The sequence below is a fragment of the Streptomyces polygonati genome (genome assembly GCF_042650325.1).
Classification (GTDB): Bacteria; Actinomycetota; Actinomycetes; order Streptomycetales; family Streptomycetaceae; genus Actinacidiphila; species Actinacidiphila polygonati.
In genome coordinates this window covers 113,518-169,603 of record NZ_JBHSBB010000003.1, presented here as the reverse complement: position 1 = coordinate 169,603, position 56,086 = coordinate 113,518, and the positions used below count along the sequence as shown (strand labels likewise).

The 56,086-nt window shown below is 73.0% G+C and carries 53 protein-coding genes and 1 pseudogene (2 of these 54 running past the window's edge); 16 read left to right on the top strand and 38 right to left on the bottom strand.

Annotated features, from left to right (window positions below):
- Together ACFO3J_RS02750 and ACFO3J_RS02745 are read left to right on the top strand one after the other, a co-directional pair.
- Nucleotides 1-273: the 3' end of a TIGR03085 family metal-binding protein gene (locus ACFO3J_RS02750; protein ID WP_386425738.1), read on the top strand. The gene continues 360 nt to the left of window position 1, outside the view; 273 of the gene's 633 nt are visible here — the last part of the coding sequence; its start codon lies beyond the left edge, outside the window; the stop codon is at nt 271-273.
- Nucleotides 274-387: 114 nt separating this feature from the next.
- Nucleotides 388-1,002: an O-methyltransferase gene (locus tag ACFO3J_RS02745; protein WP_386425736.1), complete on the top strand. Its 615-nt coding sequence runs from the start codon at nt 388-390 to the stop codon at nt 1,000-1,002.
- Nucleotides 1,003-1,024: 22 nt separating this feature from the next.
- Here ACFO3J_RS02745 and hisF read toward each other — a convergent pair whose 3' ends face one another.
- The 8 genes and pseudogenes from hisF to hisD form a co-directional block, all read right to left on the bottom strand.
- A complete protein-coding gene (hisF, locus tag ACFO3J_RS02740) occupies nt 1,025-1,780 on the bottom strand; it encodes an imidazole glycerol phosphate synthase subunit HisF (protein WP_386425734.1) in 756 nt (251 codons plus the stop codon).
- On the bottom strand, nt 1,777-2,229 hold the full coding sequence (locus tag ACFO3J_RS02735; protein WP_386425732.1) for a Rid family hydrolase: 453 nt from the start codon (nt 2,227-2,229) through the stop codon (nt 1,777-1,779). The genes hisF and ACFO3J_RS02735 overlap by 4 nt, the downstream gene beginning before the upstream one ends.
- Nucleotides 2,226-2,951, bottom strand: coding sequence for a bifunctional 1-(5-phosphoribosyl)-5-((5-phosphoribosylamino)methylideneamino)imidazole-4-carboxamide isomerase/phosphoribosylanthranilate isomerase PriA (priA, locus tag ACFO3J_RS02730; protein WP_386425730.1), 726 nt, complete (start codon nt 2,949-2,951; stop codon nt 2,226-2,228). Before priA ends, ACFO3J_RS02735 begins: the two co-directional genes overlap by 4 nt.
- Before the next feature lie 113 nt (nt 2,952-3,064).
- Nucleotides 3,065-3,700 (bottom strand): imidazole glycerol phosphate synthase subunit HisH, encoded by a 636-nt coding sequence (gene hisH, locus ACFO3J_RS02725; RefSeq protein ID WP_386425728.1) that lies wholly within the window; start codon nt 3,698-3,700, stop codon nt 3,065-3,067.
- Nucleotides 3,701-3,709: 9 nt separating this feature from the next.
- On the bottom strand, nt 3,710-3,862 hold the full coding sequence (locus ACFO3J_RS02720) for a hypothetical protein (RefSeq protein ID WP_386425725.1): 153 nt from the start codon (nt 3,860-3,862) through the stop codon (nt 3,710-3,712).
- On the bottom strand, nt 3,859-4,452 hold the full coding sequence (gene hisB, locus ACFO3J_RS02715) for an imidazoleglycerol-phosphate dehydratase HisB (protein ID WP_386425722.1): 594 nt from the start codon (nt 4,450-4,452) through the stop codon (nt 3,859-3,861). The genes ACFO3J_RS02720 and hisB overlap by 4 nt, the downstream gene beginning before the upstream one ends.
- Nucleotides 4,453-4,514: 62 nt before the next feature.
- Nucleotides 4,515-5,630, bottom strand: a pseudogene (locus ACFO3J_RS02710) (histidinol-phosphate transaminase); the annotation flags it as partial.
- A complete protein-coding gene (gene hisD / locus ACFO3J_RS02705) occupies nt 5,627-6,940 on the bottom strand; it encodes a histidinol dehydrogenase (RefSeq protein ID WP_386425720.1) in 1,314 nt (437 codons plus the stop codon). The gene hisD and the pseudogene ACFO3J_RS02710, both read right to left, overlap by 4 nt.
- A gap of 217 nt (nt 6,941-7,157) precedes the next feature.
- Here hisD and ACFO3J_RS02700 point away from each other — a divergent pair, with 217 nt between their 5' ends.
- The 3 genes from ACFO3J_RS02700 (at nt 7,158) to ybaK (ending at nt 10,048) form a co-directional block, all read left to right on the top strand.
- On the top strand, nt 7,158-8,681 hold the full coding sequence (locus tag ACFO3J_RS02700; RefSeq protein ID WP_386426025.1) for an oxidoreductase: 1,524 nt from the start codon (nt 7,158-7,160) through the stop codon (nt 8,679-8,681).
- Nucleotides 8,682-8,794: 113 nt separating this feature from the next.
- Complete coding sequence (locus tag ACFO3J_RS02695; protein ID WP_386425717.1) at nt 8,795-9,508, top strand: LON peptidase substrate-binding domain-containing protein; 714 nt, start codon at nt 8,795-8,797, stop codon at nt 9,506-9,508.
- Nucleotides 9,509-9,523: 15 nt separating this feature from the next.
- A complete protein-coding gene (ybaK, locus tag ACFO3J_RS02690; protein WP_386425714.1) occupies nt 9,524-10,048 on the top strand; it encodes a Cys-tRNA(Pro) deacylase in 525 nt (174 codons plus the stop codon).
- On the opposite strand, the gene ACFO3J_RS02685 is transcribed toward ybaK, so the two are convergent.
- The 4 genes from ACFO3J_RS02685 to ACFO3J_RS02670 all read right to left on the bottom strand — a co-directional run bounded on the left by ACFO3J_RS02685 (nt 10,011) and on the right by ACFO3J_RS02670 (nt 14,417).
- Entirely contained in the window at nt 10,011-10,664 is a 654-nt protein-coding gene (locus ACFO3J_RS02685; RefSeq protein ID WP_386425711.1) for an ABC transporter permease, read from the bottom strand. The two genes, ybaK and ACFO3J_RS02685, sit on opposite strands and share 38 nt — an antisense overlap.
- 34 nt (nt 10,665-10,698) lie before the next feature.
- Nucleotides 10,699-11,514, bottom strand: a complete 816-nt coding sequence (locus ACFO3J_RS02680) for an ABC transporter permease (protein ID WP_386425708.1) — start codon at nt 11,512-11,514, stop codon at nt 10,699-10,701.
- A gap of 475 nt (nt 11,515-11,989) precedes the next feature.
- Nucleotides 11,990-13,042 carry an ABC transporter ATP-binding protein gene (locus tag ACFO3J_RS02675; RefSeq protein ID WP_386425705.1) on the bottom strand — a complete coding sequence of 351 codons (1,053 nt, stop codon included), beginning with the start codon at nt 13,040-13,042 and terminating at the stop codon, nt 11,990-11,992.
- A 130-nt stretch (nt 13,043-13,172) separates the two neighbouring features.
- Nucleotides 13,173-14,417, bottom strand: a complete 1,245-nt coding sequence (locus ACFO3J_RS02670; RefSeq protein ID WP_386425703.1) for an NYN domain-containing protein — start codon at nt 14,415-14,417, stop codon at nt 13,173-13,175.
- Nucleotides 14,418-14,682: 265 nt separating this feature from the next.
- Between ACFO3J_RS02670 and ACFO3J_RS02665 the strand changes: the two genes are divergently transcribed.
- The 3 genes from ACFO3J_RS02665 (at nt 14,683) to ACFO3J_RS02655 (ending at nt 16,698) form a co-directional block, all read left to right on the top strand.
- Nucleotides 14,683-14,856, top strand: a complete 174-nt coding sequence (locus ACFO3J_RS02665; RefSeq protein WP_386425700.1) for a hypothetical protein — start codon at nt 14,683-14,685, stop codon at nt 14,854-14,856.
- Between the two features lie 309 nt (nt 14,857-15,165).
- Nucleotides 15,166-15,843, top strand: coding sequence for a hypothetical protein (locus ACFO3J_RS02660; protein WP_386425698.1), 678 nt, complete (start codon nt 15,166-15,168; stop codon nt 15,841-15,843).
- 60 nt (nt 15,844-15,903) lie between these two features.
- Entirely contained in the window at nt 15,904-16,698 is a 795-nt protein-coding gene (locus tag ACFO3J_RS02655; protein ID WP_386425695.1) for a thioredoxin domain-containing protein, read from the top strand.
- 37 nt (nt 16,699-16,735) lie between these two features.
- Here ACFO3J_RS02655 and ACFO3J_RS02650 read toward each other — a convergent pair whose 3' ends face one another.
- The gene (locus ACFO3J_RS02650) at nt 16,736-17,338 is read right to left on the bottom strand and encodes a dienelactone hydrolase family protein (RefSeq protein ID WP_386425693.1); all 603 of its coding nucleotides are present in this window, start codon (nt 17,336-17,338) and stop codon (nt 16,736-16,738) included.
- 126 nt (nt 17,339-17,464) lie between these two features.
- Here ACFO3J_RS02650 and ACFO3J_RS02645 point away from each other — a divergent pair, with 126 nt between their 5' ends.
- Complete coding sequence (locus ACFO3J_RS02645) at nt 17,465-18,574, top strand: mechanosensitive ion channel family protein (RefSeq protein WP_386426023.1); 1,110 nt, start codon at nt 17,465-17,467, stop codon at nt 18,572-18,574.
- Nucleotides 18,575-18,635: 61 nt separating this feature from the next.
- Here the strand turns inward: ACFO3J_RS02645 and ACFO3J_RS02640 are convergent, their stop codons facing one another.
- From ACFO3J_RS02640 to ACFO3J_RS02620, 5 genes are all read right to left on the bottom strand, one after another.
- The gene (locus tag ACFO3J_RS02640; RefSeq protein WP_386425690.1) at nt 18,636-20,228 is read right to left on the bottom strand and encodes a Na+/H+ antiporter; all 1,593 of its coding nucleotides are present in this window, start codon (nt 20,226-20,228) and stop codon (nt 18,636-18,638) included.
- A gap of 57 nt (nt 20,229-20,285) precedes the next feature.
- Nucleotides 20,286-20,744, bottom strand: a complete 459-nt coding sequence (locus tag ACFO3J_RS02635) for a GNAT family N-acetyltransferase (protein WP_386426022.1) — start codon at nt 20,742-20,744, stop codon at nt 20,286-20,288.
- 59 nt (nt 20,745-20,803) lie between these two features.
- Nucleotides 20,804-21,745, bottom strand: a complete 942-nt coding sequence (locus tag ACFO3J_RS02630; protein ID WP_386425687.1) for an RluA family pseudouridine synthase — start codon at nt 21,743-21,745, stop codon at nt 20,804-20,806.
- A gap of 18 nt (nt 21,746-21,763) precedes the next feature.
- On the bottom strand, nt 21,764-22,438 hold the full coding sequence (gene lspA / locus ACFO3J_RS02625) for a signal peptidase II (RefSeq protein WP_386425685.1): 675 nt from the start codon (nt 22,436-22,438) through the stop codon (nt 21,764-21,766).
- Nucleotides 22,439-22,521: 83 nt separating this feature from the next.
- Nucleotides 22,522-22,992, bottom strand: a complete 471-nt coding sequence (locus tag ACFO3J_RS02620) for a TraR/DksA family transcriptional regulator (protein ID WP_386425682.1) — start codon at nt 22,990-22,992, stop codon at nt 22,522-22,524.
- Nucleotides 22,993-23,815: 823 nt separating this feature from the next.
- On the opposite strand from ACFO3J_RS02620, the gene ileS reads away from it, so the two are divergent.
- Nucleotides 23,816-26,962: an isoleucine--tRNA ligase gene (gene ileS / locus ACFO3J_RS02615; protein WP_386425680.1), complete on the top strand. Its 3,147-nt coding sequence runs from the start codon at nt 23,816-23,818 to the stop codon at nt 26,960-26,962.
- 125 nt (nt 26,963-27,087) lie between these two features.
- Here ileS and ACFO3J_RS02610 read toward each other — a convergent pair whose 3' ends face one another.
- From ACFO3J_RS02610 to mraZ, 17 genes are all read right to left on the bottom strand, one after another.
- Nucleotides 27,088-28,323 (bottom strand): DivIVA domain-containing protein, encoded by a 1,236-nt coding sequence (locus ACFO3J_RS02610; RefSeq protein ID WP_386425677.1) that lies wholly within the window; start codon nt 28,321-28,323, stop codon nt 27,088-27,090.
- Nucleotides 28,324-28,372: 49 nt separating this feature from the next.
- Entirely contained in the window at nt 28,373-28,660 is a 288-nt protein-coding gene (locus tag ACFO3J_RS02605; protein WP_386425675.1) for a YggT family protein, read from the bottom strand.
- 60 nt (nt 28,661-28,720) lie between these two features.
- Nucleotides 28,721-29,335, bottom strand: a complete 615-nt coding sequence (locus tag ACFO3J_RS02600; protein ID WP_386425673.1) for a cell division protein SepF — start codon at nt 29,333-29,335, stop codon at nt 28,721-28,723.
- A gap of 95 nt (nt 29,336-29,430) precedes the next feature.
- Nucleotides 29,431-30,150, bottom strand: a complete 720-nt coding sequence (locus ACFO3J_RS02595) for a YggS family pyridoxal phosphate-dependent enzyme (RefSeq protein ID WP_386425671.1) — start codon at nt 30,148-30,150, stop codon at nt 29,431-29,433.
- Nucleotides 30,147-30,884: a peptidoglycan editing factor PgeF gene (gene pgeF / locus ACFO3J_RS02590; RefSeq protein WP_386425668.1), complete on the bottom strand. Its 738-nt coding sequence runs from the start codon at nt 30,882-30,884 to the stop codon at nt 30,147-30,149. Before pgeF ends, ACFO3J_RS02595 begins: the two co-directional genes overlap by 4 nt.
- Before the next feature lie 10 nt (nt 30,885-30,894).
- Complete coding sequence (ftsZ, locus tag ACFO3J_RS02585) at nt 30,895-32,118, bottom strand: cell division protein FtsZ (protein WP_386425666.1); 1,224 nt, start codon at nt 32,116-32,118, stop codon at nt 30,895-30,897.
- A 259-nt stretch (nt 32,119-32,377) separates the two neighbouring features.
- Nucleotides 32,378-33,181, bottom strand: a complete 804-nt coding sequence (locus ACFO3J_RS02580; protein WP_386425663.1) for a cell division protein FtsQ/DivIB — start codon at nt 33,179-33,181, stop codon at nt 32,378-32,380.
- 233 nt (nt 33,182-33,414) lie between these two features.
- Nucleotides 33,415-34,509, bottom strand: coding sequence for an undecaprenyldiphospho-muramoylpentapeptide beta-N-acetylglucosaminyltransferase (murG, locus tag ACFO3J_RS02575; RefSeq protein WP_386425661.1), 1,095 nt, complete (start codon nt 34,507-34,509; stop codon nt 33,415-33,417).
- A gap of 6 nt (nt 34,510-34,515) precedes the next feature.
- Complete coding sequence (gene ftsW / locus ACFO3J_RS02570; RefSeq protein WP_386425658.1) at nt 34,516-35,970, bottom strand: putative lipid II flippase FtsW; 1,455 nt, start codon at nt 35,968-35,970, stop codon at nt 34,516-34,518.
- Between the two features lie 124 nt (nt 35,971-36,094).
- A complete protein-coding gene (murD, locus tag ACFO3J_RS02565; RefSeq protein WP_386425656.1) occupies nt 36,095-37,576 on the bottom strand; it encodes a UDP-N-acetylmuramoyl-L-alanine--D-glutamate ligase in 1,482 nt (493 codons plus the stop codon).
- Entirely contained in the window at nt 37,573-38,637 is a 1,065-nt protein-coding gene (gene mraY, locus ACFO3J_RS02560) for a phospho-N-acetylmuramoyl-pentapeptide-transferase (RefSeq protein ID WP_386425654.1), read from the bottom strand. Before mraY ends, murD begins: the two co-directional genes overlap by 4 nt.
- Nucleotides 38,634-40,091, bottom strand: coding sequence for a UDP-N-acetylmuramoyl-tripeptide--D-alanyl-D-alanine ligase (locus ACFO3J_RS02555; protein ID WP_386425651.1), 1,458 nt, complete (start codon nt 40,089-40,091; stop codon nt 38,634-38,636). The genes mraY and ACFO3J_RS02555 overlap by 4 nt, the downstream gene beginning before the upstream one ends.
- Entirely contained in the window at nt 40,088-41,836 is a 1,749-nt protein-coding gene (locus ACFO3J_RS02550) for a UDP-N-acetylmuramoyl-L-alanyl-D-glutamate--2,6-diaminopimelate ligase (protein WP_386425649.1), read from the bottom strand. Before ACFO3J_RS02550 ends, ACFO3J_RS02555 begins: the two co-directional genes overlap by 4 nt.
- A gap of 2 nt (nt 41,837-41,838) precedes the next feature.
- Nucleotides 41,839-43,701, bottom strand: a complete 1,863-nt coding sequence (locus tag ACFO3J_RS02545) for a peptidoglycan D,D-transpeptidase FtsI family protein (protein ID WP_386425646.1) — start codon at nt 43,699-43,701, stop codon at nt 41,839-41,841.
- A gap of 196 nt (nt 43,702-43,897) precedes the next feature.
- A complete protein-coding gene (locus ACFO3J_RS02540; protein ID WP_386425644.1) occupies nt 43,898-44,689 on the bottom strand; it encodes a hypothetical protein in 792 nt (263 codons plus the stop codon).
- A complete protein-coding gene (gene rsmH / locus ACFO3J_RS02535) occupies nt 44,686-45,654 on the bottom strand; it encodes a 16S rRNA (cytosine(1402)-N(4))-methyltransferase RsmH (protein ID WP_386425641.1) in 969 nt (322 codons plus the stop codon). The genes ACFO3J_RS02540 and rsmH overlap by 4 nt, the downstream gene beginning before the upstream one ends.
- A 222-nt stretch (nt 45,655-45,876) precedes the next feature.
- Nucleotides 45,877-46,308 (bottom strand): division/cell wall cluster transcriptional repressor MraZ, encoded by a 432-nt coding sequence (gene mraZ / locus ACFO3J_RS02530; protein WP_386425640.1) that lies wholly within the window; start codon nt 46,306-46,308, stop codon nt 45,877-45,879.
- Nucleotides 46,309-46,430: 122 nt separating this feature from the next.
- On the opposite strand from mraZ, the gene ACFO3J_RS02525 reads away from it, so the two are divergent.
- From ACFO3J_RS02525 to ACFO3J_RS02510, 4 genes are all read left to right on the top strand, one after another.
- The gene (locus ACFO3J_RS02525; protein ID WP_386425638.1) at nt 46,431-46,997 is read left to right on the top strand and encodes a beta-class carbonic anhydrase; all 567 of its coding nucleotides are present in this window, start codon (nt 46,431-46,433) and stop codon (nt 46,995-46,997) included.
- A gap of 140 nt (nt 46,998-47,137) precedes the next feature.
- Nucleotides 47,138-48,163, top strand: coding sequence for an AAA family ATPase (locus tag ACFO3J_RS02520; protein ID WP_386425636.1), 1,026 nt, complete (start codon nt 47,138-47,140; stop codon nt 48,161-48,163).
- Nucleotides 48,163-49,605: a DUF58 domain-containing protein gene (locus ACFO3J_RS02515; RefSeq protein WP_386425633.1), complete on the top strand. Its 1,443-nt coding sequence runs from the start codon at nt 48,163-48,165 to the stop codon at nt 49,603-49,605. The genes ACFO3J_RS02520 and ACFO3J_RS02515 overlap by 1 nt, the downstream gene beginning before the upstream one ends.
- Entirely contained in the window at nt 49,602-52,094 is a 2,493-nt protein-coding gene (locus ACFO3J_RS02510; protein ID WP_386425630.1) for a transglutaminase TgpA family protein, read from the top strand. The genes ACFO3J_RS02515 and ACFO3J_RS02510 overlap by 4 nt, the downstream gene beginning before the upstream one ends.
- Nucleotides 52,095-52,269: 175 nt before the next feature.
- Here the strand turns inward: ACFO3J_RS02510 and ACFO3J_RS02505 are convergent, their stop codons facing one another.
- From ACFO3J_RS02505 to ACFO3J_RS02495, 3 genes are all read right to left on the bottom strand, one after another.
- Nucleotides 52,270-52,683, bottom strand: coding sequence for a DUF3040 domain-containing protein (locus ACFO3J_RS02505; RefSeq protein ID WP_386425628.1), 414 nt, complete (start codon nt 52,681-52,683; stop codon nt 52,270-52,272).
- A gap of 222 nt (nt 52,684-52,905) precedes the next feature.
- Nucleotides 52,906-53,676, bottom strand: a complete 771-nt coding sequence (locus tag ACFO3J_RS02500; protein ID WP_386425626.1) for a methyltransferase — start codon at nt 53,674-53,676, stop codon at nt 52,906-52,908.
- A 604-nt stretch (nt 53,677-54,280) separates the two neighbouring features.
- On the bottom strand, nt 54,281-54,730 hold the full coding sequence (locus ACFO3J_RS02495) for an SAV_6107 family HEPN domain-containing protein (RefSeq protein ID WP_386425623.1): 450 nt from the start codon (nt 54,728-54,730) through the stop codon (nt 54,281-54,283).
- A gap of 177 nt (nt 54,731-54,907) precedes the next feature.
- On the opposite strand from ACFO3J_RS02495, the gene ACFO3J_RS02490 reads away from it, so the two are divergent.
- Entirely contained in the window at nt 54,908-55,522 is a 615-nt protein-coding gene (locus ACFO3J_RS02490; RefSeq protein WP_386425620.1) for a TetR/AcrR family transcriptional regulator, read from the top strand.
- A gap of 75 nt (nt 55,523-55,597) precedes the next feature.
- Nucleotides 55,598-56,086 carry the 5' portion of a DUF4126 domain-containing protein gene (locus ACFO3J_RS02485; protein ID WP_386425617.1) on the top strand. It continues 159 nt past the right edge of the window, so the window shows 489 of its 648 coding nt (coding positions 1-489); its start codon is at nt 55,598-55,600; its stop codon lies beyond the right edge, outside the window.

The following is a 56,086-nucleotide window of genomic DNA, read 5'->3' as shown; positions in this document are numbered from 1 at the left end:
CGCGCCATCGACAAGGTGTTCGGCGAGACGCTGTGGAAGCGCCTGGAGCGCGCCGCCCGCCTGATGACCCGCCGCTCCCCGGTCGGCCTGGTGCTGCGCCGCGCCGACGGCCAGACCGTGGTGGCCCACAAGGGATCGCCGGTGGTCACGGTGACGGGGGAACCGGCCGAGCTGCTCCTGTTCGCGCACGGCCGCCAGGCGGCGGCGAAAGTGGAGCTGGAGGGCGACGGGGACGCGGTGGCGAAGGCGTACGGAGCGAAGCTCGGCATCTAGGACCTGTCGCCGGTCCGCCGAGGTGCGGGGCGCGCGCCCGGGGATCTCATGGGATCTCACAAGATCTCGTCCGACCGCCAGCGGCCGCTCCGCGCTCCCGGCAGGATGGCGGGCATGTCTCTCGACGGCACCCGCGCACACCTCAGCGGCCCCGGTGATCTGCCACCCCTGGTGGAACGCGCCGCCCGGACCGCCCGCCACCTCGGCTTCCCCTTTTCCTGCCGCCCCGAGCAGGGGCGGCTGCTGCAGGCGCTGGCGGCCGGCGCCGAGCGGATCGGGGAGACCGGCACCGGGTGCGGGGTGGGCCTGGCCTGGCTGGTGTCCGGGATGCGGCCGGGTGCCACCGTCGTCAGCGTCGAGCACGACCCGACCCGGGCGGAGACCGCCGCCGCGCTGTTCGCGGAGCTGGCCCCCGAGGTGACGGTGGAGTGCGGGGACTGGACCACGATCGAGAAGCACGGCCCGTTCGACCTGCTGGTGCTGGACGGCGGCGGGCAGGGCAAGGGCGGGCAGGACGACACCCCGGCCGATCCGCTGCGGCTGCTGCGGCCCGGCGGGGTGCTGGTGATCGACGACTTCACCCCGGCGGCCGGCCGGCCGCCGCTGTTCGACGGGCGGCCCGACCGGGCCCGGCTGCACTGGCTGGAGCATCCGGCGCTGTCGGCCGTCGAGGTGCCCCTGGCAGCCGATCTGGCCACGCTGGTGTGCACCCGTAAGCACGATCGCTAGCCGGGCCCCGGGGCGGGCAGCTTCAGCGGACCGGGTGGCCGGCCTCCCGCAGTGCCGACTTGACCTCGCCGATCCGCAGCTCGCCGAAGTGGAAGACGGAGGCGGCCAGTACGGCGTCGGCGCCCGCGCCGACCGCGGGCGCGAAGTGGTCGAGCCGGCCGGCGCCGCCGGAGGCGATCACCGGCACGGTCACCGCCGCGCGCACCGCGGCGATCATCTCGGTGTCGTAGCCGTCCTTGGTGCCGTCGGCGTCCATCGAGTTGAGCAGGATCTCGCCCGCGCCCAGTTCGGCCGCGCGCCGCGCCCACTCCACCGCGTCGATGCCCGTACCCCGCCGGCCGCCGTGGGTGGTGACCTCGAAGCCGCCCTCGGGAGTGCGCCGGGCGTCCACCGACAGCACCAGCACCTGGCGGCCGAAGCGCTCGGCGATCTCCTGGATCAGCTCCGGCCTGGCGATGGCCGCGGTGTTGACGCCCACCTTGTCCGCGCCGGCCCGCAGCAGCTTGTCCACGTCCTCGGTGCTGCGCACCCCGCCGCCCACCGTCAGCGGGATGAAGACCTGCTCGGCGGTGCGGCGCACCACGTCGTAGGTGGTCTGCCGGTCCCCGGAGGAGGCGGTGATGTCCAGGAAGGTCAACTCGTCGGCGCCCTCGGCGTCGTAGAGCTTGGCCATCTCCACCGGGTCGCCGGCGTCCCGCAGGTTCTGGAAGTTGACGCCCTTCACGACGCGCCCGGCGTCCACGTCCAGGCAGGGGATGACTCGGACCGCGAGGGTCATTGGGCGGCTCCCGGTTCGCTGATACGGGCGATGGTGCTGCCGGTCCCGGCGTCCGCGCGGTAGGCCTCGATCTCCACCTCGACCAGCACCCGCGAGTCGGTGAACCCGGCCACCACCACCATCGTGGCGGCCGGCCGCACCGCTCCGAACAGCTCCCGGTGCGCCCGCCCGACCTCGCTGACGTCCCTGGCGTGGCTGAGGTACATCCGGGTGCGGATCACGCTCTCGGCGTCGAGGCCGAACGGCTCCAGCGCGGCGAGCGCGCTGCGGAAGGCGCTCAGCGTCTGCTCGTAGGGCTCGTCCTCGCCCGGCACCGCGCCGTCCCGCGAGTCGGGCATCATCCCGGCCACGATCACCCGGTCACCGGCGGCCACTGCCCGCGCCGAACCGATCGCCTCTTCCCACGCGCTTCCCGACTGCTCGCGGCGTACACCAGGGTTGCGGGTCATCGTGATACTGCCTCCAGGGCCTCTTCGAGGGTGAACGCCTTCGCGTACAGCGCCTTTCCGACAATGGCGCCCTCCACACCCGCCGGCACCAGTCCGGCGATGGCCCGCAGGTCGTCCAGGCTGGAGACGCCGCCGGAGGCGACCACCGGCTTGTCGGTGACCGCGCAGACCGAGCGCAGCAGGTCGAGGTTGGGGCCCTGCAAGGTGCCGTCCTTGGCGATGTCGGTGACGACGTAGCGCGCGCAGCCCTCGGAGTCCAGCCGGGCCAGCGTCTCGTACAGGTCGCCGCCGTCGCGGGTCCAGCCGCGCCCGCGCAGGGTGGTGCCGCGTACGTCCAGGCCGACCGCGATCCGGTCGCCGTGCTCGGCGATCACCTTGGCCACCCACTCGGGGCTCTCCAGCGCGGCGGTGCCCAGGTTGACCCGGGTGCAGCCGGTGGCCAGCGCCGCGGCCAGGGTGTCGTCGTCGCGGATGCCGCCGGACAGCTCGACCTTGATGTCCATGGTGCGGGCCACCTCGCCGATCAGCTTCCGGTTGTCGCCGGTGCCGAAGGCCGCGTCGAGGTCCACCAGGTGCAGCCACTGGGCGCCGGCCTGCTGCCAGGCCAGCGCGGCGGCGAGCGGCTCGCCGTAGGACGTCTCGGAACCGGACTCGCCGTGGACGAGCCGGACGGCCTGGCCGTCCCGGACGTCGACGGCGGGAAGGAGTTCGAGCTCGGTCATCGGTATGCGGTCCTCGTTCCTTGGCGGAAGGTGACGGAAGGCGGCGGAGGTGGGACGGGCGCGCGGATCGGGGGGCGGGGCGGGGGCTGACGCCGAGGCTCTGGGCTGGGGCGCTAGAGGGTACCCAGCCAGTTGCCGAGCAGCCGCGCCCCGGCGTCCCCGGACTTCTCCGGATGGAACTGGGTGGCCCACAGCGGGCCGTTCTCCACCGCGGCCACGAACGGCTCGCCGTGGGTGGTCCAGGTGACCTTGGGGGCGCGGATCACCGCGCCGCGGGTGTCCAGCTCCCAGTCGCGTACGGCGTAGGAGTGCACGAAGTAGAAGCGCGCGTCCTCGTCCAGGCCGGCGAACTGGGTGGAGTCCGCCGGGGCGCGTACCGTGTTCCAGCCCATGTGCGGGACGACCGGGGCGCGCAGCGGCTCCACCGTGCCGGGCCACTCGTCCAGGCCCTCGCTGGGGACCCCGTGCTCGATGCCGCGGGCGAACAGGATCTGCATCCCGACGCAGATGCCCATCACCGGGCGCCCGCCGGCCAGCCGGCGCTCCACTATCCACTCCCCGCGCACCGACTTCAGCCCCGCCATGCAGGCGGCGAAGGCGCCGACGCCGGGGACCAGCAGCCCGTCGGCGTTCATCGCGCGGTCGTAGTCGGCGGTGATCTCCACCTCGGCGCCGGCCCTGGCCAGCGCGCGCTCGGCGGACCGGACGTTGCCGAATCCGTAGTCGAGCACCACCACGCTCTTGGTCATCGCCGGCCCCTACAGCTGGAGCAGTCCGGCGATGATCGCCATCAGGGAACCGACCGCCATCAGCGCGACGACGCTCTTGGACTGCTTCTGCTTCCAGAAGGAATAGACCCCGCCGAGCAGGAACAGCCCCAGCAGGATGAAGAGAGTGGAGCCCCTGTTCACAGCGCGCCCTTCGTCGACGGCAGAATGCCCGCGGCGCGCGGATCGCGCTCGCTCGCGTAACGCAGCGCCCGGGCCAGCGCCTTGAACTGGCACTCCACGATGTGGTGTGCGTTGCGCCCGTAGGGTACGTGGACGTGCAGGGCGATCTGGGCCTGCGCGACGAAGGACTCCAGGATGTGCCGGGTCATCGTGGTGTCGTAGTCGCCGATCATCGGCGCCATGTTGTCCGGCTCGGTGTGCACCAGATACGGGCGGCCGGACAGGTCCACGGTGACCTGGGCGAGGGATTCGTCCAGCGGGACCGTGCAGTTGCCGAAGCGGTAGATGCCCACCTTGTCGCCGAGCGCCTGCTTGAAGGCGGCGCCCAGCGCGAGGGCGGTGTCCTCGATGGTGTGGTGGGTGTCGATGTGCAGATCGCCCTCGGTCTTCACGCTGAGGTCGAACAGGCCGTGCCGGCCGAGCTGGTCGAGCATGTGGTCGTAGAAGCCGACCCCGGTCGCGACGGACACGGAGCCCGTGCCGTCCAGATCGATCTCGACGACGACGGACGTCTCCTTGGTGGTGCGCTCCACGCGGCCCACGCGGGTCATGCGGACTCCTCGGTGCGGTACGGCTCGGTGCGGCCGGGCTCGGTACGGCCCGGCGCGGTGCTGTGCTCCTTGAAAACGGTGCGGGCCGCGTCCAGGAAGGCGTCGTTCTCGGCGGGGGTGCCCGCGGTGACCCGCAGCCGCCCCGGCACGCCGTTGTCGCGGACCAGGACGCCGCGGTCGAGGATCGCCTGCCAGGCGGCGTGGCTGTCGGCGAACCGCCCGAACTGCACGAAGTTGGCGTCGGACACGGTCACCTCGTAGCCGATCGCGCGCAACTCCTCGACCAGCCGGTCCCGTTCGCCCTTGAGCTGGCGTACGTAGCCCAGCAGGGTGTCGGTGTACTCCAGCGCGGCCAGCGCGGTCGCCTGGGTGACCGACGACAGGTGGTAGGGCAGCCGGACCAGTTGGACGGCGTCGACCACCGCCGGGTCCGCGGCCAGATAGCCGAGCCGCAGCCCGGCCGCCCCGAACGCCTTGGACATGGTGCGGGTGACCACCAGATGGGGGCGGCCCTCGATCAGCGGCAGCAGCGAGGGGCGGTGCGAGAACTCGCCGTACGCCTCGTCCACGATCACCATGGCCGGACCGGCGGCGAGCGCGGCGTCGTGGAGCGCGACGACGGTCTCGGCGTCGACAGCGGTACCGGTCGGGTTGTTGGGCGAGCAGATGAACACCACTTCGGGCGCCCGCCGGGCGATCTCCCGGGTGGCGGCCGCCACGTCGATGGTGAAGTCATCGCCGCGCGGCCCGGACAGCCAGCCGGTGCCGGTGCCGCGCGAGATCAACGCGTGCATGGAGTAGGAGGGTTCGAAGCCGATCGCGGTACGGCCGGGGCCGCCGAAGGTCTGCAGCAGCTGCTGGATGACCTCGTTGGAGCCGTTGGCGGCCCACACCTGCTCGACACCGACGCGGTGGCCCGCGGTCCGGCTCAGATACGCGGCCAGGCCGGTGCGCAGCTCGACCGCGTCCCGGTCCGGGTAGCGGTTGAGCTCGCGGGCGGCCTCGGCGACGCGTTCGGCGATCCGGGCGACCAGCGGCTCGGGCAGCGGGTACGGGTTCTCATTGGTGTTCAGCCGCACCGGCACGTCGAGCTGCGGTGCGCCGTACGGTGACTGGCCGCGCAGTTCGTCGCGGATGGGGAGCGCCTCCCAGGCGGGGACGGCGGTGTTCGCGGTCATGTGACCGGCCTCCCGAATCTCGCGGTGACGGCGGCGCCGTGCGCCGGCAGGTCCTCGGCGGCGGCGAGGGTCACCACATGGTGGGCGACCTCCGCGAGCGCTTCCCGGGTGTAGTCCACCACGTGGATGCCGCGCAGGAAGGACTGCACCGACAGGCCCGAGGAGTGGCAGGCGCAGCCGCCGGTGGGCAGGACGTGGTTGGAGCCGGCGCAGTAGTCGCCCAGCGAGACGGGGGTGTGCGGGCCGACGAAGACGGCGCCGGCGTTCCGTACCCGGGCTGCCACCGCCGCGGCGTCCTCGGTGTGGATCTCCAGGTGCTCGGCGGCGTAGGCGTCCACCACGTCCAGGCCCTGCGCGAGGGTGTCCACCAGCACGGTGGCGGACTGGCGGCCGCTCAGCGCGGCGGTGATCCGCTCGCGGTGCCGGGCGGCGGCGACCTGCACGCCGAGTTCCTTGTCCACCGCGTCGGCCAGTTCGGCGGAGGTGGTGACCAGTACGGCGGCGGCGAGCGGGTCGTGCTCGGCCTGGCTGATCAGGTCGGCGGCGACGAACCCGGCGTCGGCGGTGGCGTCGGCCAGGACGGCGATCTCGGTGGGCCCGGCCTCGGCGTCGATCCCGATCCGGCCCTTGAGCAGGCGCTTGGCGGCGGCGACATAGATGTTGCCGGGGCCGGTGACCAGATTCACCGGGCGGCACTCGTCGGTGCCGTACGCGAACATGGCGATCGCCTGGGCGCCGCCGGCGGCGTACACCTCGGTCACGCCGAGCAGAGCGCAGGCGGCCAGGATGGTGGGGTGCGGCGCGCCGCCGAACTCCTGCTGCGGAGGGGAGGCGACGGCGATGCCGGCCACCCCGGCCTCCTGGGCCGGCACCACGTTCATCACCACGGAGGACGGGTAGACGGCCAGGCCGCCGGGCACATACAGCCCGACCCGCTCCACCGGCACCCACCGCTCGGTGACGGTCCCGCCGGGGACGACCTGGGTGGTGACATCGGTCCGCCGCTGCTCGCGGTGCACCAGCCGGGCCCGCCGGACCGACTCCTCCAGCGCCGCCCTGACCTCCGGATCGAGGCCCGCGAGCGCTTCGTCCAGCGCCCGCTGGGAGACCCGGAGCCGGCTCAGCGACACCCCGTCGAACCGCTCCCCGTACTCGATCACGGCCGGCGTCCCGCGATGGCGTACGTCCTCGCAGATCGGCCGCACGGTCTCCAGCGCGGCCTCCACGTCGAACTCGGCGCGAGGCAACAGGTCGCGGTCGATCCCGCCCTCCGGGAAGGCGGGTCCGCGCAGATCGATTCGGGAGATCACGCTGCCAAGTGTAGAGACCCGGATGCCTTCTTTTTTGCCGCCCTCCCGCCGCCGCGCGCACGGACCCGCTGCGGGGTCCGCCCGGACGGGGTCCGGGGGACCGGCGGCGGAGGCGCGGCAAAAAGGGGGCGGGCCGCTAGCGTGTCCCCCGACACGGGGAGGGGTCGAGTTGGCCGAGCTGGAAGTGCCGCCGGAGTGGACGCCCGCGGAGCAGCGGATGTGGTACGCGTTCCGGGCCGGGCGGACCTGCGATCTGCGGACGCGGCGGGCCGCGGAGGATCATCCGCTGACCGGGCCGGTGTGGTCGGCGTCACGTACGGTCCGGGCGCAGGCGGTCGCGGAGTTGCTGCTCGATCCGCCGCCGCCGATGCCCGGCCGGGTGGCCGCGCTGAAGCTCGCCGGGGTGCGGATCAGCGGCCGGCTGATGCTGGCGGGGGGCACCGTCACACCGTATGTGCAGCTCGACGACTGCCGGTTCGACGAGCAGGTGCTGATGCAGGAGTGCCGGGCCGGCAGCATGCGGCTGGTGCGGTGTGTCATACCCCGGCTGGAGGCCGCCCGGCTCCAGGTCACCGGCGATCTGCACCTGCCGCAGTGCCAGGTGCTCGGCGGGATACGGCTGACCGACGCGCAGATAGGCACCGACCTGCTGCTGAACCAGCTCACCGTGAGCCGCGACCGGCACAGCCGGGCGGTGGCCGCCGACGGGCTGTCCGTCGGCCAGGACGTGGACGCCGAACTCATCGACGTCACGGGTGAGTTCAGCCTGCGCAGCGCCCGGATCGGCGGCCGGCTGAGTCTGCGCGGCGCGATCCTGCGCAATCCGTACGGCCGCTACGCGCTCAACGCGGCCCGGGTCAGCATCGAGCACACCCTGTACTTGAGCGCGGGCTGGAACGCGATGGACGGCGCCCCCGGCGACACCCGCCCGCCGGCCGGGGCGGCGGTGCGGGACTTCGTCTGCGAGGGCGGGCTGCGGCTGGACGACGCGCGGATCGGCAACGCGGTGATCATCAGCCGGGCCCGCTTCCAGCTGGGGGAGGACCAGCAGGTGTCGCTGCGCCGGCTCCAGACCCCCGAGCTGCGCTTCATTCCGGGCGCGCCGCCGCAGGGCCCGGTGTCGCTGTCCGGCGCGCGGGTCGCCAAGCTGGTGGACACGCGGGACAGCTGGCCGGAGGCGGGCCGGCTCGACCTGACCGGTTTCGTCTACGACGAGCTGGCCGCCCGGGACAACTTCCCGCTGCGGGCGCGGATCGCCTGGCTGCACGGCGCCACCCCCGAGTACAGCCCGGGTCCGTACGAGCGGCTGGCCGCCGCGCTGCGCTCGGGCGGTGAGGACGCCGAGGCGCGGGAGGTGCTGCTGGCCAAGCAGCGGCGCCGCCGGGAGTCGCTGCCCGCGGCCGGCCGGGTGTGGGGCTGGCTCCAGGACGTCACCGTCGGGTACGGCTACCGGCCCGGGCGGGCCGCGGTGTGGATGGCGCTGGTGTGGGCGCTGGGCGCGGTGTACTTCACCGCCCACGGCACCCCGCCGCCCGCCGACAGCGGCGGCTACCGCCCGCACTGGAGCCCGGCGCTCTACGCGCTGGACCTGCTGCTGCCGGTGATCGACCTCGGCCAGGACAACGCCTGGCGGGAGGCGGGCCTGAGCCAGTGGGTGGCCTCCGGCATGACCCTGCTGGGCTGGATGCTGGCGACGACCGCGGCGGCCGGCGCCTCCCGGCTGCTGCGGCGGGGGTCCTAGCGGTTCCGTCGGCGCCGGGGAAGGCCCGGAGGGGTCCTGACGTGGGATTGAGGGAGGGTCAGCCCCGACAGCGGGTGCCGGAAGGGGCCACCCTGCCCGTACCCTGGCTCACTGTGACCGATCGCCTTCCGCTCTTCCCGCTCAGCTCGGCGCTGTTCCCCGGCCTGGTGCTGCCGCTGAACGTCCACGAGGACCGGTACCGCTCGCTCGTCGGCGACCTGATGACCCTGCCGGAGGACGCGCCCCGGCGGTTCGGGGTGGTCGCGATCAAGAACGGCCACGAGACGGCCCCCACCGGCCAGGAGGGCCGCCTCACCGGCGCGATGGCCGGGCTCGGCGACGACCCGATGACCGCGCTGTACGGCTACGGCTGCGTCGCGGAGGTGGCCAGTGTCGCCGAGCGTGAGCAGGGGTACGAGCTGATGGCGACCGGGACCGTACGCTTCCGGCTGCTGTCGGTGGACACCTCGGGCGAGTATCTGACCGGTGAGGTGGAGGAGATCCCGGAGCAGCCGGGCGAGGGGGCGCGGGCGCTGACCTCGCAGGTGATCCGGGCGTTCGGCACGTACCAGAAGCGGCTGGCGGGAGCGCGCGAGCAGACGCTGGCGGCGAACGAGTTCCCCGACGACCCGACGGTGCTGTCCTATCTGGTCGCGGCGGCGGTGATCGCCGAGGTCGGGGTGAAGCAGCGGTTCCTGGAGGCGCCGGACACGGCGGCGCGCCTCACCGCTGAGTTGCGGCTGCTGCGGCGCGAGACCGCGATCATCGACAAGCTGCCGTCGCTGCCGGCGGCCGAGATCACCCAGTCCCCGACCTGCGCGAACTAGCCCCGGGCGGCGGCGATGGCGAAGAAGTCACGGGCGGCGGGCGGCGGTACGCCGGCCACGGTCGCCCTGGAGAAGGCGGGCGTGCCCTTCACCGTGCACGCCTACCGGCACGACCCGGCCTCGGAGCTCTCCTACGGCGCCGAGGCGGCCCTGGCGCTGGGCGCCGCGCTCGGCGTGCCGCCCGCCGAGGTGGAGGGGCGCGTCTTCAAGACGCTGGTCGCCGAGGTCGACGGCGCGCTGACCGTGGCGGTCGTCCCGGTGTCCGCGAGCCTCGACCTGAAGGCACTGGCCGCGGCGGTCGGGGGCAAACGCGCCGCGATGGCCGATCCGGCCGCCGCGGAACGCGCCACCGGTTACGTCCGCGGCGGCATCTCGCCGCTCGGCCAGCGCCGCGCCCTGCCCACGGTGGTGGACGCCTCCGCCCTGGCCTTCGCGACGGTCTTCGTCTCGGCGGGCAAGCGCGGCCTGGAGGTGGAGCTGGCGCCGCGGGAGCTGCTGCGGCTCACCGCGGGGGCGGCGGCCCCCATGGCGCGTCGGTAGGCGGCTGCCCGCCGGGCTTGTCCTCGGCCCTGTCCCCGGGCTCGTCCCTCGGCCCCAAAGCCGAGGTCACACACAGGTGCGTCAGCATCGCCGCCGCCGACCAGGCGATCAGCGCGCTCTTGGCCCGCAGCTCCAGCGGGCCGTCGAAGACCACCTTCGGGCCGACCTGCTTGGCGTGCGCGACGATGTTCGTGGACGGCCCGAGCCAGACGCCGAGGCGCCAGCCGACGATCGAGGCGAGCACCCCGCCGACCGCGAGGCCGAGCACCACCCCGATCCCGCCGCTGCGGCGCCGCCAGAAGACCAGCAGCGCGCTGAGGATGCCGAGGCCGGCCGCGATCAGCACGAAGGTGCCGTCGCCGCCGATGGCCTCCTCGCCCTCGGTGTCCTTGAGGTAGACCGCCTGCCCGTCGGAGATCATCGGGATACGTGGCGAAAGCCACAGCCACAGCAGCCCGAGCGCGATCCCGCCGACGGTGACGAGCAGCGCGACCAGCGCCCCGCCGCGCAGCTCACGGATGAACCGCGCGCGCTTGGCCGGGGCGTCACCGGCTTCGGTCCCGCCTCCCGGGTAGGGCGGGAAGGGCGGCTCGTGCGGCGTCAGGGGTGCGGTCACCAACCCATCGTGCCAGGTGCGGAAGACGGGTGCGTCATCGGCAGGCGGCCCTGCGGTAGGCCCAGGTGGCTACGGCCAGCGAGACCACGCCGACCGCGGCGCACACCGACAGGTCGGCGCCGACCGCCGCCCAGTCGGTGCGCTCGCCGCCGAAGGTACGGGCCAGGGCTTCCACGCCGTAGGTGGACGGCAGCAGGTCCCGGGTCCAGGCGATGGGCGCGGGCATGTGGGAGGCGGGCAGGACGCCGAGCAGCAGCGCGGCGGACATGCCGAGCTGGCCGAGCAGCGTGGCAATCTCCTGCCGGGGCGCGAGCAGCCCGAGCGCCGCGCCGAGCCCGGCCAGGGCGGCGCCGGCCAGCGGGATCACCAGCAGCAGCACCCACAGGTTGACGAAGGTCAGGTGGAACAGCACGCAGCCGGTGACCGCGGTGACCAGCACGCCCGGCACCGTGAAGGACGCGTAGGCGGCCGCCGCGCCGAGCACGACGGAGGCGGGCGGTACGGGCAGGGTGGCGTACGTGTCCAGGCCGCCGGAGGCCCGCAGCTGCCCGAAGTACTGCGCGAGCAGGTTCAGCGCGACGAAGGCCACCACCAGCACGCTCGACCCGGCGACGACGGCCCGCGCCGCCTCCCCGTCCCCGGCGTGCACCACGCCCCGCATCATGACCATGATCCCCACGGACTGGAACGTGGCCACGAACAGCAACGGGATCCGCGCGACCCGCGCCCGCGAGAGCTGCGCCCGGTACACCGCGGCGAACGCGGCCCCCATCCCAGCGGTGGGCGCCAGCGGCGCCACCACCTGCCCGCTCCCCCGCCCCCCGCTCACGGCCTGCGCCACCACGCTCACCACTCGCCCCCGACAACCCCGTGCCCCTGGGGGGCACAGCCCACCACGATCCGCCGCCCGCCGACCGCCGCGACCCCACCGCCCGCACCCGGACCGCGCCCGGCCCCCGGCTGAGCGCGCAGTTCCCCGCGCCCCTGGCGGGGCGCCCTTGGCCCGGGCGAATATCGGTTCCCTCGGCGGCGGGCGGTGCCCCGAAGGGGCGCGGGGAACTGCGCGACAAGCCACAACGCACCCGCACCCCGAAACGCGCAGGAACCCGGCAGGACGGACCCGGCCGCACCCGGACCGCGCCCCCGCGGGGCACGACCCAGCGCCGACGGCACCGACACTCCCCCGGCCCGGAAACGCCCCACCAGGGGCGCGGGGAACTGCGCGACAAGCCACGACACACCCGCACCCCGAAACGCGCAGGAACCCGGCAGGAGGCCCCCGGCCGGGGTGGCGCGGGGGTGGACGAATCGCACCGCAGGGCTCCTCATAGCTTGGTCAGGCCCTTTCCGCGGCCGCCCAGGGCGAGGTAGACGTCCTCCAGGCTGGGCACCGCCAGGGTGAAATCGTCGAGGGCGGCGAAAGCGGGGCCGCCGGTGACCTCGGCGACGGCGGCGCGGGCCCGGTCCTGCGGGAGCCGCAGCGTCCAGCGGCGGCCTGAGATCTCGGCGAGCGGCCGCAGCGCCGCGATCGCGGGCAGCCCGAGCGGAGCGTCGTAGCGCCAGACCAGGTCGAGCCGGACCTCGCCGGCCACCAGGGCCCGCAGCCCGGCGGGGGTGTCGGAGGCGATGACCCGCCCCCGGTCGAGCACCGCGACCCGGTCGAGCACGGTCTCCGCCTCGATGACGTTGTGGGTGACGAGCACCACCGTGGTGCCGGATTCGTCCCGGCGCCGGTCGACCGCGGCCCACACCGCGCGGCGGGCCACCGGGTCCATACCGGTCGTGGGCTCGTCCAGCACCAGGACCGGGCGCTCACCGACCAGGGTCGCCGCGAAGCAGGCCAGCCGCCGCTGGCCGCCGGACAGCTTCTTCAGCGGGCGTCCGGCCAGCGCCCCGAGGTCGAGTTCGTCGAGCACCGCGTCCCGGGCCGCCCGCGCCGCCACCGCGCCCATGCCGCGCAGCCGCCCGGTGGTCTCGGCGGCCAGCGCCACCGTCAACTCGTCGAAGGCGGTGGACTCCTGGCCGAGGTAGCCGACCAACCGGGCCGCCCGGTCGGGATGGCGGACCAGGTCGTGGCCGAGGAGTTCGATGGAGCCGGCGTCGGGCCGCAGCAGCCCGGTGAGCTGGCGGACCAGCGTGGTCTTGCCTGCTCCGTTGGGGCCGAGGATGCCGAAGAGTTCGCCGCGCCCGACGTCGAGGTCGATGCCGTCGTTGGCGCGTACCGGTGGCGCGGCGGGCTCCGCGCCGCGGCGGCGCGCGGGTGTGCGGCGGGCACCGGAACCGGCCGGGTACGTCCTGATCAGGCCGCGTACGGTGCACACCGCGTCGCGGCCTGTGGCGACAACTGGTGGCGCCGTCTCCTCCGTGCCCGTACTCACGAGGCCCGAGCGTACGCGTAAAGCCGCGGGTCCGGCCGGGCGGGGCCGCTTTCGGACCTGCCCGCGTCCGCAGCGCGGGCGGCCCGCGGGTGACCCGGATCACCCCAGGACTGCGCCGCGGCGCCGCGCCTCAACCGCTGTCCGCCGCGGACTCCGCCGGGGTGCGCCCCTCCACCTCGCGCCAGAATCCGGCCCTGATCGCGTACCGGTCGTGCTCGTCGATCTGGTCGTCCTTGTGCGCGAGCAGCCCGAAGCGGGCGGCGTACCGCAGCAGCTCGCCGTCGATGCGGTGCGGGACCCGGGGGTAGTGGGAGGACAGGTGCTGGAGCTGGCCCGCGTCGTTGACCCGGGCGATCCAGCGGCGGGCGAAGACCTGGCCGACCTCGTACGGGTCGCCGCTGACCGCGGTGATGTCGGCCTCGCGGTCGGCCCAGCGCTGCTCGGCGCTGGTGACCTGGGCGAGGGTGGGCAGTCCGCTGGTGTCGGGCAGGTCGGCGCCGGGACCGCGGTCGGTCCAGCCCTTGTCGGAGGACCAGCGCAGGGTGGCGCTGGGCGCGGGCTGCGGGGCCGGCACGGCGGCGGCGTGGGTGCGGCCGAGTCCGGCCAGGTCCTTGGGGGTGGGGACGACCCCCTTGCCGGCCGGCGCGGCGGGGGCGGTGTCGGGTTCGGGCGCGCTGCCGTTCTTCGCCGGGCGGCCCGCGTGCACGGTGTGCGCCGCGGCCTCCGGGGTCGCGGCGGCCGACTCGGGCAGCGGCGCGGACAGGATCGCGGCGATCTCCGGGCGGATCTCGGGGCGCGGTCCCGGCGGCGGGCAGGCCCCGGTGACGTCGCGGGCCCTGATCGCCGCGGTGATCCACTCGCGGTCCAGCACCCGCCGCTCGTCGGCCTCGGCCACCAGGTCCTCGGACTGGTTGTAGTCGCCGTCGGCGGCCTGGACGGCCCACAGGTGGACGGCGACGCCGTGCTCCTTGGCGGACATCATGCCGGGCAGCAGATCGCCGTCACCGGTGACCAGGACGATGTCGGAGCAGGCCCGGTTGCGGGCCAGTTCGGACAGCTCGGCGTGCATGGCCGCGTCGACGCCCTTCTGCGCCCAGCGGCCGTCCGTCCGGGTGAGCGCGCCGAGCCGTACCGTCACTCGGGGCATCACCCGCAACCGGCGGTGTTCGGGTTGCGGAACCCGGTCGGGTGCTCCGTCGAACCAGTAGATCCGCAGCAGCGGTTGCCCGGTCTCCTCCTCGGCGCGTTTACGCAGGCCGGCGACCACGCCGGCATGATCCACCAGGATCCGGGAACGCGACGGTTCACCGGCCAGCAGGCTCGCCGCTGCGCCCAGCAGATATCCGGCGTCCACCAGGACGACGCAGCGGTCCATGTTGCACCTCTTCCGGTCGCCCCCCGGCGCTGTTCTACCCAGGGTTCTCCCCGCGATGTCCCCCGAGTCTGCCCGAATGCTCGGGCGTTATGACCTCGAACCCGATCTTCGGCGTGGCGGTCGTCACTTTTTCTTCGGGGTCCTTCGGGAATGCTTCGGTCAATTGCCCGAAATGCGCGCTTTGTAGTCCCGTGTGAGTCTGATGGCGGCCATCGGCCACAGCGGCCGGTCGGCCTCGACACCCTCACACCAGGAAGGCACGACCGTGGCTAAGAACCGGAACCAGAACCGCCAGCAGCAGGACCAGCGCGAGGGCCAGCGCCCCGGCCAGGGCGGGGAGTCGCAGGACAACGCGCGTACGTCGTCCTCCGAGGAGCACGCGATGCCGGCCTCGACCCAGGCCCCGCGCAAGCAGAAGCAGCGGTTCGGCCACAACTGACGTCGGCCGACAGCGCCGACAGCCCTGACCCAGCCCAGCTGACCGACCTCGAACGATCGGCACCGATCACTACCGGTCACTAGTGATCACAACTGGTCCGCCCGGTCGCGGATCGGGCCGGTCACCGACGCGGGGGTGCCCTCGACGGCGCCCCCGCGTCCGTACAACCGTCCTTCGGCTCGGCGCACTTCACCGGCGCACTTCACCGGCGCCCGCGCCGGTCCGCGCACCGGCCCGCCGCCCGGGAGTCCCCAATTCTTAGCCGCCCTTTAGGCCGCACCTACCCCCTCCCGTGGCACACTCTGGCCCATGGAGGAGATACGACCGCGGCTGAGGGCAGTACGCGCTGCCCTGTTCGCCGCACTGTGCGTCACCCTCTCCTCCACTTCCCACGTATTGATGGCCCACGCCCCGCTGCCGCTGCCCGTGGTCGCCGGGGCGTTCGTCGCGGTGTTCGCGCTGGCGTACCTGCTCAGTGCGCGCGAGCGCGGCTTCTGGGCGATCGCCGGGCTGATGGTGCCGGTGGAACTCGCCGTCGACACGCTGTTCACCTCCGGCCAGCAGGCCTGCTACGGACCGTCCGGCGGCCCGGTGACCGGCTCCTGGCGGACCCTGCACGAAGCGGTGGTCTGCCACGGCGGCCAGGTCGGCGGCGGCCTGTCCGGGGTGACCGGCGGCCGCGCCGCCCAGCAGATGCCGTCCACCGCGCTGCCCTGGCTGCTGCTGGCCGTCCACATCTCGGTCGGGCTGCTCGCCTCCTGGTGGCTGCGCCGCGGTGAGGCCGCGCTGCACCGGGTGGCCCGCTCGATGGCCACCGCGGCCTTCCGCCCGCTGCTGTTCGCCGTCAGCGCGGCCCGCGCCGGATTCGCCGTGCCGCCGCGCCGGGTCGACCCGGCCGCCGCCCGCACGCAGGGCGGCCCGCCGTCCGCCCGGCCGCTGCTCCATGCCGTCGTACGCCGTGGTCCGCCCGTCCTGGTCGCCGTCTGAGAGACCGCACCACGACCGGCAGTACCCATGGACCCGTACACCCCACGGAGAACTTCAGTCATGAGCAGCAGGAACAGCAAGGCCAGCAAGGACGCCGCCCGTGAGCGGCTGCGCGCGCAGCGTGAGAAGGAGGCCAAGCGGGCCAAGGTCCGCCGCCAGTTGCTGGTCGGCGGCGGCGTGGTGGCGCTGCTGGCGATAGCCGGCGGTGTGGCCGTCGCCGTCAATCAGATGAACCAGCCCGACTACTGGGCGAACGCGCAGAAGCAGACGCTGGTCAAGCCCGCCAACACCTCGGGCACGGACGGCACCACGATCATCATCGGGGACAAGAACAACAAGAACACGGTCCACGAGTTCGAGGACCTGCGCTGCCCGATCTGCGCGGCCTACGAGCAGGCGGCCGGCTCCCAGGTGCTCGCGGGCGCCACCGACGGCAGTTACAAGATCCAGTACACCTTCGGCACCTTCCTGGACCCCGCCAACGGCGGCTCCGGCTCCAAGAAGGCGCTGAGCGCGCTGGGCGCGGCGCTGAACGTCTCCACCGACGCGTTCAACCAGTACCACACCCTGCTCTACAGCAAGGCCGTGCACCCGGACGAGAAGAAGGACACGTTCAACAGCGACAGCTTCCTGATCGCGCAGGCGCAGAAGGTCCCGGCGCTGAAGAACAACGCCAAGTTCGACGACGCGGTGAAGAAGGGCACCTTCGACAAGTGGGCGCTGACGATGAGCAAGTCGTTCGACAGCAGCGGTGTCAACGCGACGCCCACCGTCAAGGTCAACAACAAGGACGTCCAGGTGGCCGGCCTGTCCGCGAGCGCCGTGCAGGCGGCGATCAAGGCCGACCTCACCTGACGGCCGCCGGCTCCCTCGGCTTCCGCCGGGACCGGCCCTACAGGTCCCGGAGGAAGTCGAGCGCGACCGCCCAGGTCCGCTCGGCCGCCTCGGCGTCGTAGTCGGGCAGTTCCGGGTCGGTGTAGAGATGGCCGGCGCCGCGGTAGCGGTGGATCTCCACATCGGCGCCGGCCTTGCGCATCCGCAGGTACCACGCGTTCAGCCAGTCGTCGGTCTCGAACGGGTCGGGCTCGGCGACGTGGAGCTGGACCGGGATGTCGGTCGCCGCGTCGTCGGTCATGTCCGAGGTACCGTGCAGGAGCAGCAGACCTCCGGCCTTGTCGTCACCGAGGGCCAGATTCTGCGCGATGGACCCGCCGAGCGAGAAGCCCGCGTACACCAGGCCTCGTTCCGAGTACGGGGCCGCGGCGACGACGGCGCGGCGCAGCAGTTCGTCCCTGCCGATCTCGTCCTGGATCGCCAGGCCCTCCTCGATCGTCCCCGTCACGCGCCCGTCGTACAGATCCGGTACGACCACCTCGTGCCCGGCGGCCCGCAGCCGGTCGGCGGCGGCGTGGACCGCGGGCCGCAGCCCGTAGGCGCTGTGGAACAGGACAATCGTCACAGGGCTTCCCCTCGTCGGCTCGGGTACCCGGACCATGGTGCCCTACCGCCGTGGCACCCTGGTCGAGGCACCCCTGATCAGGGCGGTTGATGCACGGCAGTCGGTGTGAAGGCGGCTTCCGGTCCGCGGCGGCCGGTGGCACTACGAGGATTCGAGGTGGACATGGAGAGCGTGCTACGGCCGGTCGTGGTGATCGGTGCGGCGGTCCTGGTGACCCTGCTGGTCGGCTGGGCCGCCGACAGATCCCTTCGGTCCGTGGACGCCCGCCACCCCGAGACGCCGCTGTGGGGCCTGCTGCGGCGCTGCCGGCTGCCGGTCCAGCTGGTGCTGTGCACCGCGCTGCTGCGCGGCGCCTACCGCGCCGCCCGGGTCGAGGAGCAGCACGCGCCGCAGGTCGGGCAGGCGCTCACCTTGATCCTGATCGCGTCATCGGCCTGGCTGGTGGTGCGGATCGCCGCCGCGATCACCGACTCGGTCTACGCCCAGTACGCCGGGACCTCCCGCAATGTGCCCAAGATCCGCCGGCTGCGGACCCAGCTGACGCTGATCCAGCGGGTGTTCATCGCGGTGGTGATGGTGATCGCCATCGCCTCGATGCTGTTCACCTTCCCGGAGATGCGCACCATCGGGGCGTCGATGCTGGCCTCGGCCGGGCTGATCGGCATCGTGGCCGGTGTGGCCGCCCAGTCCACGCTGAGCAATCTCTTCGCCGGGCTGCAGATAGCCTTCGGCGACATGGTGCGGATCGGCGACACCGTGGTGGTGGACGGCGAGTGGGGCGTGGTCGAGGAGATCACCCTGACCTTCCTGAGCGTGCGCACCTGGGACGAGCGGCGGCTCACCATGCCGGTGTCGTACTTCACCAGCAAGCCGTTCGAGAACTGGTCCCGCGGCGATCCGCGGATGACCGGCACGGTCTTCTTCCACCTGGACCACTCCACGCCGGTCGACGCGATGCGCAAGCGGACGCTGGAGATCCTGGAGCAGACCTCGGAATGGGACCGCAGGGCGTGGGGCCTGGTGGTGATCGACACCACACCGACCACCATCCAGCTACGGGCGCTGGTCACCGCCAAGGACGCCGAGGACATCTTCAACCTGCGCTGCATCGTGCGCGAGCAGCTGATCGACTGGCTGCGCTGCGAGCACCCCTACGCGCTGCCGCGGATCAACACCGCGACCGCGCCGGGGCGGCCGGAGGCCGGCCAGGACCGCGGGATGGCGCCGATCCCGGACTCCAAGGACCTGGGCCCGGGCCCGGGAGCGCGCTGAGAACGGAGCGCAGGCCCGGCTCGCGCCGCCCGCCGCCGGTCGGCCACGGCCCTCCCCAGCATCACAGACCGCGCATCGAGCGCAGATCGAGGTGGCGCAGCACCCGGTCCACCACCTCCGGGTCGATACCGGGCTCGCTGCGCGCCGCCAGCACCTCGTGGCGGGCGGCGGAGAGCATGTCCTCCTGGTAGTGGCGCAGCGCCTTGATCCGGGCCAGCCGCCGGGTGTGGCTGTCGCGGCGCTCGTACTCCACGATGTCCGGCGAGATCCGGGTGCCCACCTCGAAAGCCCGGCGGTGCAGCATCTCGGAGAGCTCCTCGTCCAGCGTCTCGGTGCGCTCGATCTCCTTCAGCCTGATCCGGGCCGCGGTCATCGCCCGTACCGCCAGGGCGTGTTCCAGGTCGTGCTCGGCCTCGATGTCGCTGCTCACCTCCAGCCGCTTGACCAGCCAGGGCAGGGTGAGCCCCTGCACGACCAGGGTGACCAGCACCACCGAGAAGGAGATGAAGAGCAGTTCCCGGCGCGCCGGGAAGTCCGTGAGGTGGTCGGTGGTCAGCGGGAGCGCCAGGGCCAGGGCCACCGTCACCACGCCGCGCATGCCGGACCACCACATGATGATCGTCTCCGACCACGTCATCGGGATCTCCTCGGCGACATCCCGCAGGCTGTGCAGCTTTCTGGCGACCCAGGAGGCGGGCAGCAGGTAGAGCAGCCGCAGGCCGACCACGACGGCCACCACCAGCGCGGCGTGCCGCAGCATCGACTCCCAGTGCCCGTCAGGGACGGCGAACACGTCGTGCAGTTCGAGGCCGATCAGGCCGAAGGCCACTCCGGTGACCAGGGTGTCCACGATCTCCCAGAAGGTGTTGCCCACCAGCCGGGCCTGCACGTCGTCCGCCTCGAAGGCGTGCTCGGCCAGGAACAGCGCGGTGGTGAGCACCGCGAGCACGCCGGAGCCGCGCAGTTCCTGGGCCAGCGCGTAGGAGGCGTAGGGCACCAGCAGCGACAGGCCGATCTGCAGGGTGGGCTCGCCGACCACGGTCATCAGTCTGTTGGTGCCCCAGCCGAGCACCAGGCCGATGACGACCGCGACCACCGCGTTCAGCAGCAGTTCCAGGACCGCGTGCCCCACCGAGAAGTCACCGGAGACCGCCGCGGCGACCGCGACGTTGTAGAGCACGATCGCGGTGACGTCGTTGAACAGCCCCTCGCCCTCCAGTACGGAGATCATCCGGCGGGGAAGCCCGAGGCTGCCGGCCACCGCGGTCGCGGCCACCGGGTCGGGAGGTGCCACCACCGCGCCGAGGGCGAAGGCGGCGGCCAGCGAGATGCCGGGCACGATCGCTTCGGCGACGGCCGCCACCGCCCCGGTGGTGACGAACACCAGTCCCACCGCGAGCAGGAAGATGGCCCGCTTGTTGATCGCGAACTGCCGCCAGGAGGTGCGCTGCACGGCCGCGTAGAGCAGCGGGGGCAGCAGCAGCGGCAGGATCAGCGAGGGCTCGATGTGGACGTCCGGCACCTGCGGGATCAGCGCCAGCACCCCGCCGAACAGGGTCATCAGCACCGGCGTGGGCAGCGTCAGCCGGTCGGCGAGGGGCACCAGGACGATGGCCGCGAGCGCGATCACGAAGAAGAGGGCGAGCTGATCCACTGCGTCAGCGTGCCATGTCCACGACGGTGGGCCCGGCGGCAATCGCCGGGCGATCGGCTATTTCGCGGCGCCCGCCGGAGCAGTCGCGCGCGCCGGGGTGACCGGGCCGGTGAACTCCCGCTTCATGGCGCGGTGGACGATCCCGGCGTCCATGAACTCCGGCCCGAACGCGGTGTAGCCGAGCCGCTCGTAGAACGCGACGGCGTGCGCCTGCGCCTCCAGATAGACCCCGCGCAGGCCGAGCCGCCGCGCCTCGTCCTCCAGGGCGCGCACCAGCCGGGCCCCGACCCCGGCGCGCCGGGCGGTGCCGAGCACCGCGAGCCGGCCGAGCACGGCGGTGTGCGGGTCGCCGCCGTTCTTCCGCGCGGCGTCCTCGCCGAGCAGCAGCCGACCGGTGCCGGCGCCGTCGGCGAGCACGTGCACCGCCCGGTCGTCCTTGCCGTCCCACTCCAGATCGGCGGGTACGTCCTGCTCCACGACGAAGACCTCGTGCCGTATCGCGTGCACGGCGGCCATCCCCACCGGATCGTCGGCGGGCACCACCCGGACCGCGGTGGCGCCGGGGACGGGCACGGTCACTCGCTGTCCGCCCGCACGGTGTCCAGCGCGTGCTGGAGGTCGGCCGGGTAGCCGCTGGCGAATTCCACCCACTCGCCGTCGGCGGGGTGCTCGAAGCCGAGGCGCACCGCGTGCAGCCACTGCCGGGTCAGCCCGAGCCGCCTGGCCATGGTCGGGTCGGCGCCGTAGGTGAGGTCGCCCACGCACGGGTGGCGGTGGGCGGACATGTGCACCCGGATCTGGTGGGTGCGGCCGGTCTCCAGCTTGATGTCGAGCAGGCTGGCCGAGCGGAACGCCTCGATCAGGTCGTAGTGCGTCACCGAGGGCTTGCCGTCGGCGGTGACCGCCCACTTGTAGTCGTGCTGCGGGTGGCGGCCGACCGGGGCGTCGATGGTGCCGCTCATCGGATCGGGGTGGCCCTGGACCAGGGCGTGGTAGCGCTTGTCCACCACCCGGTCCCGGAACTGCGCCTTGAGCAGGGTGTACGCCCGCTCGGACTTGGCGACCACCATCAGCCCGGAGGTGCCCACGTCCAGCCGGTGCACGATGCCCTGGCGCTCGGCGGCGCCGGAGGTGGAGATCCGGTAGCCGGCCGCCGCCAGGCCGCCGATCACCGTGGTGCCGGTCCAGCCGGGGCTGGGGTGGGCGGCCACCCCGACCGGCTTGACGACGACCAGCACATCGTCGTCGTCGTGGATGATCTCCATGCCCTCGACGGGCTCGGCGACGATCCGCACCGGCTCGGCGGGGGCGGGCATCTCGACCTCGAGCCAGGCCCCGCCGTGCACCCGCTCCGACTTGCCCGCGGCGGAGCCGTCGATGGAGACCTTGCCCGCGGCGGCCAGCTCGGCGGCCTTGGTCCGCGAGAAACCGAACATACGGGCGAGGGCGGCGTCGACGCGCTCGCCTTCGAGGCCATCGGGGACGGGCAGGGAACGGACTTCGGGAACGGTGCTCACCTGATCGAGTATGGGCCCTCAGTCCTGGTGCTTGGTGCCGTCCGGATCCACCCCGCGGAAGGAGAGCAGCACGATGAGCACACCGCCGCAGCAGATCGCCGAGTCGGCGAGGTTGAAGACGGCGAAGTGCTCGGGCTCGATGAAGTCCACCACGCGGCCCTGGAAGCTGCCGGGGGCGCGGAAGACCCGGTCGGTGAGGTTGCCGAAGGCGCCGCCGAGCAGCAGGCCGAGGGCGACCGCCCAGGGCAGGCTGTACAGCCGCCGGGACAGCCGGACGATGACCACGATCACGCCGACCGCGATCAGCGTGAAGACGATCGTCATGCCCTGGCCGAGGCCGAAGGCGGCGCCGGCGTTCCTGATCGCGTCGAACCGCAGATAGTGGCCGAAGACATTGATCGGGTCGTGGTGCTCCAGGCTGTGCACGACCCAGAGCTTGGAGAGCAGGTCGAGCAGGTAGGCCAGCACCGCGACCCCGATCAGCACGGCGATCCGCCGACGGTGCGTCCCGCCGGCCCCGGTCACGCCGGTGGCTCCGGCCGCACCGAGCGGACCGGTCGGAGCGGTGGCACCGCTCGCTCCGGTGGCGTCGGCCACCGCGCCCCCGGGCCCGGTGTGCTCCGCCGCCTCGTCCGGCGATTCCGGCGTGTCCGGCGTTTCCGGCGTGGTGATGCCGCGCTCCGCTTCCGTCACGTGAGTTCCTCAGCCCTTGTGCCCTGTGCCCGCCAGGCCGAATCCTGACTGCTGACGAGGGTACGGCACAGGCGTGCGAGGAGTCAGCGGCGCTCCTGGCGCTGCTTGTCGTCCAGGCACAGGGTAGCCCGCGGGAAGGCCTGCATCCTGGCCTTGCCGATCGGGTTCCCGCACACCTCGCACAGGCCGTAGGTGCCCTCGTCCAGCCGCTGGAGCGCGTGGTCGGCCTGGACGAGCGTCTCGCGGGTGTTGGCGGCCAGCGCCAGCTCGTACTCACGGGTGATGTTCTTGCTGCCGGTGTCGGCCTCGTCGCCCGTGCTGTCGCCCCCGTCCCGCATCAGGCCCGCGACCGCCGCCTCGGACGAGGCCAGCCCGGACTTGAGCCGCTCGACCTCGGAGAGCAGCTCGGAGCGGGCCTCCTCGACCTCTTCCGGCGTCCACGGCTCCTCGCCGGGCAGGACGGCCAATGTGTCCGGTTGCGCCGCGATACCGGCGGCGGGGACCGGGGACCCCGATGTCGTGGCCGGCTGGGCCACGGTCTTCTTCGCTGCCACCTTGCGGACTCCTGTCTTTTCGCGGCCGCGGCCTTGCCGGCCGCCGCCGTCCTGGCCGGCGTTCGTCGCGCCGGTGCCTGCTTCGCCGCCGGCGGGCCGCCGCTTCACGGGCTGCGGCACGGCGGGCCGCGGTCTTCTGGGGGTGTGGTCCGTCCGGGCGGGCTCCTCGTCGAGTCCTCGGTGACCTTGTCCGAGCGTGTTCGGCCTTGTTCGCGAATCGTGCCGGAAACGGTAAATCGGCTTCGGACCCGCGGCAAGCATGCTTCTTCCTGGCCGACCCGGCCACCCGTGGGCAGAAAGGTCTCCATCCGTTGTGCCCAGCCCACCGTCAGGTATTCCGGCAGACCGCCCCGACCATGCCGGAAAGCCGCCATTCGGGTCCAAGCCGCACCGGATGGCGGTTCTTTTTTACCGCCCCGCCCGCCGGCGGGGGCGGGGCGGTAACCGGTCGGCCCGGTGTGGTCGGCGCCGTACACTGGGCGCAGCGAAAGGCGTGGATGGGACGAGTAGCGCCGCACGCAGCCCAGAGCGACCCGGGGGCGGTGGGAGCCCGGGGGTGTGCGCGATGCGAAGATCACCCCGGAGCCGCCGGAGGAAAGCCCGCGGGGGCCGACAGCGCCCCCGAGGCCGTAGAACCGGCTTCGCTGGCCCAATGAGGGGGCGGTGCCGTCCGCAGGGACGGAAGACCGGAAGGTCTGAGCGAGGGCCGTGAGGCCCGAGCGCCGCCAAGGAGGGTGGTACCGCGGGAGCGCGCTCCGTACGCTCTCGTCCCTCCGACGGAAGTCGCGACAAGCGAACCGCGTCCGCCGGAGGAAGAGCCCCGATGAGTCAGCCGCACCAGCCGCAGTACCGCCAGGTGCCCGCCCAGGTCGACCTGCCCGCCCTCGAACACGAGGTGCTGGCCCTGTGGGGCGAGCGCAAGACCTTCGCCCGTTCCCTGGAGCAGACCGAGGGCCGCCCCGACTGGGTGTTCTACGAGGGCCCGCCGACCGCCAACGGCATGCCCGGCGCCCACCACATCGAGGCCCGCGTCTTCAAGGACGTCTTCCCGCGCTTCAAGACCATGCAGGGCCACCATGTGACCCGCAAGGCCGGCTGGGACTGCCACGGCCTGCCGGTCGAGCTCGCGGTGGAGAAGGAGCTGGGCTTCACCGGCAAGCAGGACATCGAGGCGTACGGCATCGCCGAGTTCAACGCCAAGTGCCGCGCGTCGGTCACCCGGCACACCGACGCCTTCGCCGAGCTGACCACACGCATGGGCTACTGGGTGGACCTGGACGAGGCCTACCGCACCATGGACCCGGAGTACGTCGAGTCGGTGTGGTGGTCGCTCAAGCAGATCTTCGGCAAGGGCCTGCTGGTGCAGGACTACCGGGTCGCGCCGTGGTGCCCGCGCGACCAGACCGGGCTGTCCGACCACGAGCTGGCGCAGGGCTACGAGACGATCGTCGACCCCTCGGTCTACGTCCGCTTCCCGCTGACCTCCGGCCCGCTGGCCGGGCGCGCGTCGCTGCTGGTGTGGACGACCACCCCCTGGACCCTGGTGTCCAACACCGCCGTCGCCGCCCACCCGGACGTGACGTATGTGGTGGCCAGCGACGGCGCCGAGCAGCTGGTCGTCGCCGAACCGCTGCTCGGCAAGGCGCTGGGCGAAGGATGGACCCCCACCGGGGAGCGCTTCACCGGCCGCGAGATGGAACGCTGGACGTACGAGCGGCCGTTCTCCTTCGTGGAGATCCCGGACGCGCACTACGTGCTCAACGCCGAGTACGTGACCACCGAGGACGGCACCGGGCTGGTCCACCAGTCCCCCGCCTTCGGCGAGGAGGACCTCAAGGCCTGCCGCGCCTACGGCCTGCCGGTGGTCAATCCGGTCCGCCCCGACGGCACCTTCGAGCCCCAGGTGCCGCTGGTCGGCGGGGTCTTCTTCAAGAAGGCCGACGAGGCGCTGGTGGCCGAACTCCAGGCCACCGGGCGGCTGTTCAAGCACGTGCCGTACGAGCACAGCTATCCGCACTGCTGGCGCTGCCATACCGCGCTGCTCTACTACGCCCAGCCGTCCTGGTACATCCGCACCACCGCGGTCAAGGACGCGCTGCTGCGGGAGAACGAGCGGACCAACTGGTACCCGGACAACGTCAAGCACGGCCGCTACGGCGACTGGCTGGACAACAACGTGGACTGGGCGCTGTCCCGCAACCGCTACTGGGGCACCCCGCTGCCCATCTGGCGCTGCCCGGACGGCCACCTCACCTGTGTCGGCTCGCGCACCGAACTGACCGAGCTGACCGGCACCGACCAGTCGGGACTCGACCCGCACCGCCCGTACATCGACGCGGTGACCTTCCCGTGCCCGAGCTGCTCGGCGACCGCGACCCGGGTGCCCGAGGTGATCGACGCCTGGTACGACTCGGGTTCGATGCCGTTCGCGCAGTGGGGTTATCCGTACCGCAACAAGGACGTCTTCGAGCGGACCTACCCGGCGCAGTTCATCTCCGAGGCGATCGACCAGACCCGCGGCTGGTTCTACACGCTGATGGCGATCGGCACGCTGGTCTTCGACAAGTCCTCGTACGAGAACGTGGTCTGCCTCGGCCACATCCTCGCCGAGGACGGCCGCAAGATGTCCAAGCACCTGGGCAACATCCTGCAGCCGATCCCGCTGATGGACGAGCACGGCGCGGACGCGGTCCGCTGGTTCATGGCGGCCGGCGGCTCCCCCTGGTCGGCCCGCCGGGTCGGCCACGGCACCATCCAGGAAGTCGTCCGCAAGACGCTGCTCACCTACTGGAACACGGTCGCCTTCCAGGCGCTGTACGCCCGTACCTCCGGCTGGGCGCCGAGCGCGTCCGACCCGGCGGTGGAAGACCGCCCGCTGCTGGACCGCTGGCTGGTCGGTGAGCTCAACGTCCTGGTCCGGGACGTCACCGACGCGCTGGAGACGTACGACACCCAGCGGGCCGGCAAGGTGCTGTCCGCCTTCGTGGACGACCTGTCCAACTGGTACGTGCGCCGGTCCCGGCGGCGGTTCTGGCAGGGCGACGCGGCGGCGCTGCGCACCCTGCACGACGTGGTCGAGACGGTGACCCGGCTGATGGCCCCGCTGGTGCCGTTCATCACCGAACGCGTCTGGCAGGACCTGGTGGTGCCGGTGGTCCCGGACGGGCCGGACTCGGTGCACCTGGCGTCCTGGCCGGCGGTCGCGGCGGACCGGATCGACCCGGCGCTGTCCGAGCGGATGCGGCTGGTCCGGCGGCTGGTGGAGCTGGGCCGCGCGACCCGGGCGGAGTCGGGCGTCAAGACCCGTCAGCCGCTGTCCCGGGCGCTGGTGGCCGCGGCGGGCTTCGGCGAGCTGTCCGAGGAGCTGCGCGGCCAGATCGCGGAGGAGCTCAACGTCTCGTCGCTGGCGTCCTTGTCGGAGGTCGGCGGCTCACTGGTCGACACCACCGCGAAGGCGAACTTCCGCGCGCTGGGCAAGCGGTTCGGCAAGGGCGTCCAGGCGGTCGCCGCCGCCGTGGCCGCCGCCGACGCGGCCGCCCTGTCGGCGTCGCTGCGCGAGCGGGGCGCGGCGACGGTCGAGGTCGACGGCGAGGCCGTGACCCTGGCGCCCGAGGAGGTCATCGTCACCGAGACACCGCGCGAGGGCTGGTCGGTCGCCTCCGACTCCGGCGCGACGGTCGCGCTGGACCTGCGGATCACCCCCGAGCTGCGGCTGGCCGGGCTGGCCCGCGATGTGATCAGGCTCATCCAGGACGCCCGCAAGAATTCCCTCTTCGATGTGTCCGACCGCATCGCCGTCCGCTTCACCACCACCGACCCCGAGCTGGCGGCCGCCCTCTCGGCCCATGCCTCCCTCATCGCCGAGGAAGTCCTGGCCACGGACTTCGCCGAAGGCGCCCCCGACGAGGCCTTCGGCCCGCCCTTCACCGACGCCCCCCTCGGCCTCACCTTCCACCTCCGCAGGGCCTGACCCACCCCCTCAGGGGCTCCCCCGGCCACCACTGGGGGAGCCCCTGAGGACAGAAAAGGGCCGGGCCCCTGCGGGGAAGTGATTCCCCGGGGGCCCGGTCCTTCGGTCAGGTCAGCGCCTGGCGGTCAGTTGTCGTCCTCGTCGATCAGGAATCCCCGCATCGGCGTCGGCGCCTGCTGCAACGGCGCCGGGCCCTGGGGCCGGACCGGAGCCATCGGCTGGGTCATCGCCGGGGACATCTGCTGCTGACCGCCGCCGTAGGCCGGGCCGGGGGTGTGGCCCATGCTCTGGCCGCCGCCGTAGGAGGGACCCGCGCCGGTGTGGCCCATGGCGCCGGCGCCGGCCGGAGCCATGCCGTTCATGGAACTGCCGCTCATCGAGGAAGCGGACGGCAGGGACGGGGCCGGCGGACTCGTCCGCGGCGGGGCGAGCGAGTCGTCCGCCTGGTTCTCCAGCTGGCGCAGCTGGGACTCCAGGTAGGACTTCAGCCGGGTGCGGTACTCCCGCTCGAAGCCGCGCAGATCCTCGACCTTGCGCTCCAGCGTCGCGCGGGCGGACTCCAGTGAGCCCATGGCGACGCGGTGCTTCTCCTGTGCGTCCCGCTCCAGCGCGTCCGCCTTGGCGCGGGCGTCCCGCTCCAGACCCTCGGCGCGGCTCCGGGCCTCGCCGACGATCTTGTTGGCCTCGGAACGCGCCTCGGCGATGGCCTGGTCGGCGGTCTGCTGGGCGAGCGACAGGACACGGGCGGCGCTGTCGCCACCGGGGCCCTGCTGCTGCATGGGGTGCTGACCCATCGGGCCGGGACCCTGCTGCTGCATCGGGTGCTGGCCCATCGGACCGGGACCCTGCATACCGCCCTGCATGCCAGGACCCTGCTGCATGGGGTGACCCTGCTGCTGCATCGGGTGCTGGCCCATCGGACCGGGACCCTGCATTCCACCCTGCATGCCAGGACCCTGCTGCATGGGGTGACCCTGCTGCTGCATCGGGTGCTGCTGCATGGGGCCGGGGCCCTGCTGGCCGTTGGGGCCGGGGGGCAGCTGCGGTGCACCGCCGGGCAGCTGGGGCGGGCCCATCTGCTGCTGCGGCATCTGCTGTTGCACCGGCTGCGGTCCCGATATGGCCGCGGGTACCGGCCGGTCCTGTTGCTCGGGCTTGCGCATGCCCTGCTGTTGGTTCTGGGCGGCGGCACGAGTCGCGGCGGCCAGTTTGGCGCGCAGATCCTCGTTCTCGCGGAGCAGCCTGGTCAGCTCCGCCTCCACCTCGTCGAGGAAGGCGTCGACCTCGTCCTCGTCATAGCCTTCTCGGAGGCGGACGGTCGTGAACTGCTTGTTCCGAACGTCCTCGGGGGTCAGCGGCATCTCTTCACCTCAACGTGATCGTCGACATATCGGGAGCCCGCACCGGTCATCACTGCAAGCCCTTCAGTACGTCGAGCAGGATGAGCACGATGATCATCAGTACAAAGAAGGACAAGTCGAGCGCCACGCCCCCGATCCGCAACGGCGGGATGAACCGCCGCAGGAGCTTGAGTGGCGGATCGGTGACAGTGTAGGTGCCTTCCAAGACGACCACCATCGGCCTCCCAGGGTGCCATGAACGGGCGAACTGGAAGACGTAATCCATCACCAATCGGAAAAGCAGGACGGCGAAGAAGCACGCAAGCGCGACCCACAGCACTTGGAGTGCGATGTCCATCGCGCTTCCCTCTCCCCTGCTCTGTCGGCCGGTCGGCCGGGTCCTGCGGTTGCGGTCGGCTCAGCTCTGGTTGAAGAACCCACCCTCGGCGATCCGGGCTTTGTCTTCCGCCGTGACGTCGACGTTAGCAGGCGAGAGCAGAAAGACCTTCTGCGTCACCCGCTCGATGCTTCCGTGCAGACCGAAGACCAGACCGGCCGCGAAGTCGACGAGCCGCTTCGCGTCGGTGTCGTCCATCTCGGTCAAGTTCATGATCACCGGCGTACCCTCACGGAAGTGTTCCCCGATAGTACGGGCTTCGTTGTAGGTCCGGGGGTGCAGTGTCGTGATCCGGTAGGGCTCGCGCTCTGACACGACCTTGGGCATGATCACCGGTGCGTTCTTCTCCAGGCTGTGACGATCAGGTGTGATGGATGCCACTGGGGCGATCCGCGGTTCGCGGGGTGCCGGGGGGTGCACGAGCCGGGGTGGCTCGTCCTGTGGCGGCTGGTGCTGGATCGGCGTGGGGACGTGCTGACGCCGGGGGACGCGCTCGGGTTCCGGGGCGGTCCGGCCGCCGGGCGGGGTGGCCATCTCGGGTTCGAACTCGTCGTCCGGGTCGAACCCCGGCCCGTCGTATCCGTCGTCCTCCACGAGGCCGAGGTAGACCGCCATTTTGCGCATCGCGCCGGCCATTGCTCTGCGTCCTCTCAGCGGGGTTGCGGTCCTCGGCCGTTGGTGGGACGGCCGCCACACCATATTTATGCTGTGGTCCGACTTGTTTGGTGACGTTACCGGAGCCGCGGACGGACTCCGAGCACCGCCGTACCGACGCGTACATGTGTCGCTCCGGCCGCCACGGCGTGTTCGAGGTCCTGGCTCATCCCTGCCGAGACCATGTTCGCAGCCGGATGAGTCTCGCGCAGGCCGGACGAGATTTCCACCAACCGGTCGAACGCGGCGCGTGGTTGGCCGGCGTACTGGCCGGCCAGCGGTGCGACGGTCATCACTCCGTCCAGCCGCAGGCCCTCGGCCGAGGCGATCGCGTCGGCGATCGCGCCGACCGCGTCGGGCGCCACTCCGCCGCGCTCGCCCCGCTCACCCGAGCCGGCGTCGAGGGCGACCTGGACCAGGCAGCCGAGCTCCCGGCCGGCCGCGGTGGCCGCGCCGGACAGCGCCCCGACCAGCCGGAGTCGGTCGACGGAATGCACATGATCAGCGTAACGGACCACGCTGCGGACCTTGTTGGTCTGCAACTGGCCCACGAAGTGCCAGCTGAGCGGGAGTTCGGCGCACTCCTCGGCCTTGGCGGCGGCCTCCTGGTCGCGGTTCTCCGCGACCTGCCGGACGCCGAGCCCGGCGAGCAGCCGGACGTCATCGGCCGGGTAGGTCTTGGTGACCACGATCAGGGTGACGTCGGCGCGGTCGCGCCCCGCCCCGGCGCAGGCGGCGGCGATGCGCTCCTCCACCCGGGCAAGCTGCGCGGCGAGTTGGTCGGCTCTGTCGTTCACTCGGTTCCGTCCAGCCAGACATAGCCGGCGAGCCGACCGGTGGTGCGCTCGCGGCGGTAGGAGAAGTGGTCGGCGGACTCCAGCGTGCACACGTCCGGTGTCCCGATCACCTGTACGCCGCAGCGCGCGAGTTGGGAGCGCACGCCGGCGCTCACGTCGAGCGCCGGCGTACCCCAACTCGTCTCGGCGTACGCCTCGGGCACGACCGCGGCCACCTCGTCCCGCAGTTGAGCGGGTACTTCATAGCACTTACCGCATACGGAGGGTCCGAGGACGGCGATGATACGACCGGGGTCGGCACCCTGACGGGTCATCGCCTCGACGGCGGCCGGCGCCACTCCGGCGAGCAGTCCCGGTCGCCCGGAGTGCGCCGCGGCGACGACCCCGGCTCGCGGATCGGCGAGCAGCACCGGTACGCAGTCGGCGGTCAGCACCGCGAGGGTGAGGTCGGGCCGGGTGGTGACCAGCGCGTCGACGGCCGGCACCGGGCCGTCGCCCCAGGGGGCGTCGACCACGGCGACGTCGCGGCCGTGCACCTGGTTCATCCAGACCACCCGGTCGGGGTCGCGGCCGAGCGCGCCGGCGGCCAGCGCCCGGTTGGCCAGGACGGCGGCCGGGTCGTCGCCGACCGCTCCGCCGAGATTGAGGCTGTCATGAGGAACGGCGCTCACCCCGCCCCACCGGTCGGTGAAGGCGAAGTGCGCGCCGTCCGCTGCTGTGCGATGCCCTATCACTGCCGGGCGGTCACTTCAGGAAGTCCGGGACGTCGAGTTCCTCGGCGGCGGTGTCCTGGTAGGGGCGGGCCGGGGGCACCACGGGCTGGTGGTGCACCGGTGCGGACGGCGACTCGGCCGCCGGCTCGCTGTCCGGCTCCGACTCCGACGGCGAGGTCGGCAGGCTGCCGATGCCGCTGAAGGAGGGGGCGGAGCGGGGCGGTTCGATCCGCGGGGCGGGGGCCTGGACGGCCTCGTCGCGCGGGTAGGGGTTGAGCACCCGGTCACGGGAGCCCTTGGGGGGTGGCTGGCCGCCGTCGAAGCCGGCCGCGATCACGGTGACCCGCACCTCGTCGCCGAGCGCGTCGTCGATGACCGCGCCGAAGATGATGTTGGCCTCGGGGTGCGCGGCCTCGCTGACCAGCTGGGCGGCTTCGTTGATCTCGAACAGGCCGAGGTCGGAGCCGCCGGAGATGGACAGCAGCACACCGCGGGCGCCGTCGATCGACGCCTCCAGCAGGGGCGAGGAGATCGCCATCTCCGCCGCGGCCACCGCCCGGTCGTCGCCCCGGGCCGAGCCGATGCCCATCAGCGCCGAACCGGCCTCCGACATCACCGACTTCACATCGGCGAAGTCCAGGTTGATCAGGCCGGGGGTGGTGATCAGATCGGTGATGCCCTGCACACCGGAGAGCAGGACCTGGTCGGCGGAGCGGAACGCGTCGAGCACGCTGACCTGGCGGTCCGAGATGGACAGCAGCCGGTCGTTCGGGATCACGATCAGCGTGTCGACGTTCTCCCTCAGTCCGGCGATACCGTCCTCGGCCTGGTTGGCGCGACGGCGGCCCTCGAAGGTGAAGGGGCGGGTGACCACACCGATGGTCAGCGCACCCAGTGAGCGGGCGATGTTGGCGACCACGGGGGCGCCACCGGTGCCGGTGCCGCCGCCCTCGCCCGCGGTGACGAAGACCATGTCGGCGCCCTTGAGCACCTCTTCGATCTCTTCACGGTGGTCTTCGGCGGCCTTGCGGCCGACATCGGGGTTGGCGCCCGCGCCGAGGCCACGGGTCAGTTCACGGCCGACGTCGAGCTTGACGTCGGCGTCGCTCATCAGGAGGGCCTGTGCATCGGTGTTGATCGCGATGAACTCGACGCCCTTGAGACCGACCTCGATCATCCGGTTGATGGCGTTGACACCACCGCCGCCGATGCCGACGACCTTGATGACTGCGAGGTAGTTCTGGGGTGCTGCCACGTCGAAGCCCTCTCGCCTCGATTACGAATCGTGTGGGACGGTCGGTGGCTCGCCGGTTGCCGTTCTGAACCCTAACCCTGAGGTTTAGGGTTACCAGTATGCCTGTCCCACGTGTTCTCTTGGGACAGGACACTAAGTCGACAAGCGGTAGCGGTTCAACGAACACGCCGAACCTACCGTTTTTCTTTTCACCCTATGTGATCACGCCGTCCTTCGAAGTGCCAGGGTCGCACACCTTGCGCCCCCGCCGAACCGCGCGTCAACTCCCTGACACGGCAGGGGCGGTGGGGGCACTGACGTCGAAGTGGGTCGCACCCGGCTCGGCCGTCAGCAGGGCGGAGAGTACGACGGCCTTCCGCGCGCCGTCCTGCGCGCTCCCCCACACCACCGAGCGCCCGTGTGTGAGTTCGACGGTGATGCCGTCATAGGAACGTACCCGGATGGCGGTGGCCCGGCCCCGCAGCGAATCGGGGAGATCGGCCGCCACCGCAATCGCCGAGCGCAGCAGCCGCGTTGTTCCGAAATACCGCAGACTCGCGGTCCTGGCCGGTGTCAATTGCACCAGCGGCACTCCGGCGGGCGCCCGGTCGACGGTGGCGAATCGCACCCCGGCACGGTCGACTTCGACGAACTTCCCGCCGCTTTCCAGCGCCGCCGAGGCGACGCGCTCGGTCACCTGGACCGCCACGGTGTGCGGCCAGGAGCGCGTCACCTCGACCTGGCCGATCCTCGGCAGGGCGGCGAGCAGCCGCTTCTCCACCGCGCCGGTGTCGACCGAGACCAGCGGGCCGCCGAGCGGTACGGCGGCGGCCCGCCGGATCTGATCCGCCGTCAGTTCCCGGCCGCCGTGCACGGACACGGTGGTGGCCCGGAACCAGGGGGAGCCGTAGACCGCCCAGGTGCCGCCGCCGACCAGCACGGTGAGCGCGAGCAGCGCCAGCAGCGCGGTCAGCCGCCGCGGCGGCCTGCGCGGGCCGCGCGCCGGGACGCCGACCGGGCCGTCCTGCGCCGGTCCGGCCCGGTCGGCGTCCCGGCGCGCGGTCGTGTCCGCGCCGCCGCTCATACCGCGCCCCCGGCGGCCGCCGGCCCGGGGCGGCGTACCGGACGGCGACCGGTGCTCCGGCCCCGCGCGCGGTGCGCGCCGGCGCTCGTCGGCCGGCGCCGGGTCGGTCGCTCGGCGCATGCCTCGGCTCGGGTCATCCCGGCCCTCCGTTCGTCCCGTGCCCCGCGGCCCTGCGGGCGGGCCGCGGGGCCCTTGCGGTCAGGGGCTCCGGGGCACGCCCCGGGTCCCGTCCCCTATCGTGCCCGGCCCGCGGCCACCGCCTCGTACACCATGCCGACCAGCAGGTCGTCCGCGTCACGACGGCCGAACTCGGCGGCGGCGCGGGACATGTCGTAGAGCCGGTGCGGGTCGGTGAGCACGGGCAGCACATTGCCGAGCACCCAGTCCGGGGTCAGCTCCGCGTCGTCCACCAGCAGGCCGCCGCCCGCCTTGACCACCGGCTGCGCGTTGAGCCGCTGCTCACCGTTGCCGATCGGCAGCGGCACGTACGCGGCGGGCAGGCCGACCGCGGACAGCTCGGCCACCGTCATGGCACCGGCCCGGCACAGCATCATGTCGGCGGCGGCGTAGGCCAGGTCCATCCGGTCGAGGTACGGCACCGGGCGGTACGGCGGCATGCCGGGCATGTTGTCGGACCGGGGAAGTTCGTTCTTGGGGCCGACCGCGTGCAGGATCTGCACGCCGGACTGCTGGAGGCGGGGGGCGACCGCGGTCACCACCTCGTTGAGCCGCCGGGCGCCCTGGGAGCCGCCGGAGACCAGCAGGGTCGGCAGGTTCTGGTCGAGGCCGAAGGCGTGCCGGGCCTCCGGGCGGGCCGCGCCCCGGTCGAGGGTGGCGATGGAGCGGCGCAGCGGGATGCCGATGTAGCGGGCGTCGCGCAGCTTGCTGTCCGGGGTGGAGACGGCGACCGCGTGGGCGTAGCGCGAGCCGATCTTGTTGGCCAGGCCCGGACGGGCGTTGGCTTCGTGCACCACGATCGGGACACCGAGCCGCTTGGCGGCCAGATAGCCGGGCAGCGCGACATAGCCGCCGAAGCCGACCACGCAGTCGGCCTTGGTTCGTTCCAGGATCTGCTCGGCCGCCTTGATGGTGCCGCGCAGCCGGCCGGGCACGGTGATCAGTTCGGGGGTGGGCCGGCGGGGCAGCGGTACGGCGGGGATCAGGGCCAGTTCATAGCCGCGTTCGGGCACCAGCCTGGTCTCCAGGCCCTTCTCGGTGCCGAGTGCGGTGATTCCCACGGTCGGATCCTGCCTGCGCAGGGCATCGGCGAGCGCGAGCGCCGGCTCGATGTGGCCGGCGGTCCCCCCGCCGGCGAGTACGACATGCACCGAAATTCACCGCTCTCCGGACGGCCGCCGTCTGGCGTACCGTCGCATCGTCCGTCTCACGGCCCCGGTCAGGGGGTTGTTGTGCCCCCGCACGGCCAGGGCCGCTCGCGCCGCGGGCTCGTTCCTGGCGAAGGAGATCAGCAGCCCGATCGCGAACATGGTCGGCAGCAGGGCCGAACCTCCGTAGGAGAACAGCGGGAGCGGGACGCCGGCGATCGGCAGCAGGCCGAGCACCGCACCGATGTTGATCACGGCCTGAACCATGATCCAGGTGGTCACACCACCCGCTGCGAACCTGACGAAGGGGTCCTCCGTACGACTGGCCACGCGGATACCCGCGTAGCCTAGTGCCGCGAAGAGGGCCAGCACCGACAGTGTGCCCGCCAGGCCGAGTTCCTCCCCGGTGACGGCGAAGATGAAGTCGGTGTGCGGCTCGGGGAGTTCGCCCCATTTCTCCACACTGGCGCCGAGACCGGAGCCGAACCAGCCGCCGGACGCCAGCGCGTAGATGCCGTGCACGGCCTGCCAGCAGCCGGTGCCCGGATCGCTGGCGCCGATGCAGTGCAGCCGGCCCATCCGGTTGGGGCTGGTCGCGATGGCCAGCACGCCCAGCGCGGTGGCGCCGGCCAGTACGCCGGTGAACAGCCGGGTGGGGGCGCCGGCCAGCCACAGCATGCCGAAGAGGATGGCGGTCAGGATCACGGTGGTGCCCATGTCGCCGCCGAGCATGATCAGGCCGAGCAGCAGCACGGTGACCGGGACCAGCGGGACGAGCAGGTGCTTCCACTGGACCAGGAGGTTCTTGTCGTTCTTGCGGGCCAGCAGGTCCGCGCCCCACATCACCAGCGCGAGCTTGCCGAACTCGCTGGGCTGGAGCTGGAAGGGGCCGCCGATGGACAGCCAGTTGGTGTTGCCGTTGACCGACACCCCCACATGGGGCACCTGCACCAGGCACATCAGGAACACCGAGCCGAGCAGCAGCGGGTAGGACAGCGCCCGGTGCAGCCGGACCGACAGCCGGGCGGCGAACCACAGCAGCACCGACCCGATGGCGACGGCGAGCAGCTGCTTGCGGAAGTAGAAGGTCGACGGCAGACCGTTCTGCAGTGCCTTGATCTGCGAGGCGGAGTAGACCATCACCAGGCCCAGCACGGTGATCAGCAGCCCGGCCCCCAGGATGACGTAGTACGCCGTCAGCGGGCGGTCCCAGGCTTCGCGCACCCGTCCGGGCAGCCGTACCGCGCCGCGCAGGGCGCTCGGCGCGGCGCCGCGCGGGCGCGGGGCGGGGCGCGGGATCCGGGGTGCCGGCCGCCCGCCGCCCGGCCGGGGCGCGGCGGTGCGGCGGGAGCTGTCCTCGGTGGCCCGGGGCAGCGGCCGGCCGCCGCGGATCCCGGCGCCGGCCGTCCGCGGGCCGGCCGGGCGGCGGTCGCCGCCGCGCGGGACCGGGCGGTCGGCGCTCATGACGTCCCCCCGGGGCGGCGGGGGGCCGGCCCGGCCTCCGCGGAGCCCGTGCGGGCGATGGGACGGTCTGCCGTCATGATCCCCTCCATCGGTGCGCTGTGCCGGCGCCCGTGCGGAGTGCCGGCTAGCGGGTCTGGTCCGCCGGGCCCGCCAGGGCCCGGACCGCCGCCGCGAAAAGATCCCCGCGCTGGTTGTAGTTCGCGAACATGTCCATCGAGGCGCAGGCCGGGGCGAGCAGGACCGTGTCGCCGGTCCTGGCCAGTTCCCGGGCCGCGGCCACGGCCGCGGACATCGCCCCAGTGTCGGTCCGTTCCAGCTCGACCACCGGGACCTGGGGGGCGTGTCGCGCCAGGGCTTCGCGGATCAGCGCCCGGTCCGCGCCGAACAGCACGGCGCCGCGCAGCCGGTCGGCGGCGCGGGCGGCGAGTTCGTCGAATTCGGCGCCCTTGGCGAGGCCGCCGGCCAGCCACACCACGGAGTCGTAGGCGGCCAGCGACGCCTCGGCGGCGTGGGTGTTGGTGGCCTTGGAGTCGTCCACCCAGGTCACGCCGTCCAGCACCGCCACCTCGGCGATGCGGTGGGCGTCGGGACGGAAGGCGCGCAGGCCCTCGCGGACCGCGCTCGGCGGCACGCCCCAGGCGCGGGCCAGCGCCGCCGCGGCCAGCGCGTTGGCGATGTTGTGCGGGGCGGGCGGCTGTACGTCGGCGGTCCCGGCCAGCTCCTGGGCGGTGCCCTGCCGGTCCGGCACGAACGCCCGGTCCACCAGCAGCCCGTCCACCAGGCCGAGTTCGGAGACCCGGGGGGCGCCGAGGGTGAAGCCGATCGCCCGGCAGCCCTCCGCCACATCGGCCTCGCGGACCAGCCGTTCGGTCGCCGGGTCCGCGGTGTTGTAGACGCAGGCGACCTGGTTGCCCTGGTAGATACGGCCCTTGTCGGCGGTGTAGGCGGCCATCGAGCCGTGCCAGTCCAGATGGTCGGGCGCGAGGTTGAGCACGGCGGCGGAGTGCGGGCGGATGCTGGGCGCCCAGTGCAGCTGGTAGCTGGACAGTTCGACGGCGAGGACGTCGTAGCCGCCGGACTCCCCGGTGGGGTCCTGCTCGCCGAGCACCGCGTCCAGCAGCGAGACCCCGATGTTGCCGACGGCCGCGGTCCGCAGGCCCGCCGCGCCGAGGATCGCGGCGAGCATCCGGGTGGTGGTGGTCTTGCCGTTGGTGCCGGTGACCGCCAGCCAGGGCGCGGCGCCCGGGCCGCGCAGCCGCCAGGCCAGCTCCACATCGCCCCAGATCTCGATGCCGCGCCCGGCGGCCTCGGCGAACATCGGGGTGTCGGGGCGCCAGCCGGGGCTGGTGACGACCAGCTCCGTACCGTCCGGGAGCCGCGCGGGCGACCCGGCGTCGTCACCGAGGCGTACGGCGATGCCGAGTGCCTCCAGTCCGGCCGCCTCGGCCCGCTGCTTGTCGCCGGCGGTGGTGTTGACCACCGTGACATGGGCGCCCAGCCGGTGCAGCGCCTTCGCGGCGGGCACCCCGGAGACCCCCAGGCCGGCCACGGTGACCGCCGTGCCCTTGAGTTCGGCGGCTCCCGCCGGCCGGTCGGGGGCCGTCACGAGGCGGCCACCCAGGCGGCGTAGAAGATGCCGAGGCCGACGGCCAGGCACATGCCCTGGATGATCCAGAACCGGACCACGACCAGAACCTCGCTCCAGCCCCTGAGTTCGAAGTGGTGCTGGAGCGGTGCCATCCGGAAGACCCGCTTGCCGGTGAGCCGGAAGGAGCCGACCTGGATGATCACGGACATCGTGATGAGGACGAACAGACCGCCGATGACGGCCAGCAGCAGCTCGGTGCGCGAGCAGATGGCCAGGCCGGCCAGCGCGCCGCCCAGGGCCAGCGAGCCGGTGTCGCCCATGAAGATCTTGGCCGGCGAGGTGTTCCACCACAGGAAGCCGAAGCAGGCGCCCATCAGCGCGGCGGCCACCACCGCCAGGTCGAGCGGGTCGCGCACCTCGTAGCACGCGCCGTTGGCACTGACCGGGGCGCCGCACCACTGGCCGTACTGCCAGACGCCGATGACCGTGTAGGCGGCGAACGCCATCACACAGGCGCCGGTGGCCAGGCCGTCCAGGCCGTCGGTGAGGTTCACGCCGTTGGACATGGCCAGGATCATGAACAGCGCCCAGATCACGAAGATCACCGGGCCGATGGACCAGCCGAAGTCGTAGGTGAAGGAGAGCTTGGTGGAGGCCGGGCTCTGGCCGCGCGAGTCGTGGAAGTTCAGCGCCAGGATCGCGAAGGTGATGCCGACGATGAGCTGCCCGGCCATCTTGGCCTTGGCCCGCAGGCCGAGGCTGCGCTGCTTGACGATCTTGATGTAGTCGTCGAGGAAGCCCACCAGGCCGAGCCCGGCGGTCAGGAACAGCACCAGCAGACCCGAGACGGAGGGCTTGTTGCCGGTGATGATCTTGGTGGCGCCGTACGCGATCAAGGTGGCCAGGATGAAGGCGATACCACCCATGGTGGGGGTGCCGCGCTTGCTGTGGTGAGCCTTCGGGCCGTCGTCCCGGATCATCTGGCCGTAGCCCTTGCGGGCCAGCAGCCGGATCAGCAGCGGAGTGCCGATCAGCGACAGGAAGAGTCCCAGGACGCCGGAGACGAGGATCTGCTTCATCGGGCGGCACCCTCGTGGGCCGTACCGCCGAAGCCGTCCCGGCCACCGGGAACCGCCTCGATCAGCGCCAGGGCGACGGCTTCGAGGCCGACCGACCTCGATGCCTTCACCAGCACGACATCGCCGGCGCGCACTTCACTGCGCAACAGGTCGATCGCCGCCTCCGCGTCGGACACGTGCACCGACTCCTCACCCCACGAACCCTCGTTATAGGCGCCCATTTGCAGCCAGGCGGCTTCGACACCACCCACGGCCACGAGCTTGCTGACGTTGAGCCGGACGGCCAGCCGCCCCACCGCGTCGTGCTCGGTGAGCGACTGCTCGCCGAGTTCGGCCATCATGCCCAGCACCGCCCACGTACGGCCCCCCCGAGCCTGGGCGGGCCTTCCCATCGCGGCCAGTGCGCGCAGGGCTGCCCTCATGGATTCGGGGTTCGCGTTGTAGGCGTCGTTGACGACCGTCACGCCGTCGGGCCGCTCGGTGACCTCCATGCGCCAGTGCGAGAGCGAGCCGGCCACGGAGAGCGCGGAGGCGATCTCCCCGACAGGCATGCCGAGTTCACAGGCGACGGCGGCCGCGGCGAGCGCGTTCGACACGTGATGCTCACCGTACAGGCGCAAGGTCACGTCGGCGCACCCGGTGGGTGTTCGCAGGCTGAAGCTCGCCTGTCCCCGGTCGTTCAACCGGACATTCTCGGCGCGGACGTCGGCTTCCGCGCTCTCGCCGAAGAACACCACCCGCGCCTTCGTCCGCAGCCGCATCGCGCTGACCAGCGGGTCGTCGGCGTTGAGCACCGCGATCCCGCCGTCGGCCGCCGCGGGCAGCGCTTCGACGAGTTCGCCCTTGGCCTGTGCGATCTGCTCCCGGCCGCCGAATTCGCCGATGTGGGCGGAGCCGACGTTGAGCACCAGGCCGATCCGGGGCGGGGTGAGCCCGGTGAGGTAGCGGATGTGGCCGATGCCGCGGGCGCCCATCTCCAGCACCAGGTGCCGGGTGTCCCGGTCGGCCCGCAGCGCGGTCAGCGGCAGCCCGATCTCGTTGTTCAGCGAGCCGGGCGTCCACACCGTGGGCGCGACCTTCTCCAGCAGCTGCGCGATGAGGTCCTTGGTGCTGGTCTTGCCCGCGGAGCCGGTGAGCGCCACCACGGTCGTGCCCAGCCTGCCCAGCACGTACTGGGCGAGGGCGCCCAGCGCGGTCTGCACGTCGTCGACGACGATCGCGGGCACTCCGACGGGGCGGGCGGCCAGTACCGCGACAGCGCCGTCGGCGACGGCTCCGGCGGCGTACTCGTGACCGTCCACCCGCTCCCCGGCGAACGCCACGAACAGCGCGCCGGGCACCACCTCGCGGGAGTCCTTCACCACGGGTCCGGTGACCTCTACGTCGCTGTCCGGTATGTCATGCGTGCTCCCGCCGACCGCACGTGCGACCTCGGCGAGGGTGAGGGGGATCACAGTTCTTGTCGGTCCTTCTCGATCGCGGCGCGCAGCACCTCTCGGTCGTCGAAGGGGCGCACCTCTCCGGCGATGTCCTGGCCCTGCTCATGGCCCTTGCCCGCGACCACCACGATGTCGCCCGGCCGCGCCTGGGCGACGGCGGTGGCGACGGCGGCGGCCCTGTCGGGCTCGACGATGACGTGTCCGCGCTGCTCGGCGGGGACTTCGGCGGCTCCGTTCAGCATCGCGGCGAGGATCGTCAGCGGGTCCTCGGAACGCGGGTTGTCAGAGGTCAGCACGGCGGTGTCGGCGAGCCTGGCCACCGCCGCGCCCATCGGTCCGCGCTTGCTGCGGTCGCGCTCGCCGCCGCAGCCCAGCACCGCGTGGATCCGGCCCTGGGTGGTGGCCCGCAGCGCCCGCAGCACGGACTCCACGGCGTCGGTCTTGTGCGCGTAGTCCACCAGCGCCAGATACGGCTGGCCGGCGTCCACCCGCTCCAGGCGGCCCGGCACCCCGGGCACGGTGGCGATGCCGTCGGCGGCGGCCTGCGGATCGAGTCCGGCGGCGGCCAGCGCGGCGATCGCGGCCAGCGTGTTGGCGACGTTGAAGGGGCCGGCCAGCGGCGCGACCGCGCGCACCCGCTCGCCCTTGGGGCCGACCACGGTGAAGTGGCTGTCCTGGAGCCCGGCGGTGATGTCCTCGGCCCGCCAGTCGGCGTCCAGCCGCCCCTCGGCGGAGAAGGTGACCAGCGGCACGGTGGCCTGCTCGACCAGCCGGCGGCCGTACGCGTCGTCCACGTTGACCACGCCGAGGCGGCTGCGGCGCGGGGTGAACAGCTGCGCCTTGGCCTGGAAGTAGTCCTCCATGCCGGAGTGGAACTCCATGTGCTCCGGGCTGAGGTTGTTGAAGACGGCCACGTCGAAGACCGCGCCGTCGACCCGGCCGAGCACCAGCGCGTGGCTGGAGACCTCCATGACCACCGACTCGACCCCGCGCTCGCGCATCACCGCGAACAGCGCCTGGAGGTCGGTGGCCTCGGGGGTGGTGCGCTCGCTCTTGACCTGCTGGTCGCCGATCCGGGTCTCCACGGTGCCGATCAGGCCGGTGGAGCCGGGCCGGGTGGCCCGCAGCCCGCCGTCCACCAGATACGAGGTGGTGGTCTTGCCGGAGGTGCCGGTGATGCCGATCCGCAGCATGCCCTCGCCGGGATCGTCGTAGACCGCGGCGGCCAGCTCGCCCATCACGGCGCGGGGGTCGGCGACGGTCAGCACCGGGAGGCCGGTGGCGGCGGCGCGCTCGGCGCCGGCCGGATCGGTCAGTACGGCGGCGGCGCCGGCCTCGGCGGCCTGGGCGGCGAAGTCCGCGCCGTGGAAGCGGGCGCCGGGCAGGGCGGCGTACAGGTCGCCGGGACGGACCGCCCGCGAGTCGTGCGTGATGCCGGTGACGCTCACGGGGCCGGCGGACGTCCCGGACGCGGTGGAGCCGCTCCGGTCGGAGCTGTTCCGGCCGGAGACCTTCGGGGCGGAGCTTTCGGGCAGGTGCGTACCGAGCCGCTCCGCGAGATCCGCGAGCGGTTTGGGCCGGACGCGCGTCGGGCGCGGCGCGCCCGGCGGCTGGATGAGGGTTGGCTGATCAGCTGTGGGCACGGCGGTGAGATTACCGGGCTGGCCGGGGTCCGGGCCAAAAGGCCCCGAGCGCGGCCCGCGCGGGTCGCCGGGCCGGAGGGCGGCCGTCCGGGGCCGGTCGGGGAGCTGGCCGGGCATGATCAGCGCCCCGGGGAGGTGCTGGCGGACGGCGGCTGCGAGGGGTTGAAGTCGATCGGCAGTTTCGGGGCGGGACGGCCGGAGGGGGGCACGCCCAGGCTCTTGAGGGCGAAGGTCATCACCTGCTGGAAGACCGGGCCGCAGATCGAGCCGCCGAAGTAGCTGCCCCTGGTCGGATTCTGGATGACGCAGGAGACGGTGACCCGCGGATCGTCGGCGGGCGCGAAGCCGAGGAAGGACGAGGTGTAGCCCTTGTAACGGCCGGTCTTCGGGTCCACCCGGTTGGCCGTACCGGTCTTGCCGGCCACCCGGTAGCCGTCGATGCGGGCGTTGATGCCGGTGCCCTCCTCGCTGCCGACCACGGATTCCAGCATCTCGGACAGCGTCTTGGCGGTCTGCGCGCTGACCACCCGGGTCTTCTTCGGCGGCGCCGCGGGCACGAAGCGGCCATCGGGTCCGGTGGTGCCGCGGACCAGGGACGGCTCGACCCGTACACCGCCATTGGCGATGGTGGAGTAGACCGAGGTCGCCTGGAGGGCGTTGAGGGACAGGCCCTGGCCGAACGGGATGGTGTACTGCTGCGAGGCGTTCCAGTCCTGCGGCTCGGCCAGGATGCCCGGGGTCTCGCCGGGGAAGCCGACGCCGGTGGGCTCGCCGATGCCGAACTTCTTGAGGTACGAGTACAGCACCTGGTTGGCCTGCGGCTGGGTCTTGCCGAGCTGCCCGCTGGCCAGGATGGTGCCGATGTTGCTGGATTTGGCCAGCACGCCGTTGAGGGTCAGATACCAGGTGCCGTGGTCCACGTCGTCGTGGAAGATCCGGTCGGCGCGCGGCAGGGTGCCGGGGACGGTGACCCGGGTGGTGGGGGTGGCGGTGCCGGTGTCGAGTATGGCGGCCATCGACATCAGCTTGCTGACGCTGCCGGGCTCGTAGGCGTCCTGCACGGCCGCGTTGCCGAGCGCGGCGGTGTCGGCGTGCGCGAGGTCGCCGGGGTCGAAGCCGGGGGCGTCGGCCATCGCCAGCACCTGGCCGGTGCGGGAGTCCTGCACTATCACGTAGCCCCGGTCTGCGGCGGACTTCTTCACCTGGTCGGTGATGGCGCTCTGCGCGGCCCACTGGATGTCCCGGTCCAGGGTCAGCTCGATGTCGGAGCCGGGCACGGCGGGCTTCTGCTGGCCGCCGGCGGTGGGGACCTGGCGGCCGTTGGACTGGGCGTAGCGGACCTGGCCGTTGCTGCCGGAGAGCTGCTTGTTGTACATCGACTCCAGGCCGCCGGCGCCCTGGCCCTCGGCGTTGACGAAGCCGATCACACCCGCTGCGAGGTCACCGGCCGGGTAGACCCGCTTGGTGTGCGGCTGGCTGAAGATGCCCGCCAGTACGTCCGCGCCGGTGTGGTCGTAGGCCTTGTCGGCGAAGGCCGACTTGAGGTCCTTGATCTGGTTCCAGACCTGCGGGGACTGCAGATGGGCGATGAGCTGGTAGCGGGAGTTCGGGGTGGCCAGCTGCCGGGCGATCGTGTTGGCGTCGCCGCCGACGATGGGCGCGAGCAGCTGGGCCGCCTGCTGCGGGGCGTCCCTGACCTTGGTCTGCGCGTAGGTGAAGAGATAGGGGTCGGCGGTGATGTCGAACGCGTCCACGGTGGTGGCGAGGTCGACCCCGGACCGGTCGGTGATGGTGCCGCGGTCGGCGACCACCTCCTCCGTCACCCAGCGGTTCACGGCGGCCTTGGCCGAGTACGCGGACGCGTCCACGGCCTGGACCTGGAGCAGGCGTACGACGAAGGTGGCCATCACCAGCGTCAGCGCCACCCCCACCATCCGCAGCCGGGGTCGGGGCTGCCCCAGCCGGACGGTCTTGGGGCCCACCGGGTGCCGTGCCCTCGGCGGCCGCGGGGTCCCGCCGGCCCGTCGCGCCGGCCCGCCGGCGACCGGGCGGGGCGCGCCGGTCCGGGGCGGACCGGGGCGGCGGCGGGGGGCTTCGTCACGGGGGTGGCGGGGATCGGTCACCGTGGGGTCCTCCGGGCACGGGCCTGCGGGAGCTGGCGGTTCACGGGGTCACCTGTCAGGGGCTGGGGATCAGGGCGGTCGGCGTCGCGGGAGGGGTGGCCGACGGGGTCGGCGCGGTGATCGTCGCGGTGGTGGCGAAGGCGGGTGACGGCGCGGCGGGCACCGCGCCGGCCGGGTCGGGAGTGGCCGGTGCGGGGGTCGCGCCGCGGATCGTGCCGTCAGGGTTGAGGAAGGCCGGGTTGCCGCCCGGGACCATGCCGAGCTGCTGGGCCTTGCGTTCCAGGGCGCCCGGGGCGGAGTAGCCGTCCACTTCCTGCTGGAGCTGCTGCTGCTCGTCCGTGTACCCCGTGGTCTCCTTCTGCAGCTTGTCGAGCTGGAAGGAGTCCCGGTTGACCGCCGAATTCAGCAGCAGCAGGGAGACCAGGCCGCCGGCGAGCAGTGTGACGACCAGAACGACGAAGGGGGTACGCGCCGCGGTCGCGGACGGCGTCCGGACCCCGGCGCCGCGTACCGGTCCCAGCCGCCCCAGCCCGCCGGCCAGGGTGGGCCAGCGGGCCCGGTCCCGGCCCGCCGGCGGGGTGCCGGCGGGCGCCGGCCGCTCGGCTCGGGCCGACCGGGCCGACCGGGCCGGGCGCTCGGGCGACGGCTCCGGACGCGGCGGCTCGGACCGGGGCGAGGGCCGGTGCGGCCCGCGCGGGTCACCGGGCCGCCGGCCGCCGCCGGCCGGGGCGGGGACACCGGGGCCGGGCCGGCCGGTCCTGCCGGGCCGCTCGGGGCCGCCCGGGGCACCTGGGGTGCCCGACCCGCCAGGTCCGCCCGTCCCGCCCGGTCCGCCCGCGCCGCTCATCGGTGCTCCTCCCGGATGCGCTCGGCCGCCCGCAGCCTGGCGGGCGTCGCCCTGCGGTTCTCGGCGATCTCTTCCTCGCCCGGCAGTTCGGCGCCCCGGGTGAGCAGCCTCAGCCGCGGCTGGTACTGCTCGGGGACCACCGGCAGGCCGGGCGGGGCGGTGCCGGCCGCGCCCGCCGCGAAGACCTGCTTGACCAGCCGGTCCTCCAGGGACTGGTACGACAGCACCGCGATCCGGCCGCCGACCGCGAGCGCGGTGACCGCGGCGGGGATCGCCCGCTCCAGCACGGCGAGCTCGCCGTTGACCTCGATCCGCAGCGCCTGGAAGGTGCGCTTCGCGGGATTGCCGCCGGTGCGCTTGGCGGCCTGCGGCAGTGCCTGCCGGATCAGCTCCACCAGCCGCCCGCTGTTGGTGAAGGGCTCCCGCTCGCGCTCCCGGGCCACCGCGTCCACGATCTTGCGGGCGAACTTCTCCTCGCCGTAGGCGCGCAGGATCCGTACCAGCGCCCCGGGCGGGTAGGTGTTGAGCACCTCCGCCGCGCTGATGCCGGTCGACTGGTCCATCCGCATGTCCAGCGGCGCGTCCTGCGCGTAGGCGAAGCCTCGGTCGGCCTCGTCCAGCTGCATGGAGGACACGCCGAGGTCGAACAGCACGCCCTGCACCCGGGGCACGCCCAGCCGCGCCAGCACCTCGGGCAGCTCGTCGTAGACCGCGTGGACGAGGGTGGCGCGGTCGCCGAAGGGCGCCAGGCGTTCGGCGGAGAGCTTCAGTGCCTCCTGGTCGCGGTCGATCGCGATCAGCCGCGCCGAGGGGAAGGTGGCGAGCAGGGCCTCGCTGTGGCCGCCGAGCCCGAGCGTGGCGTCCACCACCACCGCGCCCGGCTCGGCCAGCGCGGGCGCCAGCAGGTCGAGGCAGCGCCGCAGCATCACGGGTGTGTGCCGCTGGGGCGGGGACGGGTCGCTCATGGGGGCCTTTTCTGGGGTTTCCGGGTCGTTCGGGGTGGTGCGGGCGCCGGCGGCCGGGCGGTACGGACGTAGGACCTGGTCCCCGCCCGCTCGGGAGAGGCGTTCCCCTGGCACCGGGGAAGTGGTGCCAGCGAGAGGGGCCGGTGAGCGGGAGGAGGCCGAGCCGTACGTCCGCGCGGGGGTACGGAAGCCTGCGCGGGCGCACGGGGGTGCGGGCCGCGCTCACAGTAATCCGGGCGGGACCTCCTGGGACATGGCCGAAAAGGCATCCTCCTGGGCCGCCAGATAGCCTTCCCAGGCGTCGGCCGCCCAGATCTCCACCCGGGTGTTGGCGCCGATCACCGCGCAGTCGCGGACCAGCCCGGCGTACTCCCGCAGCGGCTGCGGCACCGTCACCCGGCCCTGCTTGTCCGGCACCTCGTCGTGCGCCCCGGCGAACAGCACCCGCAGGTAGTCGCGGGCCGACTTGGAGGTCAGCGGGGCGGCGGACAGCTGCTCGGTGGCCGCCGTGAAGCCGGCGAGCGGCCACACGCAGAGGCAGCGCTCCTGCCCACGGGTGATCACCAGCCCGTCGGCGAGCGCGTCACGGAACCGGGCGGGCAGCACCAGCCGGTTCTTGTCGTCCAGTCGAGGGGTGTACGTCCCGAGGAACACAGCCCTCCTCCCGCAGACGGCACCACTTCGCGCCACTTTACTCCACCATGCCCCACCGTCAACGAAACCCCGGGCGGGCGCGCCCCGCCCACAACGGGGGTGCAGACGCTACCGTCATAGACATGTCGATATCTGCCAGTGGCCTCGTCGGCCCCCCGGAGTCCTCGGCGACTCCCCCGGCGCCCGCCCGGACCGCTTCCGTCACCGACCGGCTCGTCGAAGCCAACCAGCGTTACGCCGCCGCCTTCCACGACCCGGGCATGGACGCCCAGCCGGTGCTGAAGGTCGCGGTGGTCGCCTGCATGGACGCCCGCATCGACCTGCACAAGGCACTCGGCCTGGAATTGGGCGACTGCCACACCATCCGCAACGCCGGCGGAGTCGTCACCGACGACGCCATCCGTTCGCTCACCATCAGTCAGCGCGCCCTCGGCACCCGTTCGGTGGTGCTGATCCACCACACCGGCTGCGGCCTGCAGAGCATCACGGAGGATTTCCGTACCGAACTGGAAAGCGAGGTCGGCCAGCGGCCGACCTGGGCCGTCGAGGCCTTCACCGACGTCGACCAGGATGTCCGGCAGTCGATGGCCCGGGTCCGGACCTCCCCCTTCCTGGCCCATACCGACGACGTGCGCGGCTTCGTCTTCGACGTCCAGACCGGCCTACTGAGGGAAATCACGAATTCGTAACGGCTGGCGAGTGACGCGGACCGCCGCGTAAGGGAAGAATGCATCCTGCGGCACGTCTCGTCTGCAGCGGACGTTGCCCAGTTCGGGGAGGGCCGGTCCAGGGATGACCGTGTCCCTAGGAACAGGCCGAGGAGTACCGGGTGACGACCACTGACCCACGAGCAAGCCTCAGCGATCTGACCACAACCGCGGATCGGGTCCGCCGCAGTGTGGAGCGTGTGATCGAAGGCAAGCCGGAGGTCGTACGCATCGCACTGACCGTTCTGCTCGCCGAAGGGCATCTGCTGATCGAGGACGTGCCGGGCGTTGGCAAGACCATGTTGTCCAAGGCCCTGGCACGTTCGATCGACTGTTCGGTGCGGCGGATCCAGTTCACGCCGGACCTGCTCCCGTCGGACATCACCGGAGTCAGCGTCTTCGACCAGCAGCGGCGCGACTTCGAGTTCAAACCGGGTGCGATCTTCGCGCAGATCGTGGTGGGCGACGAGATCAACCGCGCCTCGCCCAAGACCCAGTCGGCGCTGCTGGAGTCGATGGAGGAGCGCCAGGTCACCATCGACGGCACCACCTACGAACTGCCCAGCCCCTTCATGGTGATCGCCACCCAGAACCCGGTCGAGATGGAGGGCACCTATCCGCTGCCCGAGGCGCAGCGGGACCGCTTCACCGCCCGGGTCTCCATCGGCTATCCGAGCCCGGACTCCGAACTGAAGATGCTGGAGATGCACGGCGGGGCCTCGCCGCTGGACGACCTGCAACCCGTCGCGCACGCCCACGAGATCGTCGAGCTGATCGAGGCGGTACGGCAGGTGTACGTCGCCGACCCGGTCCGCCGGTACGCGGTGACGCTGGTCGGCGCCACCCGCAGCCACCCGGACCTGCGGCTGGGCGCCTCCCCGCGCGCCACCCTGCACCTGGTACGGGCCGCCCGGGCCTCGGCCGCGCTCGACGGACGGGACTACGTACTGCCGGACGACGTCCAGGGACTGGCCGCCTCGGTGCTGGCGCACCGTCTGCTGCCGACCGCGCAGGCGCAGTTGAACCGGCGCACCCCCGAGCAGGTGGTGGCCGAGATCGTGCAGCGGGTGCCGGTGCCCGACCCGACGGCCGGCAACTGGCCGCAGTCCGGCCGGCCGCAGGGCGCCGCGGGCAGCCGGGGCCTGTGATGGCCCCGCCCCAGCCTCCGGCGCCGCCGGCCGCCCCGGCCGGCGGCGGTGCCCAGCCGGTCGGCGGTTTCCGCACCGCGCTGGCCGGCCTGACCACCCGCGGCCGGTCCTTCGTGGCCGCCGGGATCGCCGCCGCCGTGTGCAGCTACGTCCTGGGGCAGTCCGATCTGCTGCGGGTCGGACTGCTGCGGGTCGGACTGCTGCTGGCAGTGCTGCCACTGGTCTGCGTCGCGGTGCTCTACCGCACCCGCTACCGGGTCGCCGCCAGCCGCCGGCTGGCGCCGTCCCGGGTGCCGGCCATGTCCGAGGCCCGGGTGCATCTGCGGGTCGACAACGTCTCACGTGTGCACACCGGGCTGCTGATGCTCCAGGACCGGGTGCCGTACGTGCTGGGGCCGCGGCCCCGCTTCGTGCTGGACCGGGTGGAGCCGGGCGGCCACCGGGAGGTGTCCTACCGGGTCCGCTCGGATCTGCGCGGCCGCTATCCGCTGGGGCCGCTCCAGCTGCGGCTCACCGACCCGTTCGGGATGTGCGAGCTGACCCGCTCGTTCAGCGCCTTCGACACCCTGACGGTGGTGCCCAAGGTCGAGGCGCTGCCGGCGGTGCGGCTGGCCGGCGAGTCGTCCGGCTGGGGCGAGAGCCGCAACCGCGCGCTGGCGCTGGCCGGTGACGACGACGTGATCCCGCGCGGCTACCGGCACGGCGACGACCTGCGCCGGGTGCACTGGCGGTCCACCGCCCGATACGGCGAGCTGATGGTGCGCCGCGAGGAACAGCCGAACCGGCCCCGCTGCACCGTCCTGCTGGACACCCGGCAGGTCGCCTACTTCGGCTCGGGGCCGGACTCGGCCATCGAGTGGGCGGTGTCCGGCGCCGCCTCGGTCGCCACCCACATGCTGGAGCGGGGCTTCTCGGTGCGGCTGCTGACCGACAACGGCACCACGGTGCCGGGACCCGAGGGCGCGGGCGGCTTCGCCGGCGACACCACCGACATGGCCGGGGTACTGCTGGACACCCTCGCGGTGGTGGACCACTCGCCCGGCGCGGAGCTGTCGGCGGCCTACGACGTGCTGCGGTCCGGCACCGAGGGCCTGCTGGTGGCGTTCCTGGGCGACATGGACCTGAAGGACGCGGCCGTCGTCGGCCGGATGCGGCAGCGGGCCGGCGGCGCGGTCGCCTTCGTCCTGGACAGCGACGCCTGGCTGGCCCGCGACCCCGAGCCGCGCCCCGACCAGCCCCCCGGCGCGGAGGCGGCGCAGCCGGCGCCGGAGGACCCGGAGGGCACCCGGGCCGCGATCCGGATGCTGCGCGAGACGGGCTGGACGGTGGTGGAGGCCAGGGCCGGGGACACCATGCCCGACCTGTGGCAGCAGGCCGACCGCTACCGCTCCCATGAGGAATCCCAGCGGCAGGACCGGCGTGAGGCGGGGGCGACGGCATGAGCGGACGCGCGCGGCTGACGGTGTGCGCGGCGGCGGCCTCGATGATGGCCGCCTGCTCGCTGCTGCCGCTGGCCAGCCCGGGCAGCTGGATCTTCCGGGCGCTGGTGTGCGTCTGCCTCCAGTCCGGGGTCGGCGCGGCGGCCCGGCGGGTGCCGCTGGCCCGGCCGCTGACGGTGCTGGCGCAGACCGTGGTGTCGCTGCTGGTGCTCACCGTGATGTTCGCCCCGCACCAGGCGCTGGGCGGCGTCGTCCCGGGCCCGCAGGCATTCCGGCAGCTCGGCGACCTGGTCCGGGACGGCATGACGGACGTCGGCGACTTCGCCATCCCCGCACCCGTCACCCCCGGCATCCGGATCCTGCTGGTCGGCGGGGTGCTGGTGATCGCGCTGGCGGTGGACGCCATAGCGGTCACCTACAACAGCGCCGCCCCGGCCGGACTGCCGCTGCTGGCGCTCTACTCGGTGGCGGCCGGGCTCGCCGACGGCGGCACCCAGTGGCTGTACTTCCTGGTGGCCGCGGCCGGCTATCTGCTGCTGCTCCTGGCCGAGGGCCGCGACCGGCTCTCGCGCTGGGGCCGCGTCTTCGGCGGCGGACCACCGCCCAACAGCTGGGCCGGCGGCGCCGCTTCGACCACGGGCACCGCGACGGCACCGGTGCGCACCGGGCGGCGGATCGGCGCGCTGGCGCTGGGCATCGCACTGCTCGCGCCGGTTCTGCCCTCGCTGGGCGGCGGCCTGCTGAACCCCACCGGGGGCCGCTCGGGCACCGGGGGCGGTGGGGGCGGCGCGGCCAGCGCGGTCAATCTGGTCGCCGCGCTGCAGGACAACCTCAACCAGCCCGACGACCACGAGGTGCTGACGTACCGGACGAACTCCGCCGACGTGTCGGGGATGTATCTGCGGATCGCCGCGCTGGACAAGTTCGACGGCACCCAGTGGTCGCCGTCCGACCGGAGCACCGAGGACATCCCGGCGGTGCTGCCGCAGCCGCAGGGCCAGGCGGCCGACGTGAAGTTCAAGCCGGTCGTCACCCGGATAACGGCCGACGAGAGCTACCGGCAGGAGCTGCTGCCGATGCCGTTCCCGGCGCTGAGCGTGCAGGCGCCGGGCGACTGGCGGTTCGAGCCCGAGGGGCGGATGGTCGTCGGGCAGGGCGGCCAGACCGTCTCCGGCGAGCAGTACACGGTGACCAGCATGCAGCTGCAGCCGACCGCCGCGCAGCTCGCGGCGGCGCCCCCGGCCACCGGCCCGATCGCCGACGAATACACCAAGGTCCCGGGCTCGCTGCCGCCGGTGGTCAAGCAGACCGCGGAGAACGTCACCAGTTCCGCGACCAACGACTACGAGAAGGCGCTGGCGCTCCAGCGGTATTTCACCTCCGGGCAGTTCATCTACAACACCCAGGCCAAGGCGGGCACCGGGGTCGACGCGATCGTGAAGTTCCTCCAGACCAAGGAGGGCTTCTGCGTCCACTTCGCCTTCACCATGGCCGCCATGGCCCGCACGCTGCACATACCGGCGCGGGTCGCGATCGGCTTCACCCCGGGCACGCAGAGTTCCAACGGTGTGATGTCGGTGGGGCTCAAGGACGCGCACGCCTGGCCCGAGCTGTATTTCGAGGGCATCGGCTGGACCCGCTTCGAGCCCACGCCGTACCGGGGCTCGGCGCCCTCGTACACCGAGCAGGCGCCGGCCGCGCCCGGTGACAACCACCAGGACATCGCGCCGCACGGCAATGTGGCCACCCCGCAGCCCTCGCTCTCGCCCGGCGCGTCCTGCGCGCCGGAGAACCGGGCGCCGACCGGCGCCTGCGCCGGGGTCGCGGCCCCCGGTGGCGGTGGCCCGCACGGCGGCGGTTTCGACGTGCGCTGGGTGCTGCTGTCCGCGGCGGCGGTGCTGCTGGTGCTGCTGATCCTGGCCGTGCCGGGCTTCTGGCGGTCGCGGGTACGCGCCGGGCGGCTCGGTGGCCGCGAGGTGGTGGCCGAGAGGCGCGCCGGTTCGGTCCGGGTCTCCGGTGCGGAGTCCGGCGGACACGGCTCCGCGCCACCCCCCGGGCGGTTCCGCGTGGAGGCGCCGGCTCTGGCGGCCTGGCGCGAGGTGGTGGACAGCGGCTGGGACTACGGCATCCTGCCCGACGACTCGGAGACACCGCGCAAGGCGGCGGCCCGGATGGTACGGGAAGGCAAGCTGACCGGCCGGGCGCAGGAGTCGGTGGGGGCGGTGGCGACAGCGGTGGAGCAGGCGCTGTACGCGCCCGAGCCGCGGCCCGTGGCGGGCCTGGCGGCGGATGTGCAGCGGATACGGAGCGGCCTGCGGGAGTCCGCGGGCCGCACCGACCGGCTGCGGGCCCGTGTGCTGCCCCGCTCGTCGGTGCGGCTGCTGTGGTCGCTGTCGGCCCGCTGGCGGGCCGCGTCGGACCGTCTGGCCATGGCCGGCCGGCGGGTGACCGATCCGGTACGGCGGCGGCTGGCCCGCGAGGCGTCCTCGTAGCCGGCGGCTCGGCCGGGGGCTGTGAGGCCGGCGGAGCCGCCGGATCTCGTGGTCCGCGGTCGGCGCACGGCGAAGGGCCCGTACTCCCCACCTGGGATGTACGGGCCCTTCGGAGTTTCTCGGCCGCGGCGGCGACGCGCCGGCCGTGGCGGCTGCCCGGCTGTCGGGCGGCCGGTCACTGGCCTTGCTGATCGCGGCGGCGCTGCCAGCGCTCCTCGATGCGGTCCATGACCTTGCCGCGGCGTGGCTGGTGCTGGTGGCGTCGGCCGCCGATCCGGCGTCCGGCCTGGGGGGTCACAGGTGCCTGCTCGCCGGGGCGGGTGGCACGGCGCCAGCCGGTCACGCCGAGCACGGCGCAGCCGAGCATGACCAGGAAGCCGACAACGCTGATCCAGGGCTGCTTCGCGATCATGCCGCCCATGAGCAGCGCGATGCCGACAAGGAAACCGACCACCGCCAGATAAACGCGGCGACGGGTGTGCGTCCGCAGCCCGTTTCCCTCAAGCGCCGACGCGAACTTGGGATCTTCGGCGTACAGCGCGCGCTCCATCTGCTCGAGCATCCGCTGCTCATGCTCCGAGAGCGGCACGGAGACCTCCTACTCGTCGGTCGCGGGGAACGACCGTTCCGACCCTTCCAGGATAGGCAGGGAATCGCCCCCGTGAAACCCGCCCCACTGCGTCAATCCGACGGGGCACTCCTTCCCCGTCCCATGCCGCGTCATGCCAGCATACGGTCAGGAATACGGCCGTGGGCGGCGTGTGACCCAGTCCCCGGCCGGGCGACTGCGGGCGGTCACCGCGTCGTACGCTCAGCCGCGCTCGGCGAGCACATGGAGCTGGGTGGCCACCGAGTGGAAACCGGGCTCCTCGGCCGCCGCCAGCTCCAGCCGCAGCAGTGCTTCCAGGGCGCCCGGCTCGGTGTCCACCAGCGCGCCGGGGACGAGGTCGGCGAAGACCCGTACGCCGTGCACGGACACCGTGCGCAGGTCGGCTCCGGCGACCAGCCGGGTCAGCTCTTCGGTGGTGAAGCGGCGGGGCAGCGGGTCGCCCTCTCCCCAGCGGCCGCCGGCGTCCCCCAGGGCGTGCTGGGCCTCGGCGAAGTGCCCGGCCAGCGCCCTGGCCAGCACCGCGCCGCCGCGGCCCGCGGCAAGCAGGCTCAGCGCGCCGGCCGGCCGCAGCGCGCCGGCCACGTTCCGCAGGGCCTCGGCCGGGTCGTCCACGTACTCCAGCACGCCGTGGCACAGGACCATGTCGTGGCCGGCGGGCTCGACGACGTCCAGCAGACCGTGGGTGTCGCCCTGCACACCCCGTACCCGGTCGGTCACACCGGCCTCGGCGGCGCGGCGCTCCAGCGCGAAGAGCGCGTCGGGGCTGGGGTCGACCACGGTGACCCGGTGGCCGAGCCGGGCGACCGGCACCGCGAAGTTGCCGGTGCCGCCGCCGGTGTCCAGCACATCGAGCACATCCTGGTCCGCGGCCTTGGACCGCCGCTCCAGCGCGTCCCGCAGCACCTCCCACACCACGGCGGTACGCAGGCTGGCACGGGGTCCCATCGGGTCCACCCCTCCTTGACGCAACATGGCGGGCGGCTCTCCTCGTGGACGGCTGGTCACGACACACTCGCAACGGTCACGCGCAACTCTAGGGCCTGTCGTTTGGATCTCCGCGGCGTCGCGGCGCCCGGCACGCACATCTGCCGCGTTCTCGTCGGTCGACGACGCTCCGCGTCGCCTCCCTCCTCCGCCTTGCAGCTGCACGCACCGGACACCGCTCCTCCACCCACGGAGATCCAAACGACAGACCCTAGCCGTTCCCGACAAATAACGCCCCCGGGCTCCGCCCCGGGTCCCCAGCGGACCCTCCCGGGGCCGGCCGGGAGGCCCCGGCAGCCCCGCGCCAGCTCTCTTACGTCTCCCCCCGGCGTCACGCGCCCGTGCTCCCCCCGGCAGGGGCGGCCGGGAGGTCCCCGCCGCCCTCCGCCGGGGAGACGCGCCCCAGCCGCGTCGCGACCTCCCCCGGCTAGGGGATGGGCCCCAGTGCCTTGCGACCGAGGGGACCCCGACGCCAAAGGCCGTCCGGCGGAGAGCGGCGGACGCCGCGACCCGCGCACCCCGGGCCGCCCCGTCTTCGCGCGGCCGGGGTGCTCCCCGGGGGCGGCCAAGCGAGGCGAGGGTCCGGGGAGGGCTACGGGAGTTTCGGCTGGAGTCGGGGGTGGAGCAGCAGCATGCGCTCCACCAGGCGGAGGAACATCGCGGCGGCGCGGATCAGGTCGTCGGCGTCGCGAGCGGTGGCCGCGGCGGGTATGCCGGCCTCCGCCCTGGCGCGGCGGGCCGCGCCGGCCGCGAACAGGGCGGCCCACTCCGCGAGTTCGGGAGCGATCTCGGGCAGCACCTCCCACGCGCTGCGGATGCGGCGGCGCCGCCGCGCGGTGGGCTCGGGGCGGCCGCGGACGGCCAGCACCGCGGCGGCGGTGCGCAGGGCGGCGAGGTGGGCGGTGGCGTAGCGCTCGTGCGGAGTCTCCAGGGCGGCGGCCTCTTCGAGGCCGAGATGCGCCTGGGTGAGCAGGTCGAGGGCGGCGGGCGACGCGGCGACGCGACGCAGCACCGGGTGGATGTCGCTGAGCGGAGCTGCCATGACGAGCCTCCTTTCTCCGTAGCACCCATGGTGGGGGTCACCACTGACAATGGGCCCTGACCTGCCCGGATGCCCCCGCCGGGCACCCGCGCCGCAGGCACACCGCACGCTTGCCCCGCCGACGCCCCGTCAATACCCCGTGCCTGTGCCCGCCTTCGGGCAGGCAGAATCAAGGTCATGACCACCGCACGACGCCAGGCCACCCGGCAGAAGCTCTACGCGGCCGCCGTCACCCTCATCGCCGAGCAGGGCTTCTCCGCCACCACCGTCGACGAGATCGCCGAACGGGCCGGGGTCGCCAAAGGGACCGTCTACTACAACTTCGCCAGCAAGAACGATCTGTTCGAGGAACTGCTCCGGCACGGCGTGGGCCTGCTCACCGACTCACTGAGCCGGGCCGCCGGGGACGTCACCCGGCACGGCGGCTCGCGGGTGGACGCACTGGACGCGATGATCCGGGCCGGCCTGGTCTTCATCGTCCGCTACCCGTCCTTCACCCAGCTCTACGTCGCCGAACTGTGGCGCACCAACCGCACCTGGCAGGAGACCCTGACCGGCGTCCGCCAGGAGGCCGTCGCCGTGGTGGAGAAGGTGCTCGGGGAGGCGGTCGACGCCGGTGAGCTCAGCGGCGAGATCGACGTACCGCTCACCGCTTCCGCCCTGTTCGGCATGGTGCTGGTCGCGGCGCTCGACTGGCAGGCCTTCCAGCCGGAGCGCAGCATCGACGAGGTGCACACGAGCCTGTCCCGGCTGCTCCAGGGAAGAGTCAGCGGGGCCACCACCTCCCCGTGAGCGGACCGGGCCGGTGAGAGCCGGTGAGCGCCCGGAGGGCTGCCCGATCGGGGCCCGCGCGCTAAAGTCCCCGCCATGTCCGTACTCCCGCTCGTGTTCACCAGCGGCTGGGCCAGTGGCGTCAACGCCTACGCCGTGGTGCTGTGGCTCGGCGTGATGGGTGCCACCGGGGCGACCGACGAGGTGCCCGCCTCGCTGCAGCGCCCCGGCGTGCTCGCCGTCGCGGCGGTGCTGTTCCTGTGCGAGGCGGTCGTCGACAAGATCCCCTACCTGGACACCGCGTGGGACACCGTGCACACCGTCGTGCGGCCGGTGGCCGGCGCGGTGGTGGCCGCGCTGCTGGCCGGGCACGACGGTTCGCTGCCGCAGCTGGCGGCGGCCGGGGTGGGCGGCTCCACCGCGCTGGCCAGCCATCTGGTGAAGGCCGGGACGCGGATGGCGGTCAACACCTCGCCGGAGCCGTTCAGCAACATCGTGATCAGCCTCGCCGAGGACCTGGGCGTCTCCGGGATCATCGTCTTCGCGCTGTTCCACCCGCTGCCCGCCGCGATCATCGCGGCGCTC

Excerpts from the sequence above, each read along its gene's own strand:
- ACFO3J_RS02745 (WP_386425736.1), top strand. The coding sequence starts at position 388 with ATGTCTCTCGACGGCACCCGCGCACACCTCAGCGGCCCCGGTGATCTG.
- hisF (WP_386425734.1), bottom strand. The coding sequence starts at position 1,780 with ATGACCCTCGCGGTCCGAGTCATCCCCTGCCTGGACGTGGACGCCGGG.
- ACFO3J_RS02735 (WP_386425732.1), bottom strand. The coding sequence starts at position 2,229 with ATGACCCGCAACCCTGGTGTACGCCGCGAGCAGTCGGGAAGCGCGTGG.
- priA (WP_386425730.1), bottom strand. The coding sequence starts at position 2,951 with ATGACCGAGCTCGAACTCCTTCCCGCCGTCGACGTCCGGGACGGCCAG.
- hisH (WP_386425728.1), bottom strand. The coding sequence starts at position 3,700 with ATGACCAAGAGCGTGGTGGTGCTCGACTACGGATTCGGCAACGTCCGG.
- hisB (WP_386425722.1), bottom strand. The coding sequence starts at position 4,452 with ATGACCCGCGTGGGCCGCGTGGAGCGCACCACCAAGGAGACGTCCGTC.
- ACFO3J_RS02700 (WP_386426025.1), top strand. The coding sequence starts at position 7,158 with ATGTGGTACGCGTTCCGGGCCGGGCGGACCTGCGATCTGCGGACGCGG.
- ybaK (WP_386425714.1), top strand. The coding sequence starts at position 9,524 with ATGGCGAAGAAGTCACGGGCGGCGGGCGGCGGTACGCCGGCCACGGTC.
- ACFO3J_RS02670 (WP_386425703.1), bottom strand. The coding sequence starts at position 14,417 with ATGGACCGCTGCGTCGTCCTGGTGGACGCCGGATATCTGCTGGGCGCA.
- ACFO3J_RS02660 (WP_386425698.1), top strand. The coding sequence starts at position 15,166 with ATGGAGGAGATACGACCGCGGCTGAGGGCAGTACGCGCTGCCCTGTTC.
- ACFO3J_RS02655 (WP_386425695.1), top strand. The coding sequence starts at position 15,904 with ATGAGCAGCAGGAACAGCAAGGCCAGCAAGGACGCCGCCCGTGAGCGG.
- ACFO3J_RS02650 (WP_386425693.1), bottom strand. The coding sequence starts at position 17,338 with ATGGTCCGGGTACCCGAGCCGACGAGGGGAAGCCCTGTGACGATTGTC.
- ACFO3J_RS02645 (WP_386426023.1), top strand. The coding sequence starts at position 17,465 with ATGGAGAGCGTGCTACGGCCGGTCGTGGTGATCGGTGCGGCGGTCCTG.
- ACFO3J_RS02635 (WP_386426022.1), bottom strand. The coding sequence starts at position 20,744 with ATGGCCGCCGTGCACGCGATACGGCACGAGGTCTTCGTCGTGGAGCAG.
- ileS (WP_386425680.1), top strand. The coding sequence starts at position 23,816 with ATGAGTCAGCCGCACCAGCCGCAGTACCGCCAGGTGCCCGCCCAGGTC.
- ACFO3J_RS02610 (WP_386425677.1), bottom strand. The coding sequence starts at position 28,323 with ATGCCGCTGACCCCCGAGGACGTTCGGAACAAGCAGTTCACGACCGTC.
- ACFO3J_RS02605 (WP_386425675.1), bottom strand. The coding sequence starts at position 28,660 with ATGGACATCGCACTCCAAGTGCTGTGGGTCGCGCTTGCGTGCTTCTTC.
- ACFO3J_RS02600 (WP_386425673.1), bottom strand. The coding sequence starts at position 29,335 with ATGGCCGGCGCGATGCGCAAAATGGCGGTCTACCTCGGCCTCGTGGAG.
- ACFO3J_RS02580 (WP_386425663.1), bottom strand. The coding sequence starts at position 33,181 with ATGAGCGGCGGCGCGGACACGACCGCGCGCCGGGACGCCGACCGGGCC.
- ftsW (WP_386425658.1), bottom strand. The coding sequence starts at position 35,970 with ATGAGCGCCGACCGCCCGGTCCCGCGCGGCGGCGACCGCCGCCCGGCC.
- mraY (WP_386425654.1), bottom strand. The coding sequence starts at position 38,637 with ATGAAGCAGATCCTCGTCTCCGGCGTCCTGGGACTCTTCCTGTCGCTG.
- ACFO3J_RS02550 (WP_386425649.1), bottom strand. The coding sequence starts at position 41,836 with ATGCCCGGCCAGCTCCCCGACCGGCCCCGGACGGCCGCCCTCCGGCCC.
- ACFO3J_RS02540 (WP_386425644.1), bottom strand. The coding sequence starts at position 44,689 with ATGAGCGGCGCGGGCGGACCGGGCGGGACGGGCGGACCTGGCGGGTCG.
- rsmH (WP_386425641.1), bottom strand. The coding sequence starts at position 45,654 with ATGAGCGACCCGTCCCCGCCCCAGCGGCACACACCCGTGATGCTGCGG.
- ACFO3J_RS02525 (WP_386425638.1), top strand. The coding sequence starts at position 46,431 with ATGTCGATATCTGCCAGTGGCCTCGTCGGCCCCCCGGAGTCCTCGGCG.
- ACFO3J_RS02515 (WP_386425633.1), top strand. The coding sequence starts at position 48,163 with ATGGCCCCGCCCCAGCCTCCGGCGCCGCCGGCCGCCCCGGCCGGCGGC.
- ACFO3J_RS02510 (WP_386425630.1), top strand. The coding sequence starts at position 49,602 with ATGAGCGGACGCGCGCGGCTGACGGTGTGCGCGGCGGCGGCCTCGATG.
- ACFO3J_RS02500 (WP_386425626.1), bottom strand. The coding sequence starts at position 53,676 with ATGTTGCGTCAAGGAGGGGTGGACCCGATGGGACCCCGTGCCAGCCTG.
- ACFO3J_RS02495 (WP_386425623.1), bottom strand. The coding sequence starts at position 54,730 with ATGGCAGCTCCGCTCAGCGACATCCACCCGGTGCTGCGTCGCGTCGCC.
- ACFO3J_RS02490 (WP_386425620.1), top strand. The coding sequence starts at position 54,908 with ATGACCACCGCACGACGCCAGGCCACCCGGCAGAAGCTCTACGCGGCC.